This is a genomic window from Actinomadura syzygii (assembly GCF_008085905.1).
GTDB lineage: Bacteria > Actinomycetota > Actinomycetes > Streptosporangiales > Streptosporangiaceae > Spirillospora > Spirillospora syzygii.
In genome coordinates this window covers 510,835-557,456 of sequence record NZ_VSFF01000008.1, presented here as the reverse complement: position 1 = coordinate 557,456, position 46,622 = coordinate 510,835, and the positions used below count along the sequence as shown (strand labels likewise).

The window sequence follows — 46,622 nt, the reverse complement described above, 5'->3', positions numbered from 1 at the left end:
AGTTCTCCACCAGCACGTCCGCGTGCCGGACGAGCCGGGCGAGCACGTCGCGCCCGCCGTCCGACTTCAGGTCGAGGACGATCGACTCCTTGTTCCGGTTGATCGACAGGTAGTACGTGCTGACCTGGTCTCGGGAAACGCCCCGCCGTTCGTAACGGGGGTTCCAGGGGGTCGCCCCCCTGGGCAAACAGGGCTTACTTGCGCGCGAGGATGATCGTCCACATCGCGGCGCGGCTGCCCGCGTCGGTGGTCGCCGTCTTGGCGCCGTAGCCGCCGGTGGCGACGGTGCCGTTGCTGTCGACGATCAGCGACGTGATGCGGCCGCTGCCGGAGCCGATGCCGGTGCCGCGGGACGTGACACCCGCCGGGGCCGTCCAGGCCGTGGTGCTGGACGACTTGTCACCCCAGTACGTCACCGCCCAGTCACCGAAGTCGCCCACGGTGGCGGTCGGGCTGGTGTGGTCGGTGACCGTGCCGCCGTCGACGCCCTTCGCGACGGCCGCGACCGGGTCGGTGGCGTCGGTGTTCTCGTACGCCAGCAACCGGATGTCGGCCTTGGTGTAGTCGCTCAGGCCGACGTTGACCTGGCTTCCGGCGTCACCGGCCTGCGCGACCCGCTTCCAGAGGACGGACGTCGCGCCGCCCACCGACTGCGAGTCGACCTGCGTCCAGCCGGACGGCGGGGTCGTCATCGACACCGTGCTGCTGTTGAAGGTCAGCACCATGATCAGGCCGTCGCCCGGCTGGACGGTCGGCGGGACCTGCGCGAACGCGGTCTTGACGTTGGCGTTGCCGCCCGACCCGCCGCGGAATCCGATGTTCGCCTGGTTCGGCGCCACCGTGACGTCCTGCGTCTTGGTGCCGGTCCCGCCGCGGTTGTCGGTCACCGTCAGCTTGACGGTGTAGGTGCCTGCCGCGTCGTAGGCGTGCTGCGGCGTGGCGCCGGTGCCGTCCTTGCCGTCGCCGAAGTCCCAGGCGTAGGACGCGATGGTGCCGTCCTCGTCGGAGGACCCGGCGGCGTTGAACGAGCAGTCGAGCGCGTCGCAGTTGGCCGTGAACGCGGCGGTCGGCGCCTGGTTCGGCGTGCCCGCGTAGACGAACACGGTGCGCCCGCGCCAGTCGGCGGTGCTCACCTGGGTGCTGTTGCCGGAGGGCACGCCCGCCTCGGAGAACGCGACGCGGTAGAGCCTGCCGCTGCTGGTGCTCACGTAGTAGAGGTTGCCGCCGTCGACGAACATGCCGCCGACCGAGGACCAGTTCATGCCCGGGAGGTTGCCGACGGCGGTGGACTCCAGGGCGCCGACGACGTTGCTCTCGGGGTTGAAGGTCCGGTAGTAGAGCGAGGACCCGCCGCGCGTGTAGTAGATCCGGCCCTTGTAGTAGAACATGCCGGTGATGTTCGGCACCTGGCCGTGCCAGGTCGTCATCGAGGTGAGCTGGTCGGCCGCGTCGATGGTGGTGGGGGCGCCGAGCGTCGTCCCGTCGAAGGTGCGGCGGCGGAACGTGCCGTCGGACCCGCCGTAGAACAGTTCGCCGTTGAGCATGAACGCGCCGCGGGCCTGGCGCCAGTCGACTCCGCCCGTGTTGTCGTTCACCTCGGCGCCGGCCGTCGTCCCGTCGAACGAGCGGTGCTTGAGGTAGTTCTGCGCGAGGAAGCCGGTGCCGCCCGCGTAGTAGACGTTTCCGGGAAGCTTGCCGGGAACGAGGTTCGGGACGGTCGTCCCGCCGGTGATGGGCAGCAGGGCGAGCTTCTGGTGGTACTCGCCGCCGATGTTGTCGGTGTCGCTGCCGACCCAGAGGCCCTCGTCGGTGGCGAGCATGTCGAACACGCCGACGCCCTTGTCACGGCCGGGGTTCCAGCTGAACGGAAGCCCGCTGACGGGGTCGAGCGCGACGATGCCCTCGCGGCCGACGGCGCCCTGGCCGGGACGGTCGCCCGCGAACGGGTTGTTGGCCCAGCGGAAGTGCCCGCCGGTGTAGATCGCGGTGTCGGTGATCTCGACGGCGTAGGTGGTGTCGCCGCCGGTGAAGTTCACCCAGCTCGGCTGCTGGCCGCCGCCGGTCGCGCCGCTCTCCCAGCGCGCCTGCGTGTCGCACAGCTTCGCGGTGCCGCCGTAGGCGCCGGTGGTCGTCACGACGAAGTACTTGCCGTCCGGCGAGAACTCGACGTCGCGCATGTAGGTGTCGAACGACTGCGAGCACTGGTCGGCGTAGCGGACGGTGTCCCAGTTCGCGAGCTGCGCGGACTGGCCGGTGAGGTCCAGCATGACGATCTGCCGGCGGGTGCTGCCCGCGACCGAGTTGAAGTTGCCGACGCCGACGAGCTTGGACCCGTCGGGGCTGATGTCGAACTTGTACATCGTGGTGATGCCGTCGCCGGTCTGCGTCCCGGCGAAGGACAGGTCGACGAAGTCGTCGCGGGCGCCGGTCTGCGGGTTCAGCGTGGCGAGCGCGACCCTGGGGGCGCCGCCGGCCGTGGTGAAGGTGCCGCCGACGTAGAGTCGCCCGCCGGCGAACCGGAGGTCGCGGACGCGGGCGTCGAGCTGCGGGTCGAACGCGGCGATCGGGGCGCCGGTCTGCGCGCTGATCCGGGCGAGCACGAAGTGCCGGACGCCGTTGATCTCGCTGAAGGTGCCGCCGACGTAGATCGACTGGCCGTCCGGGGCGGGCAGCAGGACGCTGGCCTCGCCCTTGTTGAGACTGGGCGTGAAGTTCGGGTCGATCGCGCCGGTCCCGGCGTCGAAGGCGAACAGCCGGTTGCGGGTCAGCACCGGCTTGTTCGAGCCCGCCTCCTTCACCTGGGTGAAGGAACCCCCCACATAGATCTTGGAGCCGATCTTGATGATCGACTGGACGGTGCCGTCCACGACGTGCGGGGTGTGATCCGCCGGGTCGGCGCTGACGACGCGCCCGTGCCCGGGTTCGGATCCCCGCTGGTCGGCCTGCGCCGGGACGGCGACGGCGAGGCCCGTCAGCGTTCCCAGCACCAGCACCGCCCCAGCGGTGAAGGCCCCCCACCTACGTCTGCCCATCAAGCCCTCCGTGCAAAGTCGAGGCATAGCTGCCCTGTGATGTGTCGTATTGTGCGCGGGAAGGTGACCGGCGCCGTGCCGCGGTCCGCGAGAACGGCCAGCGTGCCCCGCAGGGTACGCTGCGCACCTCGGAAGGACGCCGCCCACCCCCCTTCGGACGACCGGAAATAGTGGCCGAAAACGGCCACGCTCCGTTGTCGCCCCTGACAGCGGGGTGGACGTCCTCCACTCGCGGCGGGGCGCCCGTGCGCGGCCGGACACGTCGGATGGACACTCGGACGGGCGCGCGGACGGACGGTCCGGGCGCCCGGCGGGATCCGCGCGCCGGACGGTGCGTCCAGGGGAACGGAGCGTTGATTGACCGGGATGCGAGGGATCGCGGGGAGCACGCCCCTCGCGCCGGCGCGGCTGCTGCCGTGGCGGCTGCGGCCGGGCTGGCCGCTCAGCGTCGCGTTCCTCGGCTTCCCCCTGTGGTGGATCCTCGGCCTCGCCAACGTGGTGCTGCTCGTGATGACGGTGCCGATGGCGATGACGCTGTGGCGGCGGCGCGGCACGCTGGTCGCCCCGTTCGGGTTCGCGGCGTGGCTGTTCTTCCTGGTCTGGGTCGTCCTCGGCCTGCTCGTGCTGTGGGCGGACGCCCCGCTCGCCGAGCCGGGCGGCGGGTTCAGCCGGCTCCTGGTCTACGGGTGGCGGCTCGCCTGGTACATCTCGTTCACGGTCGTCCTGCTGTACATCGGCAACCTGAGCGAGCGCGACCTGCCGTCCGGGCGGATCGGCAAGCTGCTCGGCTACATGTTCATCGTGACGACGGTGGGCGGCCTGATCGGCTCTTTCTTCCCGTCCATCCAGCTGACGTCGCCGATGGAGATGGTCCTGCCGCACGGGCTGACGAGCAACTCGTTCGTGCGCGACATCGTCCATCCGAAGGTCGCCGACATCGAGTCGATCCTGGGCTTCGAGCAGTCGCGGCCGATGGCGCCGTTCGCCTACGCCAACACCTGGGGCGCCGCGTACGCCTTCTTCCTGCCGTACTTCCTGCTGACCTGGATCCTGCGCGCCCAGCCGCGGCGCCGCATCGCCGGGTTCGCCATCCTCGCCGCGTCGCTGTGGCCGGTCGTGTACTCGCTGAACCGGGGCCTGTGGGGCGCGCTCGGCGCGATCGGGCTGTTCGGGGTGGTCAAGCTGATCCAGGTGGGCGGCCCGCGGGTGATCGCCTGGACGGCCGGGATGGCCGCCGCCGGGGCGATCGTCGTCGCGCTGTCGCCGCTGCCGGGGCTCGTCCAGGACCGGCTGGACAACCCGCACAGCAACAACCGCCGCACCATGCTCGCCGAGGAGACGACGCGCAGCGCGCTCGCCGGGTCGCCGATCGTCGGGTTCGGCTCGACCCGCAACGTGCAGGGCGACCTCGGCCAGGTCTCCGGCGGCGACAAGGAGGGCTGCAAGGCGTGCGGCTCCCCGCCGCTCGGCACGCAGGGCCACCTGTGGCTGCTGCTGTTCGCCAACGGCCTGGTCGGGACGGTCGCGTTCTCCGCGTTCTTCCTCATCCGCTTCTTCCGGCACTGGCGGGATCGCGGCGCCTACTCGCTCGCGGGGTGCTCCGTGCTGATCGCCCTCGCCCTATTCATGATCACATACGACATGGTGGAGGTACCGCTGTACACGGTGATGATCGCGGTGGCGCTGATGTGGCGGGCCAGGCGGGACGCCAGCGGCGACCAGGTGCACCCGTTCGCGCGGGCGCTGACGGCCGGGACGTCCCAGTGAGCGCCCAGACCGGCGAGCAGGCCGGTGGACGGGCGGGCGAGCGGGTCCGGGACGCCTGGATCGACGCCGCCCGGGAGCTGTGGCCGGACGCCGACGTCACGGCCGTCGGGCCGGGCCGGTCCGAGGGCGCCCGCCGCGAGCTGGCGTTCCTGCCGGACGCCGAGCACCCGCGGCTGCTCGTCCCGGCCGGGCTGCCGGGCGCGGCGGCGAGCGCGCTGCGCCGGTACAGCCACGACCTCGGCGTCAGGCAGCGGGTGTCGCGGGGCCTCACCGCGGCGGCGGTCCGCACCGGCCTGCCGGAGCGGACGCTGAAGGACCGCCTGCGCATCACCGGCGGCGGGCCGTCCATCGAGGACCGGCTCGCCGAGCTGCTCGGCCGCCCGGTCGTCGTCAGCATCGGGCTCGGCAGCGCCCGCGCGAACCGCAAGCCGATCCTGCACGTGCTGTCGCCGGGCGGGGAGCCGGTCGCGTTCGTCAAGGTCGGCGACACGGCCACGGCGCGCGGCCTGCTCGCCGGGGAGGCCGAGGCGCTCGCCCACCTGGACCGGCGGCTGGACGGCCGGGTCCACGTCCCCCGGCTGCTGCACCACGGCACGTGGCGGGCGCTCGACCTGCTCGTCCTGGAGCCGCTGCCGACGAGCGCGCGCGGCTGGCGCCCGCGCGGCCGGGCCCCGGTCGCGGAGATGCGGGCCCTGTTCGAGGTCGGCGGCGTCGAGCGGACGCCGCTGCGCGGCAGCCCCTTCTGGGACGCGACCGCCGCGAGCGTCGCCGACGTCCTCGACGAGGGGCAGCGCGCCCGCTTCGGCGAGGTCGTGGAACGCACCGGCGAGGCGCACGGCGACCTGCCGCTCGACTTCGGCGCCTGGCACGGCGACTGGACGCCCTGGAACATGGCCTGGCACCGCGGCGTCCTCCGCCTGTGGGACTGGGAGCGCTTCGGGCGCGGCGTCCCGAACGGCTTCGACCTGCTGCACTACCGCCTTCAAGAGGCCATGCAAAAGGAAAGGCGCACCGCGGCGGGCCCGCCCTACGCCACATGGCCGGACGGCGCCGCCGCCGTCCTGGAGCCGCTCGGGCTGACCGGCACGGCGGCTGACGCGACCGTCCGGCTGTACCTGCTGGAGCTGTGCCGCCGCTACCTGCTGGCCGCCCAGGAGCCGATCGGCGAGCCGCTGCGCGCCGACACCGAGCGCCTGCTCGCCCTGATCCACGCCGACGCGACCGGCACCGCGACCGGCACCGCCTCCGGGAGGAACCCGTGATCTCACGCCGTGACGCCCCGCAGTGGGTCAAGGAGGCCGGCCGCGCCGCCACCCGGGCGGGCGGGCGCCTCACCTCCGGCACCCGCGTCCTGCCCGGCTTCCTCATGGTCGGGACGCAGCGCGGCGGCACGACGTCGCTGTTCCGGGCGCTCGCCGCGCACCCGGCGGTCGTCCAGCCGAACTTCCACAAGGGCGTGCACTACTTCGACGTGAACTATTCGCGCGGCTTCGGCTGGTACCGGGGGCACTTCCCGGTGCGGACGCGGGCCGAGCGGCGCGTCGCCGCCGCCATGCCGGACGCGCGGCCGCTGGCGTTCGAGTCGGCCGGGTACTACATGCACCATCCGCTGGCCCCCGAGCGCATCGCCCGCGACCTGCCGGACGTGAAGCTGATCGCGCTGCTCCGCGACCCGGTGATCCGCGCGTACTCGGCGCACAAGCACGAACTGGCCCGCGGGTTCGAGACCGAGCCGTTCGAGCGGGCGCTCGACCTGGAGGCCGAGCGGCTCGCGGGCGAGGTCGAGAAGATCAAGGCCGACCCGGCGTACGTCAGCCACGGCCACCGGCACCACTCCTACGTCGACCGGGGCCAGTACGCCGAGCAGATCGGGCGGCTGTTCGAGCTGTTCGGCCGCGACCGCGTCCACGTCGCCTACGCCGAGGACTTCTTCGCCGAGCCGGAGCCCTGCTACGACGCGATCCTGGAGTTCCTCGGCCTGCCGCCGTGGCGGCCCGAGTCGTTCGAGCGGCACAACGCGCGCCCCGGCTCGCCGCTGCCCGACCAGCTGCACCGCAGGCTGGCCGGGCACTACGCCCCCTGGGACGACAAGCTCGCCGCCCTGCTCGGCGACGAGCCCGCCTGGCGGCGGAGGGCACGGTGACCCGGCGGCGATGAGCAAGCGCACCCTCGGCCCGTCCAGCGTGCAGGCGGAACCCCCGCTCGCGCCGGACTCGATCCCCGTGACCCGGTACGCGAGCGCCGTCCGGCGGCACCTCGCGGCGCTGGTGATCGCGGTGGTGGCGGGCTGCGCGCTCGGCGGCGCCAAGGTCGCGCTGACCCCGGCGACCTACACCGCGCACATCTCGGTGCTGGCGCCGCCGGTGGCGCTGCACCCGGGCATCAACATCGGGTCGTCGATCGACACGAACAAGCGCCAGCCGCGCGAGACGACGATGGACACCGAGGCGCAGCTCGTCTGGTCCGACAGCGTGCTGTCCACGCTGTCGGCGAAGCCGGGCTTCCACGCCCCGCGCGACAAGCTGCGCGAGCGCGTCGAGCTGAGCGTGCCGTCCAACACGCACGTGTTCACGATCGGCGTCCGGGCCCGGTCGCCGCGGACCGCGCGGGACGGCGCCACCGTCGTCGCGGAGGCGTACCTGAGCCTGCGGGCCCGCATCCTCGGCCAGATCCAGGAGCGCAACCGGACGGCCCTGGAGCAGAACCTCAACCTGCTGAAGACGCAGCTCGACGCCCTGCCCGGCGACGAGGACGAGCTGCGCCGCGTCACCACCCGCACCCGCCGCCAGGCGATCATGAAGCAGATCCGGGACGTCCAGCAGCAGATCTCCGGCCTGAAGAGCAGGGCGGAGCAGCCGGGCGAGGTGCTGCGCGCCGCGACGCTGCCGCGGCACCGCGACGATCCGAACCGGGACGTGTCCGTCGCGACCGGGATCGGCCTCGGCCTCCTCGCCTGGGTCGCGTTCGTGCTGCTGCGCGAGACCCGCCCGCGGCGCATCCGGCGGCCCGCCGACATCCGGCTGCACTCCCGGCTGCCGATCATGGTGGAGGCGAGCACGCTCGGCGGCGGCCACCGCGAGGTCTGCCGCCGACTGCGCAACCTCGTCTTCGACGCCGAGGCGAGGACGGTCCTGGTCGCGGGCGTGCCGGGCGCGGCGGGCACCGAGCTGGCCTACGAACTGGCCGAGCTGTGCACCGAGGGCGGCTCGGCGTCGACCGTGCTCCGCATCGCCGGTGCGGGCGACGCGGAGCCGCCGTCCCCGGACCCCGTCCCCCGCACGTTCGGGGTGCGGCTGGTGCGCAGCGACGACGACCGGCAGCTCACCCGCGCCGTCGACAAGGCCGGCCGCGAGTCGCGCGTCGTCGTGATCACCACGCCCGACATCACCGGCGCCGACACCATCGCGGCGGCCGCCGCCAGCGACCTCGTCCTCGTCGTGGTGGAGAAGGGCCGCGCGCTCGACCGGGAGGTCGCGAGCGGCGTGCTGGCCCTCGACCAGTCCGCCAACCCGGCCCGCGCCATCGTGCTGACCTCCGCCGCGCCCGCCGGCCCGGCCCCCCGGACCGCGCGACCCGCGGCGAGTTCCCAGGCAAGATCTCCGCACCGAGCCACCGCTCCCGGACGAGGTTGAGATGAACGGAACCGTCCATGTGCAACACGCGGTTAAAGTCGTGATGAAAAGACATCCGCGGATCGATGAGGGGATTCGTCGTGGGAGCTGACCAGACGGCAGACCCGCAGGGGGGGCAGCTCCTGGCCCTGGTCCGGCGGTACGCGGCGATGCTGATCGTCCTCGGCGTCGCCGGGGCGGGCGCGGGCATCGCGCTGGAGATCGTCATCCCGCCGCCGTACAAGGCGACGGCGACCGTCCTCGTCACCCCCCTTGAGGGCAACCCGTACTCGCCCGAGGGCCGCGGCGACGACCTCGTGAACCTGCAGACGGAGGCGCAGCTCGTCGCCACCGACGGGGTCGCCCAGATCGTCACGAAGAAGCTCGGGCACGAGCCCGAGGGGACCATCGGCGTCTCCGCGCCGCCGAACACGCAGGTGCTCAGCCTCACCTACACGACGGGCGACTCCGGCGACGCCCGCGCGGGCGCGCAGGCGTTCGCCGACGCCTACCTTGAGTACCGGACGCAGCGCGCGCAGAGCGTGGTGAACAACCAGCTCACCAAGCTCAAGGCGCAGGCGACGAAGGTCACGCGGCAGCTCGACCAGGCCAACCGCGAGCTGGCGCTCTCGTCCGGGTCGAAGAAGGCGACCATCGCGCAGCGGATCACCGCCTTCAACAACCAGCTCGGCGTGATCGACGAGCAGTCCAACGACATCGCCAGCACCCCGATCGACCCGGGCCAGGTCATCACCCCGGCGGCCGCGCCGAGCGGCCCCGGCATCGTCCGGCCCGCCATGTACGGCGCGGGCGGCCTCCTGTTCGGGCTGGTCGCCGGATTCGTGATCATGCTGCTGCGGGAGCGGCTGAACCAGCGGCTGCGCAACGCCGAGGCGATCGAGGGGCTCGGCGTCCGGGCGCTCGCCACGATCCCCTCCGGCGGTCCGGGCGGCGACACGCTCGCCCTGGTCAGCGCGCCGAAGAGCCCGGTCGGCGAGGCGTACCGGCGGCTGCGCGCGGCGGTCGTGGCGACCGCGCCGCAGACCCCGGTGGCGCTGCTCGTCACGAGTGCGACGCCGGGCGGCAGCGCCCGGCTGGCGAGCGCCAACCTCGCGGTGTCGCTGGCGTTCGCGGGCGCCAAGACCATCATGATCGACGCCACCACCGAGGACTCCGACATGACGGGGCTGTTCGGCGCCCGTCCCGGCAAGGGCCTGTCGGACACGCTGCTCAGCGGCACCGACCCGGCCACCCTGCTGATCCACACCGACTCGCAGCTGCGGCTGCTGCCGCGCGGGCCGCGCGCCCGCGAGGCCGCGCACCGCTACAGCGGCCCGCGGATGCGCGAGACCGTGAAGGTGCTGCGCCGCCGCAGCGAGTACCTCGTCGTCAACGCGGCGAGCCTGCACGACGCCGACGCGCAGGCGCTGTGCACGTTCGTGGACGCGGTCGTCCTCGTCGTGAACCAGGGCGTGACGACCCGCGAGGAGCTGCGCCAGGCCTACATCGAGGCCGAGCGCGCGGGCGTGACCGTGCTCGGCGCCCTGCTGGAGCCGCCGGAGCAGCGCGGCGGCCGCCCGCAGCGGCAGGCCGCGCCGTCCCGGCCGGCCCGCGCTCCGCAGCGCAGCGGCGAGACGCGGGTGCCCGCGGACACGCGCGGCAGCGGCGAGAGCCGGGTGCCGGGCGACGCGTCCCTCGGCTGGGCGGACGAGCAGCCCGGCCCGGAGGACGCGCGCCGTCCCGACCCGTCCGACGACGGCGGCTACTGGCCGGGCCGTCCCCGCGACGAGGACGACCAGGACGCCGAGGCCGCGTCCCTGACCACCCAGGCCCTCCCGCAGATCAAGCAGCAGCCGCAGATCAAGCAGCAGCCCCGCGACCCGCGGCAGGCGCCGTCCCGGCAGCCGCGCCGGCGCGGCGCCCCGCCGCAGGGGTCCGCGCGGCCGCGCGGACCGCTGGCGCTCGAACCGCCGTCGGGTCCGGGCAAGCCGGTCGCGCCGAAGCCGCCCGCCCCGCCGTCGGACATCGCCCCGGGCGAGGCCGACGCGGCGGCCGAGCAGGCCGAGGCCGCCGCCGCGCTGGAGTCGGCCTCGACGCGGACGCAGGAGGACATCTCCAAGTACATGCCGCCCGAGCAGCCCGACGACGCGCCGGACGGCCCGGCCGCCGGCGAGCCCGGCCCCGACATGCCCCGCTACGGAAAGAAGCCGCACAAAGCGGGGCGGCATGCCGGGTCCTGAACCGGAGCCGTCCGGCGGGCCCAATCTGAACAGGCTGGCGAGGGGCGGCGCCCTCAACCTCGTGGGCGCCGCCGTCGCCGGCGTGCAGGGCCTGGCGCTGGTCTTCCTCGTCGCGCACCTGTACTCGCAGCGCATCGCGGGAACGTTCTTTGCCGCGACGTCGCTGTTCATCATCCTGCAGGCGGTGTCCGGGCTCGGCACGGACGCCGGGCTGCTGCGCTGGCTGCCCCGGCACCTCGCGCTCGGCGACCGGACGGCGGCGCTGCGGACGGTCCCGGTCGCGCTCGTCCCGGTCGCGGCGACGGCGGCGGTGGCCGCTCTCGTGCTCGCCGCGACCTCGTCGTGGACGGCGGGCCACATCGGCGCCGACGACCCCGGCCAGGCGGTCGGGATGGTGCGGGTGCTGGCGCTGTTCCTGCCGCTCGCCGGGGCGCACGACGCGCTCCTCGCGGCGACCCGCGGCTACGGGTCGATGCGGCCGACCGTCCTCGTCGACAAGATCCTGCGGCAGACGCTCCAGGTCGCCGGGGTGATCGCGGCGGCGCTGCTGTCCGACGACGCGACCTGGCTGGCGTTCGCGTGGGCCGCGCCCTACCTGCCGTGCATCGCGGTCGCGGCGCTCTGGTACCTCAGGATCAGCCGCCGGGGCCGGGCCCCGTCCGCCACGGCCGAGCCGGTCGCGCCGGGCGGATCCGCGTGGGGCCCGCTGGCGAACGACTTCTGGCGTTTCACCGGGCCGCGCGCGTTCGCGCAGATCTGCCAGACGGCGTTCCAGCGCGCCGACATCGTGCTCGTCGCGGCGCTCAGCTCGCCCCGCGAGGCCGCGATCTACACGGCCGCGACCCGGTTCATCGTGATCAGCCAGCTCGTCACGCAGGCCGTGCAGAACGTCATGCAGCCCGCGGTGAGCAAGCTGATGGCCCTGTCCGACCGGACCGGCGCGCAGCGGATCTTCGCGGTCTGCGCGTCCTGGAACCTGGTGCTCGCCTGGCCGGTGCACCTGTCGATCGCGGTGGGCGCGCCGGTGTACGTCGCGTCGTTCGGCGACGGGTACCGCGGCAGCGGCCAGACCGTCACGGTGATCCTCGCGATGGCGATGCTGGTCGCGACCGCGACCGGGGCCCGCGACGTGATGCTCCTCATGGCCGGGCGCAGCGGGCTGAGCCTGGTCAACCAGAGCGCCGCGCTGACCGTGAACCTGGTGCTGAACGTCCTGCTGATCCCGCCGTTCGGGATCGCGGGCGCGGCGGCCGCGCGGGCGGCGGGGCTGCTCGTCCGGACGCTGCTGGCGCTCGTCCAGGTCCGCCGCATCCTCGGCATGTCCCCGGCGAGCGCCGGGCTGTTCTGGGCGGGCGGCTCGGCGGTGGTGAGCTTCGCCGCGGTGCCGCTGGCCGTCCGGCTCGTCGCGGGCTCCGGCCCGGCCGCGCTGGCCGCCGGGCTCGTCCCGGGCGCGATCCTGTACGTCGTCCTCCTCTGGGCCGGCCGCGAGCGGCTGGCCCTGACCGCCTTCGCCTCCCTGCTCCCGGGACGGCGGGGCCGCCGGCCCGCATCCGAACCCGCGGGCGTCACCGTCCCGCCGGTCCCCGACACGACACCAGCCACCAACTGAACCCATGATTGAGCGAGGGGGGTGTGGGGGGTCGTCCCCCCACGAGGACAATGACAGGAATTGACCAGGTGCGCCGCAAGTCCCGTGCGGTGCTGCGCAAGAGCGGGCTCGCGCCGAGCGGCCCCGTGTACGGACGGCTGGTCGACGCGGGGCGCTCGCTGCCGATCCCGGCCGCGGCGCGCGTCGCGGTGTCGACCGCCGTGCTGCGCCGCCCGTGGAAGGTGCCCGTCCGGTTCGACAAGCTGCTGGTCGGCGCGCAGGGCGGCTGGACCGCCCGCGAGTTCGCCGACCGCACCGGCGACATGCTGTGGCCGTCCACCCCGTTCCTCGACGGCCCGCACGTCGGCCTGCTGCGGCTCGCCGACGAGCACGCCGACCTGACCGACGAGCAGATCCTCGGCAGCGCCTACGGGCGGCTCGGGCTGCGCTGCATCGAGGCGGGCGGCACCTACTTCGGCGGCGCCGACGAGGCGGGCGTCCTCGCGGCGGCCCGCGCGTTCGTGGCCCGCTACCGCGGCGAGGAGGCGCCCGGCGCGGCGCCGCGCCCGCAGCAGAGCGGCCCGCAGGACCCGGTGCTCGTCGCGCCCGTCCGCGGCTCGGACCGGTTCCAGATCCTGGACGGCCACCACCGCCTCGCGATCGCGGCGATGAGCGGCGCGGACGGCGCCAGCGTCGTCGCGAAGTGGCTGCCCGTCACCACCCCGCTGCAGGACCTGCTGCTCAAGATGAGCTGGCTCGACGGCACCCACGAGCTGTACCAGCCGATCGACGCGCCCGAGCTGGAGACCGGCTGGACGACCGTCCGGCAGTGCACCGACCGGCTCGCGAAGATGGACGCGTTCCTCGCCGAGCGCGGCGTCTCCGGCGGCCGGTACCTGGACGTCGCGAGCTGCTACGGCTGGTTCGTGTCGCAGCTGGCGGGACGCGGGTTCGAGGCCGAGGGGATCGAGCGCGACCCGCTGGCCGTGCCGCTCGGCAAGGCCGTGTACGGCCTCCCCGACGGCGTGATCTCCACCGGCGACGCCGTCGAGTTCCTCGGCGGGCACGACGAGGGCCGCTGGGACGTCGTGTCGTGCTTCAGCCTGCTGCACCACTTCGTCCTCGGCCGGGGGTCGGTGAGCGCGGAGGAGCTGATCAGGCTGCTCGACCGCGCCACCGGGCGGGTGCTGTTCTTCGACACCGGCCAGGACAACGAGAAGTGGTTCGCCGAGTCGCTGCGCGGCTGGGACCCGGCCCGCGTCGAGCGGTTCCTGCGCGAGAACACCGGCTTCGACGAGATCGTCGACCTCGGCCCCGACGAGGACGCCCGGCCGCCCTACGAGGACAACTACCGCAGGCACCTGTTCGCGTGCGTCCGGAAGGCGTGATCGGCGGGCGTCTCACGGCGGCGCTCGCCGCGCTCGTCGCGCTCGGCCTGCTGGCGGCGGGATGCGGCGGGACGGCGGCGCCCGGCGTGTCCCCGCCCGCGTCCGCGCCGCCCGCCGCCGGTGCGGCGGGCGGCCCGACCGGCGCCGTCTGGACGAGCGGCCTCAACGAGAACGGCCAGCTCGGCCGTCCCGGCCCGGACAGGGACCCGAACCTCGCCCCGGTCGGCCTGGAGAGGGTCCGCGCGGTCGCGGGCGGCGGGCGGCACTCGCTCGCCGTCAAGGGCGACGGGACGGTCGTCGCGTGGGGCGCCAACGACCACGGCCAGCTCGGCGACGGGACGACCCGCGACAGCCGCGTCCCGGTCCCCGTCCTCGCCCCGGACGGGCAGGACGGGCAGCTCGGCGACGTCGTCGCCGTCAGCGCCAACACCGACTTCTCCATGGCGCTGCGCCGCGACGGCACCGTCGTGACGTGGGGCGTCGGGGCGTCCGGCCAGCGCGGCACGGGCGAGCGCGAGAGCCCGCTCTACCCGACGACCGTGAGGTCCCCGGACGGCGAGCGCCCGCTCGGCGGGATCACGGCGATCGCCGCCGACGGGCGCACCGAGCTGGCGCTGCGCCGCAACGGGCAGGTGCTCGCGTGGGGCGCCAACACGTTCGGCATGGTCGGCGACGGCACCCGCGAGGACCGGGCGCTGCCGGTGCCCGTCCGCGGCCTGTACGGGGCCGGGCGGCTGAACGGCGTCGTCCGCGTCGCGGTCGGCGGGCAGCACGGCCTGGCGCTGCTGAACGACGGGCGGGTCGCCGCGTGGGGCCACAACGACCTCGGCCAGCTCGGCGACGGGACGCGCGAGGACCGGCTCACCCCGACGCTCGTGTCGGGCGTGGCGGGCCAGGGCCGCCTCGGCGGCGTCATCGCGCTCGCCGCCGCCGAGAAGAACAACTACGCGCTCCGCAGGGACGGCACGGTCGTCGCCTGGGGCAACAACACCGCCGGGCAGCTCGGCGACGGGACGCTGACGCTCCGCACGTCCCCCGTCCACGTGGTCGACGAGGACGGCGACGGCAGGCTGCGCGGCGCCGCGCAGGTGTTCGCGGGCGAGGCGTACGGCGCGGCGATCCTCACCGACGGGACGCCGCTGACCTGGGGCGCGGGCGGCAGCGGCCAGCTCGGCTCCGGGCGGCGGGCGGCGCGCAGCCGGCCCGGCAAGGTCGTGACGTCGCTCGGCGGGGCACCCGGGAACAGCGTGTCCGCGGGCGCCGGGGAACGCCACCTGATCCTGCTCGTCGCCCCCCGAACGCCCTGACCCCCTCCTGCCGGACGCTCAGGCGTCCTTGGGCGGCTCGGGCTTGGCGGCCTCGGCCCGCGCCTCGCCCGGGTCGGCCGCGGGCTGCGCGGGCGGCACGAGCGGCTGCCCGCCCCCGGCCGGCGCCCCGGCCGGCGCGGGCTTCGCGGACCGCTTGCGCAGCAGCAGGAAACCGCCCGCCGCCGCGACGACCACGAGGCCGCCGCCGCCCAGCACGAACGGCAGCGCCGAACCGCCGTCGTCCTTCGGCCCCGCGGCCTCGGACCCGGCGGCGGGGCCGGTCGGCTGCGACTGGGCGAGCGTCCGCTCCTCCTGCTGCTGCGTCGACGACTGCGGCGCGGGCTTGCCGTTGTTGCCGGGCTTGCCGGGCTTCGGCGGCGCGTACTTCGACTCGGGCAGCGTCCGGACGAAGTGGAGCAGCGCCAGGTCGGGCTTGCCCTTCGCGCCCGCGACGGCCTTCGTGTAGGCGGTCTTCACCTGCGCGTCCGGCAGCGCGTTCGACGACACCTTCAACTGGTCGCCCGCCAGGACCGCGTACGTCCCCTTGCGGTGCATCAGGCCAGGCAGCTGCTGGAGGACCGCCGCCGGGTCGTTCCCCGCCGGGAGGATCGCGATGAACACCGCCACGGACCGGCCCTGCGCCGTGCGGAGCAGCTCCTGCGCGCCGTCCGACTGGTAGTACTTCGCGTGCGAGTCGACGTAGTAGCCGCTCTCGGTGATGCCCTCGGCGACCGCGTCGAGGTCGACCTGCGCGTGCGCGGGGACGGCGGTCAGCGCCAGCGCGGGCGTGAGCGCCAGCGCGAGCGTCCCGGACGCGGCGATGCGGCGGGCGGAGATGTGCACGGGAGGGCTCCTTCTAACACTGGGACGGCCTTGGCGAACACGGGGGCGGTAGCGGGGACACTAGCGTCGCGACATGGGGAAAGGTGGTGGAAGCGGGGAAACGGCAGGCATCGGTCAGATTCCGCGTCCCCGGGTGTGCAGGGCGAGCAGGACCCGCTTGCCGGACACCACCCCGGACGCGACCGCCAGCGCGAACGGCACCCGCCGCTCGGCCGGGTTCGCGCGCAGCGCGCGGGCCGACCAGCGCAGCGCGTCCCGCCGCCGCCCGACCGTGGCGCACCCGAACGCGAGCTGCCCGTAGACGCGCCCGGCCGCGCCCGGCTCGCGGCCGATCTCCGGGTAGTGCGCGAGGAACCATTCGAGCGCCGCGACCTTCGTCTCCCACGCCTGCGCGTAGTACGACGTCAGCCCCCACAGCACGCGGACGAGCGGCTCGTCGACGTTCACGACCGGGTGGCGGCGCGCGGCGCGGAGCGCGAGGTCCCAGTCCTCGCCCTGGCTGCCGGGGATCGTCTCGTCCACCATGCCGATCTCGATCAGCGGCTCGCGGCGCGCCACGTAGGTGGACGAGTGGACGCTCATCATCCGGTCCTTGATGAGGGCGTCGTAGGTGACGCTCGTCGTCCCGGCGAGGCGCGGCAGTTCGCGCCCGTCGAAGTCGATGACGATGCCGGCGCTGCACAGCACCGCTTCGGGCTCGGCCTCCAGCGCCTTGACCTGGGCGGCGAGCTTGCCGGGCAGCCACGCGTCGTCGTCGTCGCAGAACGCGACGAGGTCGGTGCCGAGGTGCTGGATCCCGGTGTTGCGGGCGCCCGCGAGGCCCGGCGTCCGGGTGTTGGCGATCACCTCGACGCGGTCCCCGGCGAGCGAGGCGTCCGGCTCGGCCCGGTCGAACACGACGACGGCGCGCAGGTCGCCGTCGTACTCCTGGGCGAGGACCGACTCCAGCGCGCGGCGCAGCAGCTCCGGCCGGTTGTGCGTCGGGAGGACGACGCCGACGGAAGGGGGCATCGATGGCCTGCCTTGCTCTCGAGGGGGACGGACCGGGAGCCTGGACGGATGCTTGCCGAGCGCGCCGCGGGACGGCGTCCCGCGGCGCGCCGGGATCAGCGCGCGCCGGTGATCATTCCGGCGCCGACGGTGTTGTTGGTGGCCTCGTCGATCAGGATGAAGCCGCCGGTCAGCCGGTTGCGGCCGTAGTCGTCGACGAACAGCGGCTGGGTGACGCGCAGCGAGACCCGGCCGATCTCGTTCAGCCCGAGACCGGTCGCCTCCTCGTCGCGGTGCAGGGTGTTGACGTCCAGCCGGTAGTGCAGGTCCCTCACGACGGCCTTGGCGGTCCGCGTGGTGTGCTTGATCACCAGCTTGGCGCGCGGCGTGAGGGTCCGGTCGGGGGTCATCCAGCACACCATGGCGTCGATGTCCTGCGCGACCTCCGGGCGGTTGTGCGGCCGGGCGATCATGTCGCCGCGGGAGATGTCGATGTCGTCGGCCAGCCGCAGCGTCACCGACATCGGCGCGTACGCCTCCGCGACCGGGCCGCGCGGCCCGTCGATGTGGGTGATCGTCGTGGTCAGCCCGGACGGCAGGTGCACCACCTCGTCGCCCGGCTTCAGCACCCCGCCCGCGACCTGCCCCGCGTATCCCCGGTAGTCGTGCAGGTCGGGGTCGGTGGAGGCGTGCGGGCGGATCACGTACTGCACCGGGAACCGCACGTCGATCAGGTTCCGGTCGGACGCGATGTGGACATGCTCCAGGTGGTGCAGCAGCGACGAGCCCTCGTACCACGTCATGTTGACGCTGCGCTCGACGACGTTGTCGCCGTGCAGCGCCGAGATCGGGATGAAGGTCAGGTCGGTCACCTCGAGCTTGGAGGCGAACGCGGTGAACTCGTCCACGATCCGCTCGTACACGGCGCGGTCGTAGTCGACGAGGTCCATCTTGTTGACCGCGACGACCAGGTGCGGGACCTGGAGCAGCGTGGTCAGGAACGCGTGCCGCCGCGACTGCTCAAGGATGCCCTTGCGGGCGTCCACCAGGATGATCGCCAGGTCGGCCGTGGACGCGCCCGTCACCATGTTGCGGGTGTACTGGATGTGGCCTGGCGTGTCGGCGATGATGAACTTGCGGCGCGGCGTCGCGAAGTACCGGTACGCGACGTCGATGGTGATGCCCTGCTCGCGCTCCGCGCGCAGGCCGTCGGTCAGCAGCGCGAGGTTGGTGTACTCCTCGCCGCGGTCGGCGCTGGTTCGCTCGACCGACTCCAGTTGGTCCTCGAAGATCGACTTGGAGTCGAACAGCAGGCGGCCGATCAGCGTGGACTTGCCGTCGTCGACGCTGCCGGCGGTGGCGAAGCGCAGCAGGTCCATGCTCTTGCCGGACGGGGTCGTGCCGGAGAGCGAGGCTCCCCCGGAAGGCTGGGTGGCGGCCATTAGAAGTAGCCCTCCTTCTTGCGGTCCTCCATGGCGGCCTCGCTGGTGCGGTCGTCGGCGCGGGTCTGCCCGCGCTCGGTCACCCGGGTCGCGGCGATCTCCTCCATGACCTCTTCCAGGCTCTCCGCCGCCGACTTCACCGCGCCCGTGCAGGACGCGTCGCCGACCGTCCGGTAGCGGACCGTGGCCTCGAACTCCGGCTCGTCGTCGCCGCGGTTCGCGAACCCGGTCTCGGCGTCCAGGAGCAGGCCGTCGCGCTCGAACACGCGGCGGGTGTGCGAGAAGTAGATCGGCGGGAGCGCCAGTTCCTCGCGGCGGACGTAGTCCCAGATGTCGAGCTCGGTCCAGTTCGACAGCGGGAACACGCGCACGTGCTCACCCTGCACGATCTTCGTGTTGAACAGGTTCCACAGCTCGGGACGCTGGTTCTTCGGGTCCCACTGGCCGAACTCGTCGCGGAACGACACCACGCGCTCCTTGGCGCGGGCCTTCTCCTCGTCGCGGCGCGCCCCGCCGAACGCGGCGTCGAACTGGTGCTCCTCGATCGCGTCCAGCAGCGTCGTGGTCTGCAACCGGTTCCGGGACGCGCGGCGCCCCTTCTGCTCCACCACGCGGCCGCTGTCGATCGACTCCTGCACCGAGGCGACGACCAGCCGCACGCCGACGTCGGCGACCATCTGGTCGCGGAACTCGATCACCTCGGGGAAGTTGTGCCCGGTGTCGACGTGCATCACCGGGAACGGGATCGGGGCGGGCCAGAACGCCTTCTGCGCCAGCCGCAGCATGACGATGCTGTCCTTGCCGCCGGAGAACAGCAGCACCGGCCGCTCGAACTCCGCCGCGACCTCGCGGAAGATGTGGATCGACTCGGCTTCTAGCACGTCCAACTGGGACAGCAGGTAATCACAACGCTGCGTCGTCTGAGGCATGGTGTGGGCTCTTTCACGCTGTACTGGCAGATGCAACCGAGTGGCCGCGGGACGGACGTCCCCTCCGGATCGAACGCCCGGCGGCCGCGGAAAAAATCCCGCCCTCGGGCGGGAAGGCGTCAGGGCAACGCGCCGGACACACTCCCGATGCCGGTCAGCAGCGTCGACGCCGACATGGGATGGCACACCAGGATATCCGGGAGCCGCGGGTCCTCCCGGTTGTACTCCAGCGCGGCCCCGTCGACGCGGGACGCGTGCGCCCCCGCCGCGAGGGCCACCGCCGCCGGGGCGGCCGAGTCCCACTCGTACTGCCCGCCCGCGTGGACGTAGGCGTCCACCTCGCCGAGCAGGACCGCGGAGATCTTCGCCCCCGCCGACCCGATCGGCACCATCTCGACGTCGAGGTCTATCTGATCCGCCATCCGCTGGACGAACTCCGGCGGCCGGGTGCGGCTCACCGCGATGCGCAGTTTGCCGGCGTCCGGGGCCGGGACGTGCAGCGGCACCTCGCGGGGCAGCACCCCGCGGGCCCGGCGCGACCCGGCGGTCACCGGGTCGGGGTCGCCCGCGTCGTCCCGGACCAGCGACGCGCCGCCGGTGGCGTCCGTCCGCAGGATCAGGCCCTGCGCCGGGAGCGCCACGGCCCCGGCGGCGAGCCGTCCGCCGCCGGCCGGGTCGCGCCGCCACAGCGCCACGTGCACCGCCCAGTCGCGGCGGCCCTCCTCGGAGAACTCGCGGGTGCCGTCCAGCGGGTCGATGATCCAGACGCGGTCGGCGGTCAGCCGCTCGGCGTCGGCGGTGTTGCGGGTGGGGGCGCTCTCGCCGCCGCCCGTGCGCTTGCCCGCGGCCGCGGAGCGGCCCTCCTCGGACAGGACGGCGTCGCCGGGACAGCGCTCGGCCAGCGCCGCCATGAGGTACTCGTGCGACCGCAGGTCGCCCGCGTCCTTGAGGGCCCGCGCGTCGGCGAAGCCCACCTCGTCCCGCACGTCCAGCAGCAGGCGACCCGCCGTGCCGGCGAGCTCCGCCGCCAGCTCGTGGTCGTCCGCGGCCGCATCCACCGTCATCCGTCGATCACATTCCCGATTCGGCTCGTTCTGTCCGATCCACTGTCTCATGCGCGTCCGAGCGCGCCGCGCCCGCGTCAGGGTACGCCCCCGCGGCCACCGGTCGGCGCCCCGCAGGGGTCGCCAAGGGTCGCCATAGGGTCCCGCGCGGGGCCTCCGGTTCAGTACGCGCCGGAGCCGCGGAAGACCGCCGACCAGGTCTTCCACATGATCTGGAGGTCGAGGGCGAGCGTCCAGTTGTCGACGTAGCGCAGGTCGAGCCGGACGGACTCCTCCCACGTCAGGTCGGACCTGCCGCTCACCTGCCAGAGGCCGGTGAGGCCCGGCTTCACGACCAGCCGCCGGTACACGTCGCCGCCGTACTGGGCGACCTCCTCCGGCAGCGGCGGACGCGGCCCCACCAGCGACATGTCGCCGCGCAGCACGTTGAACAGCTGCGGCAGCTCGTCCAGCGAGTAGCGGCGCAGCCAGCGGCCCACCGGCGTCACCCGCGGGTCGGCGCGGATCTTGAACAGCACGCCGTCGTTCTCGTTCTGCTGGAGCAGTTCGAGGCGGCGGGCCTCGGCGTCCGGGACCATCGTGCGGAACTTCAGCACGGTGAACTCGCGGCCGCCGCGCCCGACCCGGATCTGCCGGAACAGCACCGGGCCGCCCTCGCCGGAGAACTTGATCAGGACCGCGACCAGCGCCAGCAGCGGGCTCAGCGCGAGCAGCGCACCGAGCGCCGCGACCCGGTCGAACAGGCCCTTGAACACCTTGCGGCCGCCGTCCAGCTCCGGGTGCTCGACGTGCAGCAGCGGCAGCCCGGACACCGGGCGGATCGAGATCCGCGGGCCGGTCACGTCCATCAGCGCGGGCGCGACCACCAGCTCGACGTCGTTGCGCTCGATCTGCCAGGCCAGCCTGCGCAGCGCCACGCCGTCCATCTCCGGGCAGGCGAGCACCGCGACCGAGTCGGCCGCGACGCGGTCGGCCACGGCCGCCGCCTGCGCGAAGTCGCCCAGCACCGGGACGCCCTCCACCTCGGCCACCGCGTCGTCGCCGGACGCGAGCGCGGGCGGCAGGCACACGGCGACGATGTCCATCCCGTGGTAGCGCTTCTTCTGCAGCTCGCGGATCAGGTCGGCGACCGACGTGCGGTGACCGACCGCGACGACGCGGCGCATACACTCGCCGTTCCAGCGCTTGCGGTGCAGCCACTTGCGCAGCCGGTAGCGGGCGAGCAGCGCGAGGACCGTTCCGAGCGGCAGCGCCATCACCACGTAGCCGCGCGCCACTTCGGTCTTGGTCGCGTACGCGACGATCGCGACCGTCGCGGTGAGGATGAACCCGGCCCGCAGCACGCGGTGGAACTCCTCGTACCCGACGCCGACGTACCGCGGCTGGTAGGCCCGGCACAGCATCAGCGTCGGCACCCACACGATCGGAAGCGCGACCGTCAGCGCCACGTACGGCGCGTTCAGGTCGGTCGGGACGCCCGGGAACCGGAGCACGAACGCGATCACGCCGGCCGCCAGCATGCTGAGGAAGTCCAGGTACCCGGCGACCCGCCGGTAGGATCCGCTCCAGCTCTGGAACGACGGACGCCGCTGGTCATGGCTGGTCGATGACTCGGCCTGCACCTTGTCAACGACGGCCATATACACCTCTCACCAATCCCCTGTAACGCGCGCCCCGTCAGCGCGATTCACACCGAAGACGGTTGAACGTCGCCTGAGGTTCACATGCATCTTGAACCTCATTTGAGCTGCATCCTATGGCCGCTTTGCCATGGTCAGGTCACGCGGCGGCCGGTACCGGTCCGAGATCACCGGCGTACAAGGCGAGAAGCGCACGAAAACCCGGCTGCGCCTATCCGCGTCGACACGGTCGCGTTCCGCTGCGGCTGGCCGGATCCGGCCACCGCGCTGAAGGGCGTTCAGCCTGCGTGGACGACCCTTTTCAACCCGTGTGGACGTCCATTCAGCCCGCGCCCCCGAACGTTCGACGGACGCGGAAGACGTTCAACCCGCGTGGAAGACGTTCTGCGCCGCGCCGAGCCCGTCGGAGATCAACGCCTCGACCGCGTCCGCGGCCCGGTCCACCTCGAGGTCGAGATCCTTGCGCTCGGCGGCGGAGAAGTCCTTCAGCACGAACGCCGCCGGGTCCATCCGCCCCGGCGGGCGGCCCACCCCGAACCTGACCCGCAGGTACTCGCGCGTCCCGAGCGACTTCGTGACCGACCGCAGCCCGTTGTGACCGTTGTCACCGCCGCCCTGCTTCAACCGGACCGCCCCGAACGGGATGTCCAACTCGTCATGGACGACGACGAGCCGCTCCACCGGCGCCTTGTAGAAGTCGCACAGCCCCTTCACCGGACCGCCCGACTCGTTCATGAACGACCGCGGCTTCGCGAGCACCGCCCGCCCGCCCGCGAGCCGACCCTCCAGCACGTCCGTCCTGGACCGGTGCGACTTGAACCTGCCGCCGGCACGGGCCGCCAGGACGTCCAGCACCATGAACCCCGCGTTGTGCCGGTTCTTCGCGTACGACGGCCCGGGGTTGCCGAGGCCGACGACCAGCCAGAGATCCGCGCTCACCGAACTCCTCCATCCCACGGGTCCGCACAATGGCCACGGCCCCGCGGGTGCGCACCCGCGGGGCCGTGAAAGAACATGCCGCGTCCAACCTGGACGGCCGCGTCGCCGCGCGGCGCGCCCGGACCGCCCGGCCGACTACTCGGCCGGGGCCTCGCCCTCGCCCTCGGCGCCCTCGCCCGCGCCCTCGGCGGCCTCCGCCGCCTCCTCGCGCTCGGCGGACACGCTGGCGTCGGTGATCTGGAGGATCAGGACGTCCTCGTCGGCGGCGAGCGTCGCCCCCGACGGGAGCCGCAGGTCCTTCGCGAGGACCTGGCTGTCGATCTCCAGGCCGCTGATGTCCAGCTCGACGGACTCGGGGATGTGCGTGGCCTCCGCCTCGACCGAGATCTCCACCTCGGTCTGCGCGACCTGGCCGCCCGGCACCACGTCGCCGACGAGCTGGATCGGCAGCGACACGACGACCTTCTCGCCGCGCTTCACGAGCAGCAGGTCGATGTGCTCCAGGAAGCCCTTGACCGGGTCGCGCTGGACGTCCTTCGGCAGCGCCAGCTCGGCGCCGCCGGTCAGCCCCTCGATGGTGAGCAGGACGTTCGGCGTCTTGAGCGCCAGCATCAGCTCATGGCCGGGCAGCGAGATGTGCTGGGGGTCGGTGCCGTGACCGTAGAGGACGGCGGGCACCCTGCCGGCCCGGCGGGTGCGCCGCGCGGCACCCTTACCGAACTCGGTGCGCGGCTCGGCGGCGATGCGTACCTCGGACACGGCGAAAACTCCTCATTCTGCGATCCACGGCCGTCCGGGCGTCCGGACGTCCGTTACGGACGGTTGTGATCCTCGCACGCCGACTGGGGGCGGGCGACTTGAAGATTCTTTGCGTTCTCCAGGGAGCGCGGTACCGGCACGGCACGCACTGGACGACCTGGAGCGGACGCGGGTCGCACAAGTCTAGCCGATCGAAGACCCGCCCCAACCCGGGCCCGGACCCCGACCGGCCCCGTTCCGGGCGGCGGCCGGCTCCGCCCCGGCGGCGGGCGCGCGGCGGGCGCGCGGCGGGCGGCTAGCTCTGCCCGCCGAACAGGCTGGTGACGGAGCCGTCCGAGAAGACCTCGTTGATCGCGCGGGCGATGAGGGGAGCGATGGACAGGACGGTGAGCTTGTCGAACTGCTTCTCCTCGGGGATAGGCAGCGTGTTCGTCAGCACCACCTCGGAGACGCGGGAGTTCTTCAGCCGGTCCACGGCCGGGCCGGACAGCACGCCGTGCGTCGCCGCGACGACCACGCGGCTCGCGCCGTGGTCGAACAGCGCGTCCGCCGCCTTCACGATCGTCCCGCCGGTGTCGATCATGTCGTCCACCACGACGCAGGTGCGGCCCGCGACCTCGCCGACGACGTCGAAGACCTTCACCTCGTTCGCGACGTCCGGGTCGCGCTTCTTGTGGATGATCGCCATCGGGACGCCGCCCAGCCGGTCCGACCACCGCTCGGTCACCCGCACCCGGCCCGCGTCCGGCGCGACCACCGTCACCTGCGAGGTGTCGAGCCTGCTCTCGAAGTGGTGCGCGAGCAGGTCGAGCGCGAACAGGTGGTCCACCGGGCCGTCGAAGAAGCCCTGGATCTGCGCGGTGTGCAGGTCGACCGTGATCAGCCGGTCCGCGCCCGCCGTCTTGAACAGGTCGGCCATCAGCCGCGCCGAGATCGGCTCCCGGCCGCGGTGCTTCTTGTCCTGCCGCGCGTACCCGAAGAACGGCGCGACCACCGTGATCCGCTTGGCGGACGCGCGCTTCAACGCGTCCACCATGATCAACTGCTCCATGATCCACTGGTTGATGGGAGCCGTGTGGCTCTGGATCACGAAGGCGTCGGAGCCGCGGACCGACTCCAGGAACCGCACGAACGTCTCACCGTTCGCGAAGTCGTACGCGGACGTGGGCGTGAGGTCGACTTGGAGGTTGTCGGCAACTTCCCTGGCCAGGTCCGGGTCGGCGCGGCCGGTGAAGAGCATCAGCTTCTTCTGGCCGCTCGCCTTGATCCCACTCACCTCTGACAACTCCCCCTCAATGGCATGAATTCACGTGGGTCTGTGTCCCCACCGCCCGCGCACCACAAGAGTCCGGCGCACGGGTCGCTCTGTTGTTCGCGGGAGGACGCCGATGTCCTCCCCATCCCCGCCGGACGGCGGGGCAGTCCTCACCCGGACGCGGCCGTTACGGCGCGTCCTCCGCATGGGCCCCCTCGGCCTCGTGGGCCTCCTGAGCCTCCTGGGCGCGGCGGGCCGCCGCAGCGGACGACGTCCCGGGACGCTTCCGCTCGACCCACCCCTCGACGTTGCGCTGCCGCGCCCGCGCGACCGCCATCGCCCCCGGCGGGACGTCCTGGACGATCACCGAGCCGGCGGCCGTGTAGGCGCCGTCGCCCACCGTCACCGGCGCGACGAACATGTTGTCGCTGCCCGTCCGCACATGGGACCCGATGACGCTGCGCCGCTTCTGCACGCCGTCGTAGTTCACGAACACCGAGCTCGCGCCGATGTTGGAGTGCTCGCCGATCTCCGCGTCGCCCACGTAGGTGAGGTGCGGGACCTTCGTGCCCTCGCCGATGTCGGCGTTCTTCGTCTCGACGTAGGTTCCGATCTTGCCCTTGCGGGCCAGCCGCGTACCCGGCCTGAGGTAGGCGAACGGGCCGACCGACGCCTCCGGACCGATCTCCGCCTCGACGCACACCGCGTTGACCACGGTCGCGTCCTCGCCGACCGTCGTGTCGGTCAGCGTGCAGTTCGGGCCGACCCGCGCGCCCTCCCCGAGGTGCGTGCGGCCGTGGAGCTGCGTCCCCGGGTGGATCTCGGCGTCGGGCTCGGCGGTGACGTCCACGTCGACCCACGTGCTCGCCGGGTCGATCACCGTCACCCCGGCCCGCATGTGCGCTTCGAGGATCCGGTCGTTGAGCTGGCGGCGCGCCTGCGCGAGCTGGACCTTGTCGTTCACGCCCTGCGTCTCGACCCAGTCGGCCGCGAGGTGCGCGCCCGCGCGGTGGCCGTCCCCGCGCACGATCGCGACGACGTCGGTGAGATACTCCTCACCTTTCGCGTTGTCGGTGGTCACGCGCTTGAGCGCGTCCGCCAGCAGCGCGCCGTCGAACGCGTACATGCCCACGTTGATCTCTTTGATCGCGAGCTGCTCGGGGGTGGCGTCCTTGTGCTCGACGATCGCCTCGACGGCGCCGTCGGCGGCGCGGACCATCCGCCCGTAGCCGGTCGCGTCCGGCATCTCGGTCGTGAGGACGGTCGCGGCGTTGCCCTCGTCCTCGTGCGTCCGGACGAGCGCCCGCAGCGTCTCGCCGCGCAGCAGGGGGACGTCGCCGTTCGTGACCACCACGGTGCCGTCGAGGGCGCCGGTCTGCTCCAGCGCCATCCGGACGGCGTGGCCCGTCCCGTTCCGCGGTTCCTGGACGGCCGTCTCGGCGTCCGGCCCCGCCTCGGCGAGGTGCGCGGCGACCTGCTCGCGCCGGTGCCCGACGACCACGACGAGCCGCTCGGGCTCCAGCTCGCGGGCGGCGGCCAGCACATGGCCGAGCATGCTGCGCCCGCACAACTCGTGGAGCACCTTCGAGGTACGGGACTTCATCCGGGTGCCCTCGCCCGCGGCGAGGACGATGACGGCGGCCGGGCGGCTCGCAGCGCTCACAAGGAGGCTCCTCGGCATCGCGGACGGGATCGGTTATGGACGCGCCCACCTGCGACATCACGCCGTATCCAGGCCGGACGCACCCGACACGGGCAGGATACCGCCCGCCCCCGCCCTGTCACCCCCACCGCCCGCCCGGGACGCGAGACCCGACATTTCATCCAGCTCCGCCGCCAGGACTTGAACCTGAACCTTTAGGACCAAAACCTACTGCGCTGCCAATTACGCTACGGCGGATCGACGTGGCGCTTCACCCGCTGGAGGTGACCGCCCGGCTTCACGATACCGGCCGAGGCAACGCAAGCCCGCATCAATTCCCCGACGCTTCCCGACGCTTGCCGATGGCCTCGCCGAGCATCTCATCTGAGCGGTCGATCAAGCGCGCTCGACCGAGCTCCTCCCCGAGCATCGCGCCGTAGGCCCATCCTTCGATACGCCGATAGAGATCGGCCCCCTTCCGCACGGTGAGCTGGAGGCACCCTCGGTACTCGTCAACGAGGTTCTTCCTGTTGGTCTTGGCGTTGTGCCGCTTGATCGTCGGCTTCTGGAACTCCGAGGCCGGAACGCCGGTCAACTGCGACCACCACTCGGTGGCCGCCTCGACGTCGGCCGATTCATGGATGTGGAGACGGGCCCGAAGGCGTTCTCGCGACACTCCGGCCACCTCCAGGAAGCGGAGGAAGAACATGATCAGAGCGGGGTCGCTGTTGATGAACGACACCTTCTCGGCACGCCTGTAGATCTTGTCTTTGGCTCCTTCGCACCAGTACACGAGCGCGCCGATCAGCAACGTCTCACGCTCGGACAGCTCCCCCGCCTCCCGGCAGGCGGCGAGCTTCGTTTCCTGACGTTCGGCCTCGCGCGCCAGATGGAACGGCTCCCAGCGCGACTTCCACATCGCGGCGACGCGCTCCTGGTGCTGGCCGGGCCGCGGCGGTGCGGGCACGTCCCGTAACCAGAGGGAGCACGTGCTGATGGCGATGTCGAGCGAGCCCGCGATCTCGCGGTATGTCCAGCCTTGGCGGCGGAGCTCGACGGCCTTGGGCTTGAGCTTGTCTCGGATCTCGTCCGACATAGGTCCACTCATAGGTGGACCCTACCGCAGAAATTAACTTCTAGTATCTAACTCATTACTTAGAGCTATGCTCGGCGCCGGGTCCGACCTCTGGGACTTGGTGTAAGGCGTCCCGTCGAGGGCAGATTTCCGCCCGTTGGCAAGGCCTGAAGAACCGGTCGTGACGGAGAGGCCCGCGAGTGAACCTTCGACCAGGTCGTGCGTTCGGCCTGAGTGAGGCCCATCTCTCGCAGGTACGTGGGGCGTCCGTTGCTTGAGAGTTTTGTGGCTTATGGGGCAGATTCCCACTTAATTTACCGTCCGGCCCTGTCAACTTACGGTTCCGTAGCTTACGTTGGCGTAGGTAAGTGCTCCGACCCGCAGGGAGTGATGACGCATGACCACGGCCCCGGCCTTGGGCCAGCCTCGCGCCGAGCGGCGCCCGGAGATCGCGCCGGAACCGCGGGGGAACCCCGAGCGCGTGCTGGTCGCGGTGTTCACCGCCGTCCCGTTCCTGGCGTTGTTCGCGGTCGTCCCACTGGCCTGGGGCAGGTTCCTCGGCTGGACGGACGTCGCCCTGATGGCGGTGTTCTACGTGCTGTCCGCCGGCGGGGTCACGGTCGGCTACCACCGGTACTTCACGCACGGGTCGTTCAAGGCGCGCCGCCCGCTGAAGATCTTCCTGGCGCTGGCGGGGAGCATCGCCATCGAGGGCCCGGTCATCACCTGGGTCGCCGATCACCGGCGGCACCACAAGCACTCCGACAAGGAGCTCGACCCCCATTCGCCGTGGCGCTTCGGCAGCGACTGGAAGGCGCTGACGAAGGGGCTGGCGTGGGCGCACTACGGGTGGCTGTTCGACGCCAATCGGACGTCCAAGCACCGGTTCGCGAAGGACCTGCTGAACGACCGCGACATCCGCCGCATCCACCTCGCGTTCCCTGGTTTGGTGGCGGTGTCGTTCCTACTCCCGGCGGTGATCGGCGGGATGGTCACGATGTCGTGGGCGGGCTTCCTGACCGCGCTGTTCTGGGCGGGGTTCGTCCGGATCACGCTGGTCCACCACGTGACGTGGTCGATCAACTCGATCTGCCACACGTTCGGCAAGGAGGACTTCGAGGTCCGCGACAAGTCCCGCAACGTGTGGTGGCTCGCCATCCCGTCGCTCGGCGAGTCGTGGCACAACCTCCACCACTCCGACCCGACGTGCGCGCGGCACGGGGTGCTGAAAGGGCAGGTCGACATCAGCGCGCGGATCATCTGGGCGTTCGAGAAGACGGGTCTGGCCTACGACGTGCGGTGGCCGAACACTGACAGGCTGGCGGCGAAGCGAACGAATCAGGCGGTATGACCGCCACAATTGGTCCCGTGACTGAACCCGCTCCCAGGACCCGCAGAAAGCGGATGACCGGTAAGGAACGCCGCGAGCAGCTCCTCACCATCGGGCGGACGCTGTTCGCCGACCGCGGCCTGGACGGCACGTCGGTGGAGGAGATCGCGTCGGCCGCGGGCGTCTCGAAGCCCGTCGTGTACGAGCACTTCGGCGGCAAGGAGGGGCTGTACGCGGTCGTCGTCGACCGGGAGTTCGAGCGGCTGCTCGGCCTCGTCACGGACGCGCTGAACTCGGCGATCCACTACCGCGGCAAGCTGGAGAAGGCCGCGCTGGCGCTGCTGGAGTACATCGAGGAGAACCCGGACGGGTTCCGGATCCTCGTCCGCGACTCGCACGGCGGGACGGGCACCGGCAGCTACGCGAGCCTGCTCAGCGAGATCGCGGGCGAGGTGGAGTACGTCCTCGCGCAGGAGTTCGACCGGCACGGCTACGACGACAAGTTCGCGCCGCTGTACGCGCAGAGCCTCGTCGGGATGGTGGCGCTGACGGGCCAGTGGTGGCTGGACGTCCGCAAGCCGCGCCGGGAGGAGGTGGCCGCGCACGTGGTGAACCTCGCGTGGAACGGCCTGTCCGGGCTGGAGCCGCGGCCGTCGCTCGACCCGCGGCGGCGCCGCCGGGAGTTGGAGCGGCAGGGCAAGCGCGCGGAGAAGGCCGCCGCGAAGGCGGAGAAGGCCGAGGAGAGGGCGGCGGCCAAGGCCGAGAAGGCGCAGCGCCGGGGCCGCCGCGACCCGGAGGCCGCGCCCGACGCGTCGCCGTGAGGCTCCCCGCCGGAGGCTGACAACCGGTGGCCGCCCGGAGTTCTTCTGGGCGGCCACCGGCCAGGGGTCGCCGGCTTCGGGTCGCGAAACCGGGATGTGCCGGACACCGGCCGTCCCGTCCGAGTTGGCACACCGCAGGGGAACGAGTCGCTTCCCTCGGCGGGGCCGGGCGGCATCCCGTCTGCGGACGTCGGGTCCCGCGCTCGCGCACGGTGTCTCTCGACATCGAGACACAGCATGCCCGCTCCCGAATCTTGATGTCAAGAATCCCCGCGCGGCCGCTGGACGGCGGGTTCAGGCTGCTCGCCGACGGAAGGCGAGCGGTCAGCCTTCGGCCCGGGTGGCGATCACGAAGACACGCCGGAACGGGAAGACCGTGCCGTACGGGGCGGTGGGGTAGGCCCGCCTGAGCACGTCCCGGTATTCGGCGAGGAACTCGTCGGTCTCGTCCGGGCCCAGGGCGGACAGGACGGGACGCAGCGTCGTCCCCTTCACCCATTCCAGGACGGGGTCCTCCCCCTGGAGCACCTGCATGTAGGTGGTCTCCCAGGCGTCGACCGCGAACCCGGGGCGGGAGAGCAGGTCTAGGTATCCGGCCGGGCCGAGCACCGGCGGCTCCAAGGCGAACTGGCCGAGCGTGTCCCGCCACCGCTCCGACCGGCACAGGTCGCGGAGCAGGACGTGGCTGGGCGCGCCGAAGTTGCCGGGGACCTGGAAGGCGAGCCTGCCGCCGGGGTTGAGCGCGTCGGCCCACCTGACCAGCAGTCCGTGGTGCTCGGGCACCCAGTGCAGGACGGCGTTGCTGACGATCAGGTCGAGCGGGCCGTCCGGCCGCCAGGTCACGACGTCGCCGACGCGGAAGGCGAGCCGTCCGGGGATCTCGTGCGCGCGGGCCTCGGCGATCATCTCGGGCGAGCCGTCGAGGGCGTCGATCACGGCGTCCGGCCAGCGGGCGGCGAGGGTGGCGGTGAGCTCGCCGCTGCCGCAGCCGAGGTCGGCGACGCGGGACGGCGGCGGGCCGGTGAGGCGTCCGACCAGGTCGCGGAAGGCGCGCCCGCGCTCGCCGCCGAAGGCCCCGTACTGCGCCGGGTCCCACACGGTGCTCGTCGTCCGGCCCATCGTCCTCCCCGTTCGCCGTATTTATCTCGATGTCAAGAGATATCATCGCCGCCGCCATAGTGTGAAGTCAAGAAGTGAGATCTTTTTCAGCGGTCCGACAGATGCGCCGGGTCGCGAACGCTTCCTAGGCTCGACGGCATGACGGACAGCGGCGTGACGGAGCACGGACGGCGGAACGGCTGGGCGCTCGTGCTCGGGCCGGGCGGCCCGGTCGGGACGGCGTGGCTGACCGGCCTCGCCGCCGGGCTGCGGCGGGCGGGCCTCGACCCCGCCGCCGCCGACCTGATCGTCGGGACGTCGGCGGGCGCGATCGCCGGGGCGCTGATCACGACCGGCCGCGACCTCGACGCCCTCGCCGAACTGCCGCCCCGCGACACGCCCCGGCCCGCCCCGGACGGCTCGGCGATGGCGGAGGCGCTCGCGCTCGGCGGCTCCGCCGACCTGGAGCCGGACGAGATCAGGCGGCGGATCGGGCGGCTGGCCCTGGCCGCGACGGCGCTGCCCGCCGACCAGCACCGGGCGGGCATGCGGTTCCTGATCGGCACGGACGAGTGGCCCGCCGCGCGCCTCCTCGTCACCGGCGTGGACGTCGAGTCCGGCACGCCGGTCGTCTGGGACGCGGGCAGCGGCGTCCCGCTGACCGCCGCCGTGGCCGCCAGCAGCGCCGCCCCCGGCTACGCCGAGCCGGTCCTCATCGGCGGCCGCCCCTTCATGGACGGCGCGTTCGGCGGCGGCTCCAACGCGCACCTCGCGGCGGGCGCGGGCCGGATCGTGCTGGTCGAGCCGATGCCCCGGCCCTCCGGCGGCGACGCCGGGGCGGACGTCCAGATCGTTCCGGACGAGGCGGCGCTCGAGGCGTTCGGCGCGAACGTCGGCGACCTGACCCGCTGGGCGGCCGTCTACGGCGAGGGCCTGCGGCAGGCGGCCGACGCGGCCGAGCGGATCGGCCGCGTGGTCGGCGGGCCCGTCGGCGGGGCGGTCGGCGAATCGGACGTCTGATCCCGCGGCCGATCACCCTTCTTCCTCGGAATACCAAGACGGGTAAGGTGTCGGCATGCGGGACGAGGTCGACAGTTTGGTCGAGGCGTGGGAGGCCGAGCGGCCGGACCTCGACGTACGGCCTCTGCAGGTGCTGAGCCGCGTGTCCCGGCTGGCCAGGCACCTCGACCGCGCCCGCCGTGGCGTGTTCGCCGACCACGACCTGGAGTCGTGGGAGTTCGACGTCCTCACCGCGCTGCGCAGGTCCGGGGCGCCCTACCAGCTCAGCCCGGGGCAGCTGCTGCGGGCGACGCTCGTCACGTCCGGGACGATGACGAACCGCATCGACCGGCTCGCCGCCGCCGGGCTCGTCGAGCGGCATCCCGACCCGCAGGACAAGCGCGGCGTCCAGGTCCGCCTCACCACCGCCGGCGAGACGCGGGTGGACGCGGCGTTCGCCGACCTCCTCGACCGGGAGCAGGCCATCCTCGACAGCCTCAGCCCGGAGCAGCGCGCCGTCCTCGCCGACCTGCTGCGGACCCTGCTCGTCCCGTTCGACCTCTGACCGGGCCCGGCCGCCTCAGCCGATGTCCTCGGCGAGCATCAGCCATTCCTCCTCGACGGAGGCGGCCTCGGCCTGGATCTCCTTGAGGCGGCCGTCGAGCTCCTGGAGCTTGGCGTAGTCGGTGGCGTGCGCGGCGAGCTTCTCGTGCAGCTCGCCCTCCTGCGCGGCGAGCTTCTCCAGCCGCCGTTCGAGCCGGTCCAGCTCCTTGCGGGCCTTCCACTCCTGCCCGCCCTTCGGCTTCGGCGCCTCGGCGGGCGCGGCGGCCCGCTCGGGACGGGCGGCGGCGGGCTTCGGCGCCCGCCCGGACGCCCGGCGCTCCAGGTACTCGTCGACGCCGCCGGGCAGCATCGACACGCGCCCGTCGCCGAGCAGCGCCACCACGTGGTCGGTGACGCGCTCCAGGAAGTACCGGTCGTGGCTGACGACGACGAGGGTGCCGGGCCAGCCGTCGAAAATGTCCTCGACCTCGGTGAGCGTCTCGATGTCGAGGTCGTTGGTGGGCTCGTCCAGCAGGAGGACGTTCGGCTCGCCCATCAGGAGGCGCAGCACCTGCAGCCGCCGCCGCTCGCCGCCGGACAGGTCGCCGACCGGCGTCCACTGGCGGTCGCCCGGGAAGCCGAGGCGTTCGAGGAGCTGGCTCGCCGTCCACTCGCGCTTGCCGACCGTGATCCGGCGGCGGATCTCCTCCACCGACTCGAGGACGCGCCGGGCCGGGTCGAGGTCTTCGAGGTCCTGCGTCAGATGCGCGAGCTGGACGGTCTTGCCGCGCACCATCCGTCCCGCGGCCGGGCGGACGGAGCCGTCCAGCAGGCGCAGCAGGGTGCTCTTGCCGCTGCCGTTGACGCCGACCAGGCCGACGCGGTCGCCGGGGCCGAGCCGCCAGGTCATCCGCTCGAAGATCGCGCGAGCGGGGTCGCCGACCTCGACGGTCGCGTCCTCCACCTCGAAGACGGTCTTGCCGAGCCGCGCGGTCGCGAACCGGGTCAGCTCGACCGAGTCGCGCGCCGGGGGCTCGTCGGCGATGAGCGCCTGCGCGGCGTCCACCCGGAACTTCGGCTTGGACGTGCGGGCCTGCGGGCCGCGGCGCAGCCACGCCAGCTCCTTGCGGAGGAGGTTCTGCCGCTTCGCCTCGGTGGCGGCGGCGATCCTGGAGCGCTCGGCCTTCGCGAGGACGTAGGCGGAGTAGCCGCCCTCGTAGCGCTCGACCTGGCCGTCGACGACCTCCCAGGTGCGGTCGGTGACCTCGTCCAGGAACCAGCGGTCGTGGGTGACGACGAGCAGCGCGTCCTTGCGCCCCTTGAGGTGGCGGGCCAGCCAGTCGATCGCCTCGATGTCGAGGTGGTTGGTGGGCTCGTCCAGCAGCAGGAGGTCGGACTCGGGGACGAGGAGCCGGGCCAGCGCGACGCGGCGGCGCTCCCCGCCGGACATGCCCGCGAGCGGCGCGTCGAGGTCGAGGTCGGCGAGCAGGCCGCCGAGGATGTCGCGGGCGCGCACGTCGCCCGCCCACTCGTGCTCGGCGCGGTCGCCCAGCACGACGGACCGGACGGTCGCGGCGGCGGGGAACTCGTCCCGCTGGGACAGCAGGCCGAGCCGCAGGCCGCGCGCGTGGGTGACGCGCCCGTCGTCGGGCTCGGTCTCCCGCGCGAGGACGGACACGAGGGTGCTCTTGCCGCCGCCGTTGCGGCCGACGACGCCGACGCGGTCGCCCTCGTCCAGCCCGAGGGACACGGCGTCGAGCAGCGGAGACGGCCCGTACGACTTGGCGACGTTCTCAAGGTTCACGAGATTCACGACGCCCACAAGCCTATTGGCCCAGGAGAGCGGATGATCCGGACGCCCTCAGAGGGGCGGCGGCGGACCCTGCGGACCTTGCTGCCCCTCGGGGCCCGGCTGCTCGGGCGGCGGACCCTGCGGCGTCTGGGGCGGCGTCTGGGAAGGCGGGCCGTATCCCTGGTGCGGCGGCCCGTGGCCGGGCGGCGGCGGGTTCCCGGGAGGCCCGTATCCGTACCCCGGCTGGCCGTAGCCGGGCTGGCCGTAGCCGGGCGGCGGCGTCCGCTTCTGCCGGTTCGCGATCAGGAGGATGACCGCGACGAGCGCGACGACGCCGACCACGAAGAAGAGGCCCAGGAGGATCAGCAGCAACGGGGGTCCTGAAGAGGTCGTCGACAACGGGGGACCTCGCAGCGGGAGGAGCGGGCGGTTCCGGCGCCGGGCGGCGCGCGGCGAGCCTACCGCCCGGCGGGCTCGCCGGACACGGTGTTCTCCGGCGCGTCGCGGCGCAGCTCGCGGTCGCGGCGGACGGCCTGCAGCGCGAGCGTCAGCATCATCGCGACCGCCACGAGGCCCAGCAGCACGGAAAGGTACGTCATCGCTCCACCTCGCCGGGGGGATCAACGCGGGACGGAATTGGTGTCACAGTTACAAGACGTGTTGAGTGTGCACCAGGTTGTCGCGAGTGACGAGGGCTTTCGAGGTTTTCTATTAGGGAAGCTTCCTAATAGAAGGCGTCAGGCGGCGGCGCGGGCGGCCGTCACACCACCATCGCGCCGGGCACCGGGCCGTAAGCGCGCAGTACCTGGGCCGCTACGCGCGCGCCGTCGAGGCCCTCGGCGAGGTCGGCGGCGTCCTCCTCGTCCTCGGCGAGGAACGCGCATGTGGGGCCGGATCCGGACACGAGCGCGCCGACCGCGCCGTGATCGCGGCCCGCGTCCAGCACCCGGCCGAGCGAGGGGCGCAGCGCCAGCGCGGCGGCCTCCAGGTCGTTCGTCAGCGCCGCGCCGAGCCCCTTCGCGTCGCCGGTGGCGAGCGCGGTCATCAGCGGCTCCGACACCCGCGCCGCCGGAGCCCCGCCCGCGTCGCCCGCGTCCGGGGCGCCCTCCTCCGCGCGGAGGCGGTCGCACTCGGCGTACACGGCGGGCGTGGACAGCCCGCCGTCCGCCGTGGCGAACACCCAGTGGAAGGTGCCGCGGGTCAGCGCCGGGGTGAGGCGCTCGCCGCGGCCGACGCCGACGGCCGTCCCGCCGAGGACGGCGAACGGCACGTCGCTGCCGAGCTCGGCGCCGAGCTCGACGAGGTCGGCGCGGTTGAGGACGGGCTCGTCCCGGTCGTCCCACAGCCGGGCGCAGGCGACCAGCGCGGCGGCGGCGTCGGCGCTGCCGCCCGCCATGCCGCCCGCGACCGGGATGGCCTTGCGGATGCGGATCGCGGCGTGGGCGTCCACGCCGAGCCGCGCGGCGACGAGCCGGGCCGCCCTGGCGGCGAGGTTGTCCTGGTCGGCGGGGACGTCCGCGACGGACACCCGCGAGTAGGGGGCGGCCTGGACGCGCACCTCGGGCGCCGCCGCGGTCTCGACGGTCACCTCGTCGAACAGCGACACGGCGTGGAACACGTTGACGAGGTCGTGGTAGCCGTCGTCGCGGATCGGCCCCACGCCGAGCTGGAGATTGACCTTGGCGGGGACGCGTACGGTCACTGCGCTCACGGTAAAAACCCTACGGCCATTCCGGAGCGCGGACGCCCAGGCGATCAGCCGCCGCTGGTCACCGGCAGGTTGCGCGGGTTGAAGTAGGGCGTGGTCGCCAGCCCGCGCAGCGCGGAGACGGCGTGCTTGTCGCCGGTCACCGCGAGCGCCCGCCGCTTGTCCTTCGCGTTCACCGCCAGCTCGTTCGAGTTGAAGTAGACGACGGCCTTGACCTGCGGGTCCTGGAGGGTCTTGGACGCCTCCCCGAGCCACTCGGCGCGGCGCTCCCGGTAGGCCGCGGGCACCCCGAACTCGGCGATCATGATGGGCTTGTGCCGGTCGCGGGACCACTGCAGGAACAGCTTCAGCTCCTCCGAGAGGTCGCGGTACTCGGAGTCGCCGCGCGGCGGGACGTCCGCGCAGATCCAGTCGACCTGGTCGTCGCCCGGGTAGTAGGAGCCCGCGTGCGAGCCGCCGAAGCCGCGGGCGGTGGGGCACCACACCCAGGCGACGTTGTCGACGCCCTGCTGCTGGAAGATCGTCCGCAGGTGCTTCCAGGCGGCGACGAAGTCCTCGGCGGAGTGGACGCGCTTGCGCGCTGGCGCCGTGTCCATGTCCCGCGACCAGCGCAGGAACACCGGCTTGCCGAGCGCCTTGATCGCGCGGGCGCGGCGCTGCACGAGGTCGTCGTACTCGCCCCGGACGATCTTCTTGGTGTCGGCGCCCGCCCAGGTCAGCAGCAGGTAGCGGTTGCCGTCGGCGGCGGACCGGTCCAGTCCGGCGGGGAAGTCGGCCGTCCAGGAGCGGTAGCTCTGCACGATGTCGAGCTGGCGGCCGAGCTCGCGCTCGAAACCGGCGACCGGCCCCATGCCCGGCTTCCCGGCGTCCTTGCCGGGCGTCGCCGACCCCGACGGCGCGCCCGACGAGGAACCCGCCCCCGACGCCGGTCCCGAGGGCGTGCCGGACGGCTTCCCGCCGCGCTCCGGCGGCACCCAGGCCCCGAAGTACGCCCCGTCCTTCGGCGGGACGGGCGCCACCCCGGCCCGCGCCGTCGTCGTGATCTTGGGCGCGGCGCCCGCGCCGCCCCCGCAGCCCGCCGCCACCGTCGCGACCACGGCCGCGGTGGCGAGCAGCGCCGTCCCCGCGATCGGCAACCTCGCCCGCGCCGTCCGCGAACGCGCCTTCACATCGACCTCCGGTCGTCCTGGTGTGAGTTGATCTCCCCTGGGCAGGCGGCAGCCCGCACCCCGTGCGCGCCTCAGGGGAGTGGGAGCCGATCTCCCCGGCGTGTTGGACGACGATACTCGGCAATTCTGGCGAAGGCGGCCACGTCCAGTGCTTCGCCCCTGGCCCTCGGGTCGACTCCGGCGGCGCGCAGCGCGTCCTCCGCCGCCGCCGGGGACCCCGCCCAGCCCGCGAGCGCCGCCCGCAGCGTCTTGCGGCGCTGCGCGAACGCGGCGTCCACCACGGCGAACACCTCCGCGCGGGACGCCTTCGTCGGCGGCGGCTCGCGGCGGGTGAACGCGACGAGCCCCGAGTCGACGTTCGGCGCGGGCCAGAACACGGCGCGTCCGACCGCACCGGCGCGGCGCGCCTCCCCGTACCAGGCGAGCTTCACCGACGGCACGCCGTAGATCCGGCCGCCGGGGCTCGCGACCATCCGGTCGGCGACCTCCGCCTGGACCATGACGAGCGCCGTCCGCAGCGACGGCAGCACGGCCAGCAGGTGCAGGACGACCGGCACCGCCACGTTGTACGGCAGGTTCGCGACGAGCGCCGTGGGCTCCGGGCCCGGCACCCCGTCGATCCGCATCGCGTCGGCCCGCACGACCTCCAGGCGCCCGGCGAGGTCGGGGGCCCGCGCGGCGACCGTGCCGGGCAGCTCGGCGGCGAGCGCCGGGTCGATCTCCACGGCGACGACGCGGCGCGCCTCCGGCAGCAGCGCCAGCGTCAGCGACCCCAGCCCCGGCCCCACCTCGACGACGACGTCGTCCGGATCGAGGCTCGCCGCCCGGACGATCCGCCGCACCGTGTTCGCGTCGATGACGAAGTTCTGCCCGAGCGTCTTCGTCGGTCTGATGCCGAGCCGCGCCGCGAGCTCCCGCACGTCGGCGGGGCCGAGCAGCCCTCGTGTCTCCCCCACGCCCCGATTGTCCCAGCTAGGAGAACAGGTTGCTCCCGCAGTTCGGCCACTGCCCCTGCCAGCGGCCGTTGACCTTGTTGTAAAGCATCTGGGCCCGGTACGTCTGCTCCGCCGCGGGCGCGTCCGACGGCTTGCCCGTGCCGCCCACCGACGCCCACGAGGCCAGCGAGAACTGGTACAGCCCGTAGTACCCGGCCGAGTTCACGGCCTTCGGGTTGTTGTGGGACTCGCAGCGGGCCAGCGCCGTCCAGTTCAGCCGTGCCGCCGAGCCGGACCCCGCCGACTTCGGCCCGACCGCGAGGACCCGCGTGACGGGCTTGCTCTTCACCTTCCTCGTGATGACCTTCTTGACCTTCTTGCCCTTCCGCCGGACGTACGCCCACTGCACGACCAGCACGCCGGGGCGTCCCTCCCGCAGCACCTTCTCGCTCCACGGCGGGACGGACGAGCTGTTCTTGCGGACGGTCTTCTGCGGCACCTTCACCACCGCGAGCTTCGGCGCCGACAGCAGCCGCAGCACGTGGACGACGTCGCCGGGCGGCTGGTCGGCGAGCGGCTTGACGAGGTCGTGCGGGCCGAGCGTGATCCGCGCCTGGTCGAGCACCTGCCGGACGGTCGTCCCGGTGGTCATCGCCTCGGTGCGCTTGCCGTCCACGACGATGACGACCTTGCGCGGCGCGGCGCTCGTGCGGGGCGCGTCCGCGGCGGCGGCCTTCTGCGGCCCGGTCGAGCCGCCCCCTCCCCCGCAACCGGCCGCGAGCAGCGCCGCGACGAGGACGATGGCGGAGGGCGCGGACGTTCGGCGCGCGGGATGGCGAGGCACGGGAGTTCCTCCAGGGGGGCCGGGCTCGGGGGCGCCCGCTCAAAAGCCAGACATTAAGGCCACCCGTCGTGCCTCCGCCACCGCATCGCCCACATCCGCCGCCCCCTCCCCGGGCGGCACCGGCCCTACCAGGGGCCTACCAGGGGCCGAAGGCGCGCTCCCCGTTCGCGGCGATCGCCGTGCACAGCTCCGCCACGTCCACGCCCTTGACCTCGGCCATCGCGCGGACGGTGTGCGGGATCAGGTACGAGGCGTTCGGCTTGCCCCGGTGCGGGATCGGCGTCAGGAACGGCGCGTCCGTCTCGACCAGGAGGAGGTCGAGCGGCGCGACGCGCAGCGCGTCCCGGAGCGGCTCGGCGTTCTTGAACGTGACGTTGCCCGCGAAGCTCATCAGGTAGCCGTGCTCGGCGCACGTCTCCGCCATCCGCGCGTCGCCCGAGTAGCAGTGGAACACGACCGTGCCGGGCGCGCCCTCCTCGTCCAGGACGCGGAGGACGTCGTCGTGGGCGTCCCGGTCGTGGATGACGAGGGCCTTGCCGGTCCGCTTGGCGATCTCGATGTGAGCGCGGAACGCGCGGTGCTGGTCGTCCTTCGGCGCCCAGTCGCGGTAGTAGTCGAGGCCCGTCTCGCCGATCGCGCGGACCTTCGGGTGCGCGGCCAGCAGCGCGACGTCGTTCAGCACCGCGTCGGAGATCGCGGTCGTCTCGTTCGGGTGGATCGCGACCGCCGCGTACACGTCGTCGAACTCGGCGGCCGTGTCCACCGCGAAGCGCGACGACGGCAGGTCGCAGCCGATCGTCACGATCCGCGTGACGCCCGCCGCCTTCGCGGACTTGAGCTGCTCGTCCACCGGCGTCTCGACGATGTCGAGATGGCAGTGGCTGTCGAAGACGTCGACGGGCAGGCGCTCTGGAAGCGGCGGGTAGGACCTGGATGCCTGCCCGTCGGCGTCTCGGCTCACGTGTTCTCCAGCCGGGCGAGCTCGTCGTCCACCACGGACGTGTCGAGCTTCTTGAACAGCGGGACGGGCTTGTCCAGCGGCACGCCCGGCTTGATCGGCATGGACTCCCAGCGCGCCTCGGTCGCGTAGTCGCCGGTGAGGATGCGGTAGTCCGGGCCGCCCTCCTCGGAGACCGTCTTGAGCTCGGGCATGCCGCTCCACACGCCTTCCCCGCCGAGCATCTCGTACACCTTCTGCGACGAGCGCGGCAGGAACGGCGTCAGCAGCGTCTTCGCGTCGTCGACGACCTGCAGCGCGGTGTACAGGATCGACTTCACGCGGGCCGGGTCGTCCTTGAGCTTCCAGGGCGCCTGGTCGGACAGGTACTTGTTCGCGTCGCGGACGACGTCCAGCGCCTCGGTGATCGAGTTCTTGAACCGGGACCGTTCGAGCTCGGCGCCCACCGCCGGGAACGCGCGGCGGCTGCGCTCCAGCAGCGCCCGGTCGGCGTCGGTGAGGTCGCCCGCCTCCGGGATCGCGCCGAAGTTCTTCGCCGCCATGTTCACCGACCGGTTGACGAGGTTGCCCCACGCGGCGACCAGCTCGTCGTTGTTGCGCCGGACGAACTCCGACCAGGTGAAGTCGGTGTCCTGGTTCTCGGGGCCGGCGACCGCGATGTAGTAGCGCAGGGCGTCCACGTCGTAGCGGGCGAGGAAGTCCTGCACGTAGATGACGACCTGGCGGGACGAGGAGAACTTCCTGCCCTCCATCGTCAGGAACTCCGACGACACGACCTCGCTCGGGACGTTCAGCGCGCCGAGCGAGCCCGGCGTCCCGCCCTTGTCGCCCTGCCCGCTGTAGCCGAGCAGCATCGCGGGCCAGATCTCGGCGTGGAAGACGATGTTGTCCTTGCCCATGAAGTAGTAGGACAGGGCCTCCGGGTCCTGCCACCAGGCGCGCCACGCCTCCGGGTCGCCCTGCCGGCGGGCCCATTCGACCGACGCCGAGAAGTAGCCGATCACCGCGTCGAACCACACGTACAGCTTCTTGGCCGGGTTGTCGCGCCAGCCGTCCAGCGGGATCGGCACGCCCCAGTCGAGGTCGCGGCTGATCGCGCGGGGCTGCATGTCGTCCAGCAGGTTCAGCGCGAACTTGAGCACGTTCGGCCGCCACGCGAGCGCACCATTCTGCTTGCCGCGCAGGTACCGGCCGAGGACCTCGGTGAACGCGGGCAGGTCGAGCATGAAGTGCTCGGTCTCGACGAACTTCGGCGTCTCGCCGTTGATCCGCGACACCGGGTTGATCAGGTCGACGGGGTCGAGTTGGTTGCCGCAGTTGTCGCACTGGTCGCCGCGCGCCCCGTCGTACCCGCAGATCGGGCAGGTGCCCTCGATGTAGCGGTCGGGAAGCGTCCGGCCGGTGGACGGGGAGATCGCGCCCATCGTCTTCTGCGGGAAGATGTAGCCGTTGTCGTAGAGGCCCTTGAAGATCTCCTGGACGACCGCGTAGTGGTTCAGCGTCGTCGTCCGGGTGAACAGGTCGTAGGACATCCCGAGGCCGTGCAGGTCTTCGGCGATCACGCCGTTGTACCGGTCGGCCAGCTCGCGGGCGGTGACGCCCTCCTTGTCGGCCTGCACCTGGATCGGGGTGCCGTGCTCGTCGGTGCCGCTGACCATCAGGACCTGGTTGCCCGCCATCCGCTGGTAGCGGCTGAACATGTCGGCGGGCAGCGCGAATCCGGAGACGTGCCCGATGTGACGGGGCCCGTTGGCGTACGGCCAGGCGGGCGCGGTCAAGATGTGACGGCTTGACGAGGACATGCAATCAAGGGTAGTCGCGCGGCGCCGCCCCCGGCACCGGATAAGGCCGCGACGCGATCAACGCCGGTCGGCGTTCGCCGGCGGTTCCGGGACGCTCGCCGCGCTCATGATCCCCTGTTCCTCGGGGCGCGCGGGCGCCGGGGCCCGGACGACCTGGACGACGGCGGCCGCCGCCAGGAGCCCGGCGAGCACCATGACCGAGCCGGTGCCGAGGCCGTCGGCCGCGCGTCCGCCGAGCAGGGCGCCCAGCGCGATCGCGGCGTTGAAGACGGCGACGAGCAGGCCCGAGGCCGCCTCCTGGGCGTGCGGGGCCGCCGCGAGCAGCCAGTTCTGCACCGTCACCGACACGCCGCCGTAGGCGAGGCCCCACAGCGTCAGCAGGGCCGCGCCGCCGCCGAGCGACCGTCCCAACAGCGGGACGAGCAGCACCGTCACGGCCAGCGCCGCCCCGAGAACCAGCAGGGTGGCGCGGGGTGAGCGGACGGCTCGGGCGCCGCTCACGAAGTTCCCGGCGACGCCCGCGACGCCGTAGCCGAGGAGCAGGACGCCGATCTGCCCCGCGTCCGCGCCGGAGACGTCCTCCAGCACGGGACGCACGTAGGTGTACGCGGCGAAGTGCCCGGCGACCAGCAGCGCCGTGGCGGTCAGGCCCGCGCGGACGCGCGGTTCGGCGGCGAGCCCGGCCATGCCCCGCAGGTTCGTGGATCGTTCCACCGGCAGCGGCGGCAGCAGCACCGCCATGAGCACCGCGAGGACGACGGCGAACCCACCGGCCGCCGCGAACGCCGCGCGCCAGCCCGCGGCCTCGCCGAGCAGCGTCCCGGCGGGCACGCCCAGCACCGACGCGATCGCGACGCCGCTGAACGCGACCGCGATGGCCGTCCCCCTGGACCGTTCGGGGACGAGCCTGGCCGCGAGCGACGCCGCCAGCGCCCACACCCCGCCCATGCCCGCGCCGACGAGGACGCGCCCGGCCATCAGCGCGACGGCGTTCGGCGACCAGGCCGCCACGGCGTTCCCCAGGGCGAGCGTCAGCAGCAGCGCCACCACGACCGGCCGCCGGTCCGCCCGGCGCAGGACAGGGACGATCAGCGGCGCGGCCACGGCCGCGACAAGGCCCGTGACCGTCAGGGCCAGCCCGGCGACCCCTTCGCTGACGCCGAGCGTCCGCCCGATCGGCGTGAGGAGGCCCACCGGGAGCATCTCGGACGTGACGACGGTAAACGTGGCGGCGGCGACGGCCCCGACCGCCGCCCACGCGGCGAGGCCGCCGCCGTCCGAGGAGGTCGCGTTTCTCATGGCCCGAGTCAACGGCGGCCCGGCCTCCGGAACAACGACGGTCCGCTCACGGCTGCATTAGTCGCGCTCATCGATAGGGGCGCTCATCGATCACGGAGGCGGGATGCCCGGTCTGGAACTGCGCGAGCTCGAATGCTTCCTCGTCTTGGCCGAGGAACTGCATTTCGGACGCACCGGTGAACGGCTGTACGTCTCGCAGGGCAGAGTCAGCCAGTTGCTCCGGTCGCTGGAGACCCGCGTCGGGGCCCGGCTGGTGGAGCGGACGAGCCGCCGCGTCCGGCTCACCCCGCTCGGGGAGGCGTTCCGGCAGAGCCTGCGTCCGGCCTACGACGGCCTGCACCAGGCGGTGGCCGATGCCCGCCTCGCCGCGCGCGGCGTCGAGGGCACGCTGCGGCTGGGCTTCCAGTGCACGGCGAACGACCAGGTGACGGAGGCCGTCTCCCGCTTCCAGGAGCAGCATCCGGCCTGTGACGTCGAGCTGGCCGAGGTGCCGCTGCACGACCCGTTCGGGGCGCTGCGGGACGGCGGACTCGACGCGGCGATCGTGCTCGGCCCTGTCCTGGAGGACGACCTGGTCGTCGGCGCGACCTTCTCGCGGGAGCCGCAGACGGTCGCGCTGTCGGTGCGGCATCCGCTGGCCGCGCGGGAGTCGCTGTCGGCGGAGGAGCTGGCCGGGTGCGCGCTGGTCCGGGTGGGCGGCCCGGCGCCGGCCTACTGGCGGGAGAGCTTCTCCCCGTCGGTCACGCCCGGGGGCCGTCCGATCGGGGCCGGGCCGGTGGTCGGCAGCCTCCAGGAGGGCCTCGCGCTGGCGGCGGCCGGACGGGCGCTCATGCTGCTGTGCCGGGCCACCGCCCAGGACCACGACCGGGGCGCCGTCACGTACGTGCCGGTGAGCGGCCTGCCCGACTCCACGCTCGCGCTCGTCTGGCGCCGCGACCACGAGACCGCGCGGGTCCGCGCCTTCGCGTCCGACCTGGGAGAGGTAGCGCGCCGGGCGGTGCGCGCTCGCGCGGAGTAACCTGTCCGGCGTCGCGGGAGCGGAGAGCGGCGCGGACGCCACGGCCGGTGGTCGCGCGAGAGCAGCGGAGGCGGGGAGCCCAGGCATGGCCCAGACCACGTCCGACCAGGCGGTCGTCGGCGCGTCGGAGACCGGCGCCGGGCCGGGGCCGACACGCCGTCCGCTCGGCGCGGTCCTCGGCAGGGTCCGGCGGACGCGGCGCGTGGTGTGGCTGTCCCTGCTCGTCGCTGTCGCGGCCGTGACCGCGCAGTTCGCGCTGATGACGCCGCCGCTGTACTTCGACTCCTACTACGTGTGGCTCGCCGCCCGCGACTGGCCCGACGTCCCGCTCACCCAGTGGCCGTTCGACGAGGTCCCGCACCAGGTCACCCGCATCGGGCTGGTGCTTCCGGCGCGGCTCGTCCAGGAGGTCCTAGGGGACGGCCAGGCCGCCTACTTCACCATCGCCGCGCTCGGCGGGTGCGCGTTCTTCGTCGGGACGTACCTCGTCGTCCGGTCGCTGTTCGGCGACGTCGCGGGCCTGCTGTCGGCGGGCCTGCTGATCGTCCACCCGTTCTTCACCATGACGAACCCGTTCGGCCACGAGATCACCTGGTCGACCGGCGTCATGCTGCCGGACATGCCCGGCGCCGGGCTGTTCGCGATCGGCATGGCGGGCCTCGTCGTCGCGAGCCGCCGCACCGGCCGGGCGCAGACCCGCATGCTGCTCGCCGCCGGAGCGTTCCTCGGCGCGTCGTTCCTCGTCCGGGAGTTCCTGGCGTTCCTGTTCCTGCCCATCCCCGTCTACCTGGCGCTGCTGCGCATCCCGTGGCGGCGCAACGTCACGGTCGGCGCGCCGATGCTGGCGATCCTGCTGGTCAGCTTCGTGCACAACCAGCTCGTGTGGGGCAGCCCGCTCGCCGGGCTGATGTCCGCCGCCGAGCACGGCGGCCAGTCCCGCGACTACGTGACCCGCGAGCTCGCCGCCCGCTCGTTCCTGCGCGCCATGCACGACTGGAACCCGCTCGGCCTCGTGTTCACCGTCGCGCTCGGGCTGACGGTCGTCGGCTGGGCCGTCACCCGCGACCGGCGGCTCGCGCTCGTCCTCGTGTGGTTCCTCGCGCTCGCCGTGCCGCTGACGCTGTTCTCCGGCGTCCTCGACCCGAACGACATCTCGCTGCGGGCGTGGCTCCAGCGGTACTGGTTCGCGGTCCTGCCCGCGCTGCTCGCGGGCGGCTTCGGGTCGCTGACCCTGATGATCCGGATGGTGCCGTCACGGCTGCGGCTGCGGACGCTGGTCGTCCCGGTGGTGGCGGTCGCGCTCGGCGGGACGTACGTGACGGCGGCCGTCCGGGCCGTCCCCGACCTGCCGCGCGACGACGCGTGGCGGCAGTTCCGCGGCTACCTCGCCGGGCACCGCGACATCACGCTGATCTGCGCGGACCGCCGCCTCGCGCAGACCCTCACCTTCTACACGCGGGACGTGTGGGGCACCCCGGTCTGGCGCGGCGAGATCCGCGACTTCCCGCACTACCTCGGGCAGGTGCCGCGCGACGCGACCGAGGGCCCGATGCTCTACACGCGCTGGCGGGGCATGGAGTCGCAGATCGGCGGCGGTTGGCGGCCCTCCCCCGCGCAGGGGTGGCGGCTGATGTGGCGTTCGTCGGACGGCGTCCTGCAGCTCTGGAACCCGCCGCCGCTGCCGCCCGAGAACTAGGCCGACCCGTCCAAGCGGGGCTAGGAGCGGGTCCAGGCGACCCAGTCGCCCTCGATGGTGCGGCGGCTGTCGGCGACGTGCCAGCCGGGCGGCGCGCCCGCGGGCCACGAACGCTCGGCCGGGGCGTCCTTCGGCCAGGCCAGCACCACGAGGTCGACGTTCTGGGGCGGGGGCGTCCAGCGGGCGTCGAACACGCTGCCGTCGCTCCACCAGGCCCAGTAGTAGTGGGACAGCCGGATCGTCCACGGGACGTTCCAGTCGACCGCGATCGACCGCTGCGCCCGCAGGTCGACGCTCTCCCGGATGTCGGTGTGCGCGGTCTCGTCCCGCACCAGCGGACGCGCGATCCGCTCCGTCGCGGTGACGCTCATCCCGACCGCGACCACGGTCAGCACCGCCGCGAGCAGCAGCGGACCGCGCCGCCGGAGCCGGACCGCCGCGACCGCGACGGCGAGCAGCACGAGGCCCGTCAGCGTGGCGTGCCACAGGCGGAAGGACGTCCAGTCCCAGGTGAGGAAGGACGTCTCCGGGAAGTCGTAGCCCGTGTAGGTGTACTGGGTGAGCAGGTCGCCCGCGTACCACTGGACGACGCACGCCGCGCCCACCGTCAGCGCCGCCGCGGCGGCGCCCGCCGCCGGGACCCGCCACGCGCCGCGCAGCAGCACCGCGACGCCCACGGCGAACAGCACGGGTGTGATGGTGGCGAGGTAGCGGCCGTAGACGTAGTTGCCGACGCGGTACTCGACGGGCAGCGCGGCCGACGTGGCGAGCGCGACGGCCGCGACGATCCCGACGACCGTGAGGGCGAGCGCGCGCGTCCGTCCGGGCGAGCACGCCAGCGTCCCGCCAGGCCGGACGACGGCGTAGGCCACCGCGACCAGCCCGACCGCCGCGACGCCGCCCGTGGCGACCGACTGGTACCAGACCTGGCCGGTGGCGAGCGACAGCATCCACGCCCAGCCCCGCGCCTCGATGAGCCGTTGGACGACGTTCCCGCTGAGGTTGTTGTCGCCCGCCGGGTACATGTGCGGCAGCAGCGAGGCGTTCAGCAGCATCCCGGCGGCCGTGCCCGCGGCGGCGGCCAGCAGGGCGAGCGCCC

The 46,622-nt window shown here is 73.1% G+C and carries 39 protein-coding genes and 1 tRNA gene (1 of these 40 running past the window's edge); 14 read left to right on the top strand and 26 right to left on the bottom strand.

Going from position 1 to position 46,622, the window contains the following annotated elements:
* On the bottom strand, positions 1-187 hold a 187-nt coding region (locus FXF65_RS23015; RefSeq protein WP_187412461.1), incomplete at its 3' end, for a CoA transferase.
* 7 nt (positions 188-194) lie between these two features.
* Positions 195-3,032, bottom strand: a complete 2,838-nt coding sequence (locus tag FXF65_RS23010; RefSeq protein ID WP_187412460.1) for a PKD domain-containing protein — start codon at positions 3,030-3,032, stop codon at positions 195-197.
* 366 nt (positions 3,033-3,398) lie between these two features.
* Here FXF65_RS23010 and FXF65_RS23005 point away from each other — a divergent pair, with 366 nt between their 5' ends.
* The 8 genes from FXF65_RS23005 to FXF65_RS22970 all read left to right on the top strand — a co-directional run bounded on the left by FXF65_RS23005 (position 3,399) and on the right by FXF65_RS22970 (position 14,933).
* Positions 3,399-4,799: a hypothetical protein gene (locus FXF65_RS23005; protein WP_148352106.1), complete on the top strand. Its 1,401-nt coding sequence runs from the start codon at positions 3,399-3,401 to the stop codon at positions 4,797-4,799.
* Positions 4,796-6,061, top strand: coding sequence for a protein kinase family protein (locus FXF65_RS23000; protein ID WP_148352045.1), 1,266 nt, complete (start codon positions 4,796-4,798; stop codon positions 6,059-6,061). Before FXF65_RS23005 ends, FXF65_RS23000 begins: the two co-directional genes overlap by 4 nt.
* Positions 6,058-6,942 (top strand): sulfotransferase domain-containing protein, encoded by an 885-nt coding sequence (locus tag FXF65_RS22995; protein ID WP_148352044.1) that lies wholly within the window; start codon positions 6,058-6,060, stop codon positions 6,940-6,942. The genes FXF65_RS23000 and FXF65_RS22995 overlap by 4 nt, the downstream gene beginning before the upstream one ends.
* Before the next feature lie 10 nt (positions 6,943-6,952).
* Positions 6,953-8,431, top strand: coding sequence for a GumC domain-containing protein (locus tag FXF65_RS22990; protein ID WP_148352043.1), 1,479 nt, complete (start codon positions 6,953-6,955; stop codon positions 8,429-8,431).
* Positions 8,432-8,511: 80 nt separating this feature from the next.
* Entirely contained in the window at positions 8,512-10,650 is a 2,139-nt protein-coding gene (locus tag FXF65_RS22985; RefSeq protein WP_148352042.1) for a hypothetical protein, read from the top strand.
* On the top strand, positions 10,637-12,259 hold the full coding sequence (locus FXF65_RS22980; protein WP_148352041.1) for a polysaccharide biosynthesis C-terminal domain-containing protein: 1,623 nt from the start codon (positions 10,637-10,639) through the stop codon (positions 12,257-12,259). Before FXF65_RS22985 ends, FXF65_RS22980 begins: the two co-directional genes overlap by 14 nt.
* Positions 12,260-12,309: 50 nt before the next feature.
* Complete coding sequence (locus tag FXF65_RS22975) at positions 12,310-13,626, top strand: hypothetical protein (protein WP_246199011.1); 1,317 nt, start codon at positions 12,310-12,312, stop codon at positions 13,624-13,626.
* Positions 13,623-14,933, top strand: a complete 1,311-nt coding sequence (locus tag FXF65_RS22970; protein WP_148352040.1) for an RCC1 domain-containing protein — start codon at positions 13,623-13,625, stop codon at positions 14,931-14,933. Before FXF65_RS22975 ends, FXF65_RS22970 begins: the two co-directional genes overlap by 4 nt.
* Positions 14,934-14,951: 18 nt before the next feature.
* On the opposite strand, the gene FXF65_RS22965 is transcribed toward FXF65_RS22970, so the two are convergent.
* The 12 genes from FXF65_RS22965 to FXF65_RS22910 all read right to left on the bottom strand — a co-directional run bounded on the left by FXF65_RS22965 (position 14,952) and on the right by FXF65_RS22910 (position 27,532).
* Positions 14,952-15,776: a hypothetical protein gene (locus FXF65_RS22965; protein ID WP_148352039.1), complete on the bottom strand. Its 825-nt coding sequence runs from the start codon at positions 15,774-15,776 to the stop codon at positions 14,952-14,954.
* Between the two features lie 114 nt (positions 15,777-15,890).
* Entirely contained in the window at positions 15,891-16,787 is an 897-nt protein-coding gene (locus tag FXF65_RS22960; RefSeq protein ID WP_148352038.1) for a glycosyltransferase family 2 protein, read from the bottom strand.
* A gap of 95 nt (positions 16,788-16,882) precedes the next feature.
* A complete protein-coding gene (locus FXF65_RS22955; protein ID WP_148352104.1) occupies positions 16,883-18,145 on the bottom strand; it encodes a sulfate adenylyltransferase subunit 1 in 1,263 nt (420 codons plus the stop codon).
* Positions 18,146-18,207: 62 nt separating this feature from the next.
* Entirely contained in the window at positions 18,208-19,137 is a 930-nt protein-coding gene (gene cysD / locus FXF65_RS22950) for a sulfate adenylyltransferase subunit CysD (protein ID WP_148352037.1), read from the bottom strand.
* Positions 19,138-19,256: 119 nt separating this feature from the next.
* The gene (locus FXF65_RS22945) at positions 19,257-20,201 is read right to left on the bottom strand and encodes an inositol monophosphatase family protein (RefSeq protein WP_148352036.1); all 945 of its coding nucleotides are present in this window, start codon (positions 20,199-20,201) and stop codon (positions 19,257-19,259) included.
* A 161-nt stretch (positions 20,202-20,362) separates the two neighbouring features.
* Entirely contained in the window at positions 20,363-21,841 is a 1,479-nt protein-coding gene (locus FXF65_RS22940; RefSeq protein ID WP_148352035.1) for a sugar transferase, read from the bottom strand.
* A 363-nt stretch (positions 21,842-22,204) separates the two neighbouring features.
* On the bottom strand, positions 22,205-22,780 hold the full coding sequence (gene pth / locus FXF65_RS22935) for an aminoacyl-tRNA hydrolase (RefSeq protein ID WP_187412459.1): 576 nt from the start codon (positions 22,778-22,780) through the stop codon (positions 22,205-22,207).
* Between the two features lie 135 nt (positions 22,781-22,915).
* Entirely contained in the window at positions 22,916-23,539 is a 624-nt protein-coding gene (locus FXF65_RS22930; protein WP_148352033.1) for a 50S ribosomal protein L25/general stress protein Ctc, read from the bottom strand.
* Between the two features lie 295 nt (positions 23,540-23,834).
* The gene (locus tag FXF65_RS22925) at positions 23,835-24,815 is read right to left on the bottom strand and encodes a ribose-phosphate diphosphokinase (RefSeq protein WP_083981565.1); all 981 of its coding nucleotides are present in this window, start codon (positions 24,813-24,815) and stop codon (positions 23,835-23,837) included.
* A 166-nt stretch (positions 24,816-24,981) separates the two neighbouring features.
* A complete protein-coding gene (glmU, locus tag FXF65_RS22920; protein ID WP_281288932.1) occupies positions 24,982-26,457 on the bottom strand; it encodes a bifunctional UDP-N-acetylglucosamine diphosphorylase/glucosamine-1-phosphate N-acetyltransferase GlmU in 1,476 nt (491 codons plus the stop codon).
* A 165-nt stretch (positions 26,458-26,622) separates the two neighbouring features.
* A tRNA-Gln gene (locus FXF65_RS22915) sits at positions 26,623-26,694 on the bottom strand.
* A 73-nt stretch (positions 26,695-26,767) separates the two neighbouring features.
* Positions 26,768-27,532: a hypothetical protein gene (locus FXF65_RS22910; RefSeq protein WP_148352031.1), complete on the bottom strand. Its 765-nt coding sequence runs from the start codon at positions 27,530-27,532 to the stop codon at positions 26,768-26,770.
* 376 nt (positions 27,533-27,908) lie between these two features.
* On the opposite strand from FXF65_RS22910, the gene FXF65_RS22905 reads away from it, so the two are divergent.
* Both FXF65_RS22905 and FXF65_RS22900 read left to right on the top strand, forming a co-directional pair.
* Entirely contained in the window at positions 27,909-28,862 is a 954-nt protein-coding gene (locus FXF65_RS22905) for an acyl-CoA desaturase (protein WP_148352030.1), read from the top strand.
* Between the two features lie 53 nt (positions 28,863-28,915).
* Entirely contained in the window at positions 28,916-29,662 is a 747-nt protein-coding gene (locus FXF65_RS22900) for a TetR/AcrR family transcriptional regulator (protein WP_148352029.1), read from the top strand.
* 324 nt (positions 29,663-29,986) lie between these two features.
* Here the strand turns inward: FXF65_RS22900 and FXF65_RS22895 are convergent, their stop codons facing one another.
* Positions 29,987-30,781, bottom strand: coding sequence for a trans-aconitate 2-methyltransferase (locus tag FXF65_RS22895; protein WP_148352028.1), 795 nt, complete (start codon positions 30,779-30,781; stop codon positions 29,987-29,989).
* Positions 30,782-30,919: 138 nt separating this feature from the next.
* Here FXF65_RS22895 and FXF65_RS22890 point away from each other — a divergent pair, with 138 nt between their 5' ends.
* Both FXF65_RS22890 and FXF65_RS22885 read left to right on the top strand, forming a co-directional pair.
* A complete protein-coding gene (locus FXF65_RS22890) occupies positions 30,920-31,780 on the top strand; it encodes a patatin-like phospholipase family protein (protein ID WP_148352027.1) in 861 nt (286 codons plus the stop codon).
* A gap of 55 nt (positions 31,781-31,835) precedes the next feature.
* Complete coding sequence (locus tag FXF65_RS22885; protein ID WP_148352026.1) at positions 31,836-32,324, top strand: MarR family winged helix-turn-helix transcriptional regulator; 489 nt, start codon at positions 31,836-31,838, stop codon at positions 32,322-32,324.
* Between the two features lie 15 nt (positions 32,325-32,339).
* Here the strand turns inward: FXF65_RS22885 and FXF65_RS22880 are convergent, their stop codons facing one another.
* The 10 genes from FXF65_RS22880 to FXF65_RS22840 all read right to left on the bottom strand — a co-directional run bounded on the left by FXF65_RS22880 (position 32,340) and on the right by FXF65_RS22840 (position 42,809).
* The gene (locus FXF65_RS22880) at positions 32,340-34,115 is read right to left on the bottom strand and encodes an ABC-F family ATP-binding cassette domain-containing protein (RefSeq protein ID WP_148352025.1); all 1,776 of its coding nucleotides are present in this window, start codon (positions 34,113-34,115) and stop codon (positions 32,340-32,342) included.
* A gap of 48 nt (positions 34,116-34,163) precedes the next feature.
* A complete protein-coding gene (locus FXF65_RS22875) occupies positions 34,164-34,466 on the bottom strand; it encodes a hypothetical protein (RefSeq protein ID WP_148352024.1) in 303 nt (100 codons plus the stop codon).
* Positions 34,467-34,552: 86 nt separating this feature from the next.
* Positions 34,553-34,693, bottom strand: a complete 141-nt coding sequence (locus FXF65_RS43880) for a hypothetical protein (protein WP_187412458.1) — start codon at positions 34,691-34,693, stop codon at positions 34,553-34,555.
* Positions 34,694-34,854: 161 nt separating this feature from the next.
* Positions 34,855-35,796 carry a 4-(cytidine 5'-diphospho)-2-C-methyl-D-erythritol kinase gene (locus FXF65_RS22870; protein ID WP_148352103.1) on the bottom strand — a complete coding sequence of 314 codons (942 nt, stop codon included), beginning with the start codon at positions 35,794-35,796 and terminating at the stop codon, positions 34,855-34,857.
* 53 nt (positions 35,797-35,849) lie between these two features.
* Positions 35,850-36,971 (bottom strand): glycoside hydrolase family 26 protein, encoded by a 1,122-nt coding sequence (locus tag FXF65_RS22865; protein WP_246199010.1) that lies wholly within the window; start codon positions 36,969-36,971, stop codon positions 35,850-35,852.
* A gap of 71 nt (positions 36,972-37,042) precedes the next feature.
* A complete protein-coding gene (gene rsmA, locus FXF65_RS22860) occupies positions 37,043-37,927 on the bottom strand; it encodes a 16S rRNA (adenine(1518)-N(6)/adenine(1519)-N(6))-dimethyltransferase RsmA (RefSeq protein ID WP_148352023.1) in 885 nt (294 codons plus the stop codon).
* A gap of 16 nt (positions 37,928-37,943) precedes the next feature.
* Positions 37,944-38,750, bottom strand: coding sequence for a resuscitation-promoting factor (locus FXF65_RS22855; RefSeq protein ID WP_148352022.1), 807 nt, complete (start codon positions 38,748-38,750; stop codon positions 37,944-37,946).
* A gap of 136 nt (positions 38,751-38,886) precedes the next feature.
* Entirely contained in the window at positions 38,887-39,711 is an 825-nt protein-coding gene (locus FXF65_RS22850) for a TatD family hydrolase (protein WP_148352021.1), read from the bottom strand.
* Positions 39,708-41,510: a methionine--tRNA ligase gene (metG, locus tag FXF65_RS22845; protein WP_148352020.1), complete on the bottom strand. Its 1,803-nt coding sequence runs from the start codon at positions 41,508-41,510 to the stop codon at positions 39,708-39,710. The genes FXF65_RS22850 and metG overlap by 4 nt, the downstream gene beginning before the upstream one ends.
* A 57-nt stretch (positions 41,511-41,567) precedes the next feature.
* Positions 41,568-42,809 carry an MFS transporter gene (locus tag FXF65_RS22840; protein ID WP_148352019.1) on the bottom strand — a complete coding sequence of 414 codons (1,242 nt, stop codon included), beginning with the start codon at positions 42,807-42,809 and terminating at the stop codon, positions 41,568-41,570.
* Between the two features lie 103 nt (positions 42,810-42,912).
* On the opposite strand from FXF65_RS22840, the gene FXF65_RS22835 reads away from it, so the two are divergent.
* Together FXF65_RS22835 and FXF65_RS22830 are read left to right on the top strand one after the other, a co-directional pair.
* Positions 42,913-43,827, top strand: coding sequence for a LysR family transcriptional regulator (locus tag FXF65_RS22835; RefSeq protein ID WP_148352018.1), 915 nt, complete (start codon positions 42,913-42,915; stop codon positions 43,825-43,827).
* 85 nt (positions 43,828-43,912) lie between these two features.
* A complete protein-coding gene (locus tag FXF65_RS22830) occupies positions 43,913-45,523 on the top strand; it encodes an ArnT family glycosyltransferase (protein ID WP_148352017.1) in 1,611 nt (536 codons plus the stop codon).
* Positions 45,524-45,543: 20 nt separating this feature from the next.
* Here FXF65_RS22830 and FXF65_RS22825 read toward each other — a convergent pair whose 3' ends face one another.
* On the bottom strand, positions 45,544-46,622 hold the 3' portion of the coding sequence (locus FXF65_RS22825) for a hypothetical protein (protein WP_148352016.1). It continues 748 nt past the right edge of the window; only the last 1,079 of its 1,827 coding nucleotides appear in the window; the start codon falls outside the window, past its right edge — the gene reads right to left on this strand; its stop codon occupies positions 45,544-45,546.

Bases quoted from the DNA above. Each gene is read 5' to 3' on its own strand.
- FXF65_RS23010 (WP_187412460.1), bottom strand. From the start codon at position 3,032: ATGGGCAGACGTAGGTGGGGGGCCTTCACCGCTGGGGCGGTGCTGGTG.
- FXF65_RS23005 (WP_148352106.1), top strand. From the start codon at position 3,399: ATGCGAGGGATCGCGGGGAGCACGCCCCTCGCGCCGGCGCGGCTGCTG.
- FXF65_RS22990 (WP_148352043.1), top strand. From the start codon at position 6,953: ATGAGCAAGCGCACCCTCGGCCCGTCCAGCGTGCAGGCGGAACCCCCG.
- FXF65_RS22980 (WP_148352041.1), top strand. From the start codon at position 10,637: ATGCCGGGTCCTGAACCGGAGCCGTCCGGCGGGCCCAATCTGAACAGG.
- FXF65_RS22975 (WP_246199011.1), top strand. From the start codon at position 12,310: ATGACAGGAATTGACCAGGTGCGCCGCAAGTCCCGTGCGGTGCTGCGC.
- FXF65_RS22960 (WP_148352038.1), bottom strand. From the start codon at position 16,787: ATGCCCCCTTCCGTCGGCGTCGTCCTCCCGACGCACAACCGGCCGGAG.
- FXF65_RS22955 (WP_148352104.1), bottom strand. From the start codon at position 18,145: ATGGACCTGCTGCGCTTCGCCACCGCCGGCAGCGTCGACGACGGCAAG.
- cysD (WP_148352037.1), bottom strand. From the start codon at position 19,137: ATGCCTCAGACGACGCAGCGTTGTGATTACCTGCTGTCCCAGTTGGAC.
- FXF65_RS22945 (WP_148352036.1), bottom strand. From the start codon at position 20,201: ATGACGGTGGATGCGGCCGCGGACGACCACGAGCTGGCGGCGGAGCTC.
- FXF65_RS22940 (WP_148352035.1), bottom strand. From the start codon at position 21,841: ATGGCCGTCGTTGACAAGGTGCAGGCCGAGTCATCGACCAGCCATGAC.
- FXF65_RS22910 (WP_148352031.1), bottom strand. From the start codon at position 27,532: ATGTCGGACGAGATCCGAGACAAGCTCAAGCCCAAGGCCGTCGAGCTC.
- FXF65_RS22905 (WP_148352030.1), top strand. From the start codon at position 27,909: ATGACCACGGCCCCGGCCTTGGGCCAGCCTCGCGCCGAGCGGCGCCCG.
- FXF65_RS22900 (WP_148352029.1), top strand. From the start codon at position 28,916: ATGACCGGTAAGGAACGCCGCGAGCAGCTCCTCACCATCGGGCGGACG.
- FXF65_RS22895 (WP_148352028.1), bottom strand. From the start codon at position 30,781: ATGGGCCGGACGACGAGCACCGTGTGGGACCCGGCGCAGTACGGGGCC.
- FXF65_RS22890 (WP_148352027.1), top strand. From the start codon at position 30,920: ATGACGGACAGCGGCGTGACGGAGCACGGACGGCGGAACGGCTGGGCG.
- FXF65_RS22885 (WP_148352026.1), top strand. From the start codon at position 31,836: ATGCGGGACGAGGTCGACAGTTTGGTCGAGGCGTGGGAGGCCGAGCGG.
- FXF65_RS43880 (WP_187412458.1), bottom strand. From the start codon at position 34,693: ATGACGTACCTTTCCGTGCTGCTGGGCCTCGTGGCGGTCGCGATGATG.
- metG (WP_148352020.1), bottom strand. From the start codon at position 41,510: ATGTCCTCGTCAAGCCGTCACATCTTGACCGCGCCCGCCTGGCCGTAC.
- FXF65_RS22840 (WP_148352019.1), bottom strand. From the start codon at position 42,809: ATGAGAAACGCGACCTCCTCGGACGGCGGCGGCCTCGCCGCGTGGGCG.
- FXF65_RS22835 (WP_148352018.1), top strand. From the start codon at position 42,913: ATGCCCGGTCTGGAACTGCGCGAGCTCGAATGCTTCCTCGTCTTGGCC.
- FXF65_RS22830 (WP_148352017.1), top strand. From the start codon at position 43,913: ATGGCCCAGACCACGTCCGACCAGGCGGTCGTCGGCGCGTCGGAGACC.